Annotated in this window: 53 protein-coding genes, 2 tRNA genes and 1 other RNA gene (1 of these 56 cut by a window edge); 37 read left to right on the forward strand and 19 right to left on the reverse strand. The window is 63.6% G+C overall.

Annotation, left to right across the window (positions count from 1 at the left end):
• Positions 1–110 precede the first annotated feature (110 nt).
• A tRNA-Ile gene (locus ACFSUD_RS15940) sits at positions 111–187 on the reverse strand.
• Positions 188–303: 116 nt separating this feature from the next.
• Here ACFSUD_RS15940 and purM point away from each other — a divergent pair.
• The 3 genes from purM to rnd all read left to right on the forward strand — a co-directional run bounded on the left by purM (position 304) and on the right by rnd (position 3,179).
• Positions 304–1,350 (forward strand): phosphoribosylformylglycinamidine cyclo-ligase, encoded by a 1,047-nt coding sequence (purM, locus tag ACFSUD_RS15945; RefSeq protein WP_386375500.1) that lies wholly within the window; start codon positions 304–306, stop codon positions 1,348–1,350.
• A complete protein-coding gene (gene purN, locus ACFSUD_RS15950) occupies positions 1,347–1,943 on the forward strand; it encodes a phosphoribosylglycinamide formyltransferase (RefSeq protein WP_386375501.1) in 597 nt (198 codons plus the stop codon). The genes purM and purN overlap by 4 nt, the downstream gene beginning before the upstream one ends.
• 78 nt (positions 1,944–2,021) lie before the next feature.
• Complete coding sequence (gene rnd / locus ACFSUD_RS15955) at positions 2,022–3,179, forward strand: ribonuclease D (protein WP_386375502.1); 1,158 nt, start codon at positions 2,022–2,024, stop codon at positions 3,177–3,179.
• Between the two features lie 12 nt (positions 3,180–3,191).
• On the opposite strand, the gene ACFSUD_RS15960 is transcribed toward rnd, so the two are convergent.
• Entirely contained in the window at positions 3,192–3,710 is a 519-nt protein-coding gene (locus ACFSUD_RS15960; RefSeq protein WP_386375503.1) for a hypothetical protein, read from the reverse strand.
• Positions 3,711–3,835: 125 nt separating this feature from the next.
• Here ACFSUD_RS15960 and ACFSUD_RS15965 point away from each other — a divergent pair, with 125 nt between their 5' ends.
• Positions 3,836–4,246 (forward strand): SufE family protein, encoded by a 411-nt coding sequence (locus tag ACFSUD_RS15965; RefSeq protein ID WP_386375504.1) that lies wholly within the window; start codon positions 3,836–3,838, stop codon positions 4,244–4,246.
• Positions 4,247–4,298: 52 nt separating this feature from the next.
• On the opposite strand, the gene ACFSUD_RS15970 is transcribed toward ACFSUD_RS15965, so the two are convergent.
• From ACFSUD_RS15970 to ACFSUD_RS15980, 3 genes are all read right to left on the reverse strand, one after another.
• Positions 4,299–4,940: a DUF1638 domain-containing protein gene (locus ACFSUD_RS15970; protein ID WP_386375505.1), complete on the reverse strand. Its 642-nt coding sequence runs from the start codon at positions 4,938–4,940 to the stop codon at positions 4,299–4,301.
• A 57-nt stretch (positions 4,941–4,997) separates the two neighbouring features.
• On the reverse strand, positions 4,998–5,195 hold the full coding sequence (locus ACFSUD_RS15975) for a hypothetical protein (protein ID WP_386375506.1): 198 nt from the start codon (positions 5,193–5,195) through the stop codon (positions 4,998–5,000).
• Positions 5,196–5,286: 91 nt separating this feature from the next.
• Positions 5,287–5,988 (reverse strand): corrinoid protein, encoded by a 702-nt coding sequence (locus tag ACFSUD_RS15980; RefSeq protein WP_386375507.1) that lies wholly within the window; start codon positions 5,986–5,988, stop codon positions 5,287–5,289.
• Between the two features lie 201 nt (positions 5,989–6,189).
• On the opposite strand from ACFSUD_RS15980, the gene ACFSUD_RS15985 reads away from it, so the two are divergent.
• Positions 6,190–7,266 (forward strand): PA0069 family radical SAM protein, encoded by a 1,077-nt coding sequence (locus ACFSUD_RS15985; RefSeq protein ID WP_386375508.1) that lies wholly within the window; start codon positions 6,190–6,192, stop codon positions 7,264–7,266.
• Between the two features lie 139 nt (positions 7,267–7,405).
• A complete protein-coding gene (locus ACFSUD_RS15990) occupies positions 7,406–9,463 on the forward strand; it encodes a calcium-binding protein (RefSeq protein WP_386375509.1) in 2,058 nt (685 codons plus the stop codon).
• A 113-nt stretch (positions 9,464–9,576) separates the two neighbouring features.
• Here ACFSUD_RS15990 and bmt read toward each other — a convergent pair whose 3' ends face one another.
• The 3 genes from bmt to ACFSUD_RS16005 all read right to left on the reverse strand — a co-directional run bounded on the left by bmt (position 9,577) and on the right by ACFSUD_RS16005 (position 13,031).
• Positions 9,577–10,590, reverse strand: coding sequence for a betaine--homocysteine S-methyltransferase (gene bmt / locus ACFSUD_RS15995; RefSeq protein ID WP_386375510.1), 1,014 nt, complete (start codon positions 10,588–10,590; stop codon positions 9,577–9,579).
• Positions 10,587–12,572, reverse strand: a complete 1,986-nt coding sequence (locus tag ACFSUD_RS16000; protein ID WP_386375511.1) for a phosphatidylglycerol lysyltransferase domain-containing protein — start codon at positions 12,570–12,572, stop codon at positions 10,587–10,589. Before ACFSUD_RS16000 ends, bmt begins: the two co-directional genes overlap by 4 nt.
• A gap of 141 nt (positions 12,573–12,713) precedes the next feature.
• Positions 12,714–13,031, reverse strand: coding sequence for a DUF1476 domain-containing protein (locus tag ACFSUD_RS16005; RefSeq protein WP_386375512.1), 318 nt, complete (start codon positions 13,029–13,031; stop codon positions 12,714–12,716).
• A 171-nt stretch (positions 13,032–13,202) separates the two neighbouring features.
• On the opposite strand from ACFSUD_RS16005, the gene purC reads away from it, so the two are divergent.
• Genes purC through ACFSUD_RS16030 form a run of 5 tightly spaced genes read left to right on the forward strand, consistent with a single transcriptional unit; the run spans position 13,203 to position 18,050 of the window.
• On the forward strand, positions 13,203–13,964 hold the full coding sequence (gene purC, locus ACFSUD_RS16010; protein WP_386375513.1) for a phosphoribosylaminoimidazolesuccinocarboxamide synthase: 762 nt from the start codon (positions 13,203–13,205) through the stop codon (positions 13,962–13,964).
• 53 nt (positions 13,965–14,017) lie between these two features.
• The gene (gene purS / locus ACFSUD_RS16015; protein ID WP_386375514.1) at positions 14,018–14,248 is read left to right on the forward strand and encodes a phosphoribosylformylglycinamidine synthase subunit PurS; all 231 of its coding nucleotides are present in this window, start codon (positions 14,018–14,020) and stop codon (positions 14,246–14,248) included.
• On the forward strand, positions 14,248–14,916 hold the full coding sequence (purQ, locus tag ACFSUD_RS16020; protein WP_386375515.1) for a phosphoribosylformylglycinamidine synthase subunit PurQ: 669 nt from the start codon (positions 14,248–14,250) through the stop codon (positions 14,914–14,916). The genes purS and purQ overlap by 1 nt, the downstream gene beginning before the upstream one ends.
• Before the next feature lie 36 nt (positions 14,917–14,952).
• Positions 14,953–16,710: a sensor histidine kinase gene (locus ACFSUD_RS16025; protein WP_386375516.1), complete on the forward strand. Its 1,758-nt coding sequence runs from the start codon at positions 14,953–14,955 to the stop codon at positions 16,708–16,710.
• Positions 16,711–16,715: 5 nt separating this feature from the next.
• Positions 16,716–18,050, forward strand: a complete 1,335-nt coding sequence (locus ACFSUD_RS16030; RefSeq protein ID WP_386375517.1) for a sigma-54-dependent transcriptional regulator — start codon at positions 16,716–16,718, stop codon at positions 18,048–18,050.
• A gap of 22 nt (positions 18,051–18,072) precedes the next feature.
• Here the strand turns inward: ACFSUD_RS16030 and ACFSUD_RS16035 are convergent, their stop codons facing one another.
• Positions 18,073–18,369 carry a hypothetical protein gene (locus ACFSUD_RS16035; RefSeq protein ID WP_386375518.1) on the reverse strand — a complete coding sequence of 99 codons (297 nt, stop codon included), beginning with the start codon at positions 18,367–18,369 and terminating at the stop codon, positions 18,073–18,075.
• 545 nt (positions 18,370–18,914) lie between these two features.
• On the opposite strand from ACFSUD_RS16035, the gene ACFSUD_RS16040 reads away from it, so the two are divergent.
• Positions 18,915–22,016: an Rne/Rng family ribonuclease gene (locus tag ACFSUD_RS16040; protein WP_386375519.1), complete on the forward strand. Its 3,102-nt coding sequence runs from the start codon at positions 18,915–18,917 to the stop codon at positions 22,014–22,016.
• A gap of 58 nt (positions 22,017–22,074) precedes the next feature.
• Here the strand turns inward: ACFSUD_RS16040 and ACFSUD_RS16045 are convergent, their stop codons facing one another.
• Entirely contained in the window at positions 22,075–22,302 is a 228-nt protein-coding gene (locus ACFSUD_RS16045; RefSeq protein ID WP_386375561.1) for a sulfurtransferase TusA family protein, read from the reverse strand.
• Between the two features lie 92 nt (positions 22,303–22,394).
• Between ACFSUD_RS16045 and ACFSUD_RS16050 the strand changes: the two genes are divergently transcribed.
• The 4 genes from ACFSUD_RS16050 to ACFSUD_RS16065 all read left to right on the forward strand — a co-directional run bounded on the left by ACFSUD_RS16050 (position 22,395) and on the right by ACFSUD_RS16065 (position 26,767).
• Positions 22,395–23,147, forward strand: coding sequence for a cytochrome c biogenesis CcdA family protein (locus ACFSUD_RS16050; RefSeq protein WP_386375520.1), 753 nt, complete (start codon positions 22,395–22,397; stop codon positions 23,145–23,147).
• Positions 23,148–23,201: 54 nt separating this feature from the next.
• Entirely contained in the window at positions 23,202–24,455 is a 1,254-nt protein-coding gene (locus tag ACFSUD_RS16055; RefSeq protein ID WP_386375521.1) for a hypothetical protein, read from the forward strand.
• The gene (locus ACFSUD_RS16060) at positions 24,452–25,804 is read left to right on the forward strand and encodes a cytochrome P450 (RefSeq protein WP_386375522.1); all 1,353 of its coding nucleotides are present in this window, start codon (positions 24,452–24,454) and stop codon (positions 25,802–25,804) included. The genes ACFSUD_RS16055 and ACFSUD_RS16060 overlap by 4 nt, the downstream gene beginning before the upstream one ends.
• A gap of 69 nt (positions 25,805–25,873) precedes the next feature.
• On the forward strand, positions 25,874–26,767 hold the full coding sequence (locus ACFSUD_RS16065; protein ID WP_386375523.1) for a fructose bisphosphate aldolase: 894 nt from the start codon (positions 25,874–25,876) through the stop codon (positions 26,765–26,767).
• Positions 26,768–26,818: 51 nt separating this feature from the next.
• On the opposite strand, the gene ACFSUD_RS16070 is transcribed toward ACFSUD_RS16065, so the two are convergent.
• From ACFSUD_RS16070 to fumC, 4 genes are read right to left on the reverse strand one after another with little or no spacing between them, the layout of a single operon-like run.
• Positions 26,819–27,049: an N-(5'-phosphoribosyl)anthranilate isomerase gene (locus tag ACFSUD_RS16070; RefSeq protein WP_386375524.1), complete on the reverse strand. Its 231-nt coding sequence runs from the start codon at positions 27,047–27,049 to the stop codon at positions 26,819–26,821.
• A gap of 11 nt (positions 27,050–27,060) precedes the next feature.
• Complete coding sequence (locus tag ACFSUD_RS16075; RefSeq protein ID WP_386375525.1) at positions 27,061–27,294, reverse strand: ribbon-helix-helix domain-containing protein; 234 nt, start codon at positions 27,292–27,294, stop codon at positions 27,061–27,063.
• Positions 27,291–27,467 carry a DUF4169 family protein gene (locus ACFSUD_RS16080; RefSeq protein ID WP_386375526.1) on the reverse strand — a complete coding sequence of 59 codons (177 nt, stop codon included), beginning with the start codon at positions 27,465–27,467 and terminating at the stop codon, positions 27,291–27,293. Before ACFSUD_RS16080 ends, ACFSUD_RS16075 begins: the two co-directional genes overlap by 4 nt.
• Positions 27,464–28,858, reverse strand: coding sequence for a class II fumarate hydratase (gene fumC, locus ACFSUD_RS16085; protein ID WP_386375527.1), 1,395 nt, complete (start codon positions 28,856–28,858; stop codon positions 27,464–27,466). Before fumC ends, ACFSUD_RS16080 begins: the two co-directional genes overlap by 4 nt.
• A gap of 195 nt (positions 28,859–29,053) precedes the next feature.
• Between fumC and ACFSUD_RS16090 the strand changes: the two genes are divergently transcribed.
• Positions 29,054–29,596 carry a hypothetical protein gene (locus tag ACFSUD_RS16090; protein ID WP_386375528.1) on the forward strand — a complete coding sequence of 181 codons (543 nt, stop codon included), beginning with the start codon at positions 29,054–29,056 and terminating at the stop codon, positions 29,594–29,596.
• An 18-nt stretch (positions 29,597–29,614) separates the two neighbouring features.
• On the opposite strand, the gene ACFSUD_RS16095 is transcribed toward ACFSUD_RS16090, so the two are convergent.
• The 5 genes from ACFSUD_RS16095 to ACFSUD_RS16115 form a co-directional block, all read right to left on the reverse strand.
• A complete protein-coding gene (locus ACFSUD_RS16095; RefSeq protein WP_386375529.1) occupies positions 29,615–30,088 on the reverse strand; it encodes an SspB family protein in 474 nt (157 codons plus the stop codon).
• A 71-nt stretch (positions 30,089–30,159) separates the two neighbouring features.
• Positions 30,160–31,407, reverse strand: coding sequence for a chromate efflux transporter (chrA, locus tag ACFSUD_RS16100; protein ID WP_386375530.1), 1,248 nt, complete (start codon positions 31,405–31,407; stop codon positions 30,160–30,162).
• Positions 31,404–32,219, reverse strand: a complete 816-nt coding sequence (locus ACFSUD_RS16105; RefSeq protein WP_386375531.1) for a chromate resistance protein ChrB domain-containing protein — start codon at positions 32,217–32,219, stop codon at positions 31,404–31,406. The genes chrA and ACFSUD_RS16105 overlap by 4 nt, the downstream gene beginning before the upstream one ends.
• A 262-nt stretch (positions 32,220–32,481) precedes the next feature.
• Positions 32,482–32,829: a transfer-messenger RNA gene (ssrA, locus tag ACFSUD_RS16110) on the reverse strand.
• A gap of 64 nt (positions 32,830–32,893) precedes the next feature.
• A complete protein-coding gene (locus ACFSUD_RS16115) occupies positions 32,894–33,634 on the reverse strand; it encodes a FadR/GntR family transcriptional regulator (protein ID WP_386375532.1) in 741 nt (246 codons plus the stop codon).
• An 83-nt stretch (positions 33,635–33,717) separates the two neighbouring features.
• Between ACFSUD_RS16115 and ACFSUD_RS16120 the strand changes: the two genes are divergently transcribed.
• From ACFSUD_RS16120 to ACFSUD_RS16215, 20 genes are all read left to right on the forward strand, one after another.
• On the forward strand, positions 33,718–34,506 hold the full coding sequence (locus ACFSUD_RS16120) for a DUF2182 domain-containing protein (RefSeq protein ID WP_386375533.1): 789 nt from the start codon (positions 33,718–33,720) through the stop codon (positions 34,504–34,506).
• Position 34,507: 1 nt separating this feature from the next.
• Positions 34,508–35,143 carry a DUF1326 domain-containing protein gene (locus tag ACFSUD_RS16125; RefSeq protein ID WP_386375534.1) on the forward strand — a complete coding sequence of 212 codons (636 nt, stop codon included), beginning with the start codon at positions 34,508–34,510 and terminating at the stop codon, positions 35,141–35,143.
• Between the two features lie 100 nt (positions 35,144–35,243).
• Positions 35,244–36,347 (forward strand): dimethylsulfoniopropionate demethylase, encoded by a 1,104-nt coding sequence (locus tag ACFSUD_RS16130; protein ID WP_386375535.1) that lies wholly within the window; start codon positions 35,244–35,246, stop codon positions 36,345–36,347.
• Positions 36,348–36,392: 45 nt separating this feature from the next.
• Complete coding sequence (acuI, locus tag ACFSUD_RS16135) at positions 36,393–37,385, forward strand: acryloyl-CoA reductase (RefSeq protein WP_386375536.1); 993 nt, start codon at positions 36,393–36,395, stop codon at positions 37,383–37,385.
• Positions 37,386–37,655: 270 nt separating this feature from the next.
• Positions 37,656–39,296 carry a BCCT family transporter gene (locus tag ACFSUD_RS16140; RefSeq protein WP_386375537.1) on the forward strand — a complete coding sequence of 547 codons (1,641 nt, stop codon included), beginning with the start codon at positions 37,656–37,658 and terminating at the stop codon, positions 39,294–39,296.
• Between the two features lie 75 nt (positions 39,297–39,371).
• Complete coding sequence (locus ACFSUD_RS16145; RefSeq protein WP_386375538.1) at positions 39,372–40,601, forward strand: aminotransferase class V-fold PLP-dependent enzyme; 1,230 nt, start codon at positions 39,372–39,374, stop codon at positions 40,599–40,601.
• A 124-nt stretch (positions 40,602–40,725) separates the two neighbouring features.
• The gene (locus ACFSUD_RS16150) at positions 40,726–42,150 is read left to right on the forward strand and encodes a cryptochrome/photolyase family protein (RefSeq protein ID WP_386375539.1); all 1,425 of its coding nucleotides are present in this window, start codon (positions 40,726–40,728) and stop codon (positions 42,148–42,150) included.
• Positions 42,151–42,217: 67 nt separating this feature from the next.
• Positions 42,218–43,429 (forward strand): class I SAM-dependent methyltransferase, encoded by a 1,212-nt coding sequence (locus ACFSUD_RS16155; protein WP_386375540.1) that lies wholly within the window; start codon positions 42,218–42,220, stop codon positions 43,427–43,429.
• A gap of 29 nt (positions 43,430–43,458) precedes the next feature.
• Positions 43,459–43,899 carry a TrgA family protein gene (locus ACFSUD_RS16160; RefSeq protein WP_386375541.1) on the forward strand — a complete coding sequence of 147 codons (441 nt, stop codon included), beginning with the start codon at positions 43,459–43,461 and terminating at the stop codon, positions 43,897–43,899.
• A gap of 4 nt (positions 43,900–43,903) precedes the next feature.
• Entirely contained in the window at positions 43,904–45,037 is a 1,134-nt protein-coding gene (locus ACFSUD_RS16165) for an NUDIX domain-containing protein (protein ID WP_386375542.1), read from the forward strand.
• Positions 45,038–45,051: 14 nt separating this feature from the next.
• Positions 45,052–46,086 carry a cysteine synthase A gene (locus ACFSUD_RS16170; RefSeq protein ID WP_386375543.1) on the forward strand — a complete coding sequence of 345 codons (1,035 nt, stop codon included), beginning with the start codon at positions 45,052–45,054 and terminating at the stop codon, positions 46,084–46,086.
• Positions 46,086–48,407, forward strand: coding sequence for a DUF3772 domain-containing protein (locus ACFSUD_RS16175; protein ID WP_386375544.1), 2,322 nt, complete (start codon positions 46,086–46,088; stop codon positions 48,405–48,407). Before ACFSUD_RS16170 ends, ACFSUD_RS16175 begins: the two co-directional genes overlap by 1 nt.
• Positions 48,404–49,123, forward strand: coding sequence for an alanyl-tRNA editing protein (locus ACFSUD_RS16180; protein ID WP_386375545.1), 720 nt, complete (start codon positions 48,404–48,406; stop codon positions 49,121–49,123). The genes ACFSUD_RS16175 and ACFSUD_RS16180 overlap by 4 nt, the downstream gene beginning before the upstream one ends.
• A 45-nt stretch (positions 49,124–49,168) precedes the next feature.
• A tRNA-Ser gene (locus tag ACFSUD_RS16185) sits at positions 49,169–49,258 on the forward strand.
• A gap of 185 nt (positions 49,259–49,443) precedes the next feature.
• On the forward strand, positions 49,444–50,475 hold the full coding sequence (locus tag ACFSUD_RS16190; protein ID WP_386375546.1) for a LacI family DNA-binding transcriptional regulator: 1,032 nt from the start codon (positions 49,444–49,446) through the stop codon (positions 50,473–50,475).
• 115 nt (positions 50,476–50,590) lie between these two features.
• A complete protein-coding gene (locus ACFSUD_RS16195; RefSeq protein WP_386375547.1) occupies positions 50,591–51,901 on the forward strand; it encodes an ABC transporter substrate-binding protein in 1,311 nt (436 codons plus the stop codon).
• A gap of 115 nt (positions 51,902–52,016) precedes the next feature.
• Positions 52,017–52,883, forward strand: a complete 867-nt coding sequence (locus tag ACFSUD_RS16200) for a carbohydrate ABC transporter permease (RefSeq protein ID WP_386375548.1) — start codon at positions 52,017–52,019, stop codon at positions 52,881–52,883.
• 10 nt (positions 52,884–52,893) lie between these two features.
• Positions 52,894–53,724: a carbohydrate ABC transporter permease gene (locus tag ACFSUD_RS16205; protein WP_386375549.1), complete on the forward strand. Its 831-nt coding sequence runs from the start codon at positions 52,894–52,896 to the stop codon at positions 53,722–53,724.
• A gap of 15 nt (positions 53,725–53,739) precedes the next feature.
• Positions 53,740–54,744 carry an ABC transporter ATP-binding protein gene (locus tag ACFSUD_RS16210; RefSeq protein ID WP_386375550.1) on the forward strand — a complete coding sequence of 335 codons (1,005 nt, stop codon included), beginning with the start codon at positions 53,740–53,742 and terminating at the stop codon, positions 54,742–54,744.
• A 38-nt stretch (positions 54,745–54,782) separates the two neighbouring features.
• Positions 54,783–55,738: the 5' portion of a mannitol dehydrogenase family protein gene (locus ACFSUD_RS16215; RefSeq protein ID WP_386375551.1), read on the forward strand. The gene runs 505 nt beyond the window's last position; the window shows 956 of its 1,461 coding nt (coding positions 1–956); it begins with the start codon at positions 54,783–54,785; its stop codon lies off the right edge, out of view.

Here is a 55,738-nt window from a genome sequence, read left to right on the forward strand (position 1 = left end):
TGAGAAGATCACCCGAACCGGCGCCGTTGAAGGGATAGCGTTCCGGATCAGCGACTAAATCAGCACCCTGTTAGAGCAAACCGTTGGCTCACTCTAAGGCATTGAAGAGTTGGTAGGCCCGGCAGGACTTGAACCCGCAACCAAAGCGTTATGAGCGCTCTGCTCTAACCAATTGAGCTACAGGCCCGCCACGGGCGATTGCGTATGCGTCTTGCGCGGTTTCGTCAAGGCTTAGAGTTGCGCGCCAGCGGGCAATGCACTAACCCGGCGGCAATCGAACATCAGCGCGCCGGGGGCCACGCCATGAGCACATCCAAGAATCCTGTCACCTATGCCGATGCGGGTGTCGATATCGACGCGGGCAATGCGCTGGTCGAACGGATCAAGCCGGCGGCGAAACGCACCGCGCGGTCGGGGGTCATGTCCGGTCTCGGCGGTTTCGGGGCGCTGTTCGACCTCAAGGGTGCGGGCTATGACGATCCGGTGCTGGTTGCCGCGACCGACGGGGTGGGGACCAAGCTGCGCATCGCGATCGACACCGGAAACGTGGATACGATCGGCATCGACCTGGTGGCAATGTGCGTGAACGATCTGGTCTGTCAGGGTGCCGAGCCGCTGTTTTTCCTCGATTACTTCGCCACCGGCAAGCTGGAGCTTGATCAGGCGACGCGGATCATCGAAGGCATTGCCGAGGGCTGCGCGCAATCAGGCTGTGCGCTGATCGGCGGTGAGACGGCGGAAATGCCGGGCATGTATCACACGGGTGATTTCGATCTGGCGGGTTTTGCGGTCGGCGCGATGGAGCGCGGCGCCGAACTGCCGCGCGGTGTGGGGGTGGGTGATGTGCTGCTTGGCCTGCCCAGCGACGGCGTGCATTCCAACGGCTATTCGCTGGTGCGCCGTATCGTCGAGATGAGCGGTCTGGCCTGGGACGATGCCTGCCCCTGGGGCGAGGGCAATATCGGTGCGGCGCTACTGACTCCGACGCGGCTTTACGTCAAGGGCGCGGTTGCCGCGATCAGGGCCGATGCAGTGCAGGCGCTGGCCCATATCACCGGCGGCGGGCTGACCGAGAACCTGCCCCGTGTGCTGCCCGAGGGCATGGGCGCCGAGATCGACCTGACCAGCTGGAAGCTGCCCGGCGTTTTTGCCTGGCTTGCGGATCAGGGCAGCATGGCCGAGGCCGAATTGCTCAAGACCTTCAATTCCGGGATCGGCATGATCGCCGTTGTGCCGGGCGACAAGCTTGACGCGGCCAAGGCGGCATTCGCCAGCGAAGGCCATGACGCGATCGAGATCGGGCGCATCGTCGAAGGCGCGGGCGTGCGCTATTCGGGCAGCCTGCTTTGAGCGCAAGTGTCGCGATCTTCCTCTCCGGCGGCGGCTCCAATATGCGCGCGCTGGTCGAGGATATGCAGGGCGATCATCCGGCGCGCCCCTGTGTTGTGCTGTCAAATGTTGCCGATGCGGGCGGGATTGCCTGGGCGCGGGAGCGGGGGATCGCAACGGAAGTGGTCGATCACCGGCCCTTCGGCGATGACCGGGCGGCTTTCGAGGCGGCGCTGAGTGCGGCCCTCGCGCCCCATGCGCCCGATCTGATTTGTCTAGCCGGTTTCATGCGCAAGCTCACCGGCGGATTCACCGATACCTGGGCCGGGCGGATGATCAATATCCATCCCTCGCTGCTGCCGAAATATCGCGGCCTTCATACCCATGCGCGGGCGCTGGAGAACGGCGATGCGCGGCACGGCTGCTCGGTGCATGAGGTCACCGCGGCACTCGATGACGGGCCGATCCTTGGGCAGGCGAGCCTTGCCGTGCATCCCGACGATACGCCCGAGAGCCTCGCCGCGCGGGTGTTGGTGCAGGAGCACCGGCTCTATCCGGCGGTGCTGCGCCGTTTCGTGGCCGGAGACCGGACGCCGTTGCTGCTGACGGCGTGATGCTGGTCAAAGCGTTGGTCTTGCTGTACCGATTGACGCATTCTGTCCCGAGACCTTCCCCTTCTTTAAAGAATGCCTATGAAAACGATCACAACGACCGAAGATCTTGCCGCCTTTTGCGATGAGGCGGCAAAGCATCCCTATGTCACCATGGATACCGAGTTTCTGCGCGAGCGGACCTATTATTCGAAACTCTGTCTGATCCAGCTCGCCTTGCCCGGCAACGACGACAGCAATGCGGTGCTGGTCGATCCGCTGGTGGAGGCTCTGTCGCTCGAGCCGCTCTACGCGCTGTTTCGCGACACGTCGGTGATCAAGGTCTTCCATGCCGCGCGTCAGGATCTCGAGATCTTCTACGTCGATGCACAGGTCTTTCCCCAACCGCTGTTTGACACCCAGGTCGCGGCGATGGTCTGCGGCTTCGGTGAACAGGTCGGCTATGAGACGCTGGTGCGCAAGATCGCCCATCAGCCGCTCGACAAGACCTCGCGCTTCACCGACTGGTCACGCCGACCCCTGAGCGAGGCGCAGAAGAAATACGCGCTCGCCGATGTGACCCATCTGCGTCAGATCTACGAGTTCCTTGCCGAGAAGCTCGAGGAGAACGGCCGCAGCCATTGGGTGGCGGAGGAACTGCAGACCCTGACCGCGCCGGAGACCTACACCGCCGAGCCGCGCGAGGCTTGGAAACGGGTCAAGACGCGGACCAATTCCGCGAAGTTTCTCGCAGTGGTGCGCGAACTGGCGGCCTTCCGAGAAGAATATGCGCAGGCCCGCAACATCCCGCGCAACCGGGTCTACAAGGATGATGCGCTGGTCGAACTGGCCAGCAACAAGCCGGGCAATCTCGAAGAGCTGGGCCGGGCGCGTCTGCTGCTGCGCGATGCGCGCAAGGGCGAGATCGCCGAGGGCATCCTGCGCGCGGTGAAGGCCGGGGTCGAGTGCAAGCCCGAGAACATGCCGCAACCCGATCGTAGCCGTGACAAGCTGCAGGTCAATCCGGCGCTGGCGGATCTGCTGCGGGTGCTGCTGAAAGCGAAGACCGAAAGCGCCGGCGTGGCGGCCAAGCTGATCGCCCCGGCCTCCGATCTCGACGGGATCGCGGCCGGTCTGCGCGACATGCCCGCGCTGCATGGCTGGCGCCGGGAAGTGTTTGGAAAAGACGCGCTGCGGCTCTGCGCCGGAGAGATCGCGCTGACCGCCAAGGGCAGCGATGTCAGGGTCGTCGAGCTCTGACGCGCCCGCCGGTCAGCGGCGCGCGACCTGTGCGTTCTGCGCGCCTTCCACCCGGATCGTATGGACGCCGCGCAGTGTCTGCTCACTGACATGGCGCGCGGCGGTGACTTCGCGGGTCGGGGCGCTGCCGACCCCGGTGTTCCGGTCCGGCCGCATGCCTTCGAGTCGATAGGTCAACACCCCGTCGATCGCGGCTTCGTCCGGATTGGCCGGGGTGAGCTGCACCGCGTAGATGCCCTGACGCCCCGCCAGCCCGGTGGCCCGCACGATAACGCCATCCGGCGCAGGCTCGACGCTGAGCGCGGTGATCTGCTCGAAAGGCTGGCCGAAATAGGCCTCCTGGGCGGCACGGCGGCTGGCGAAGATGCCGCTGCGGCTGGGGATCAGCGGATTGCTCGCGTCGGGATTGGCGAGAGGCGCGGCGGGCGCGGCGCCGAACCAGTTGACCGGGTTCAACCGGGAGTCGGCGACCGTGCCGCAGCCTGCGAGCGTGAGGGAGAAGACCAGAAGGGCCGGGAGTGATCTGCGCATGAGGACCGCCGTGGAAATTACCGTGATAATTGCCTAACCTATCGATCCGGGCTTGGGAAGGGGGTGGACCTTCGCTGCCGATGCTCCTAGGCCTTGGGGATCAACTGCACGCGGGACGAGGTGTCATGGCAAACGCAGCCTTTGAAGAACTGGTCGAGGATTTCGAATTCCTGGATGACTGGGAAGACCGGTATCGTCATGTAATCGAACAGGGCAAGGCGATGAAGCCGCTGTCCGAAGCCCTGCGCGTGCCCGCCACCAAGGTCGATGGCTGCGCCTCGCAGGTCTGGCTGCATGCGCGGTTCGACGATGGAAAGCTGCATTTCGACGGCGCCAGCGATGCGATGATCGTATCGGGGCTGATCGCACTGCTGCGCTGCCTCTATAACGGGCTGAGCGCCGAGGAGGTGCTGGCGGTCGATGCGCGGGCGGAAATGGGGCGTCTGGGCCTCAATGACCACCTGTCGGCGCAACGCTCGAACGGGCTCAGGGCGATGATCGAGCGGATCCGCGAGATGGCGGCGCAGGCGGGCTGACGTCGGACCGGGGCCAGCCCCGGACCCCGAGGTATTTCGACCCCGAAGAAGCTCAGCGGCGCAGCCGCGCGAGGCTGGTGGCGAGATCGCCATAGCCGGTGAAGCGGCGTTCGAAAGCCAGGCCGAGGGTCTCGGCGCAGCGGCGGGCCTTTTCGGTCAGCGCGGGGTCATCGGTCTGGGCCTGATAGACCAGCTTCTCGTAATTGCCGAAATACATGTCGCGCAGTTCGGGGTGGCGGTCGAGCCCCATCGGCTTGATGATGAAGGCGTCGAACTGGCGGACCAGAAAATCGGTGAGGTAGAAGGTGGTGATCTCGTCTTCCGAGGTCTTGGCGAAACGCTCGTTGCCTTCGAAAAAACTGTAGCAATGCGGCCCCGCCACCATTTCCACGCCCATTTCTGCGCAGGCCTGCTGAAGCTGGCCGCCGGTGCCGCAATCGGCATAGACAACGAAGACGTCATCGTAATCGTCCCGGTGCCTGGCCACCGCCGCGCGCACCGCGTTGGTAATCCGGTCCGGGTGGAGATGCAGATTGGCCGGCAGACAGGTCAGATCGAGATGTGTCCAGCCATTGGCGGCTTTCAGGTCGAGGATTTCGCGCGCGAGCGCACCGCAGGCGATCAGCAGGATGCGTCCCTGCGGTGCGGCGAGCGGCAGGCCCTGATCGGTCAGGGACTTGTCCGAGAGCGTCATGGCGCGAGCGTTCGCAGGATCGGGGCAGGGTGTTGTCTTGTTAGCCTGTCATACATGTCACTTCTCCCGCTTGCTTCTGCCATGCTGGCGTATCCGCAGGGCGAGGGCGCTGATCAAGGCGACGGGTAGCAGGATGAAAGCGCCGTCCTGCAGCGAGGCGCCGCCGCTATCGAGCAGCAGCGATGCACCCCAAATGGTCAGACCGGCGGCGGCGATCACGATGGCGAGGATCGCGAACAGATGTTTCCTTGGCATGGCAGCGCTCCTTTGTCTCGACATAGGTATGGCGCCGGAATGAAAAAAGCCCCGCGGCGTCGCGGGGCTCGGATGTCGCAGCTTTACCGGCTCAGGCGGTGTTCATCGCATTATGTTTGCGCCCGACCCATTCCTTCGCGGTCTCCACCGCCACGGCGGCATCCCGGCAATAGGCATCGGCGCCGATCGCCTTGCCGAATTCCTCATTGAGCGGCGCGCCGCCGACCAGCACAATGTAATCATCGCGAATGCCCTGTTCGACCATCGTGTCGATGACCACCTTCATATAGGGCATGGTCGTGGTGAGCAGGGCGGACATGCCGAGGATTTCGGGCTTCTCGGTCTCCAGCGCCTCGAGATATTTTTCGACCGCGTTGTTGATGCCGAGATCGACGACTTCGAAACCGGCGCCTTCCATCATCATCGAGACGAGGTTCTTGCCGATGTCGTGAATGTCGCCCTTTACCGTGCCGATCACCATCTTGCCGACCCGCGGCGCACCGGTCTCGGCCAGCAATGGCTTCAGGATCGCCATGCCGCCCTTCATTGCATTGGCCGCCAGCAGCACTTCGGGGACAAAGAGGATGCCATCGCGGAAGTCGGCGCCGACGATGGTCATGCCGCCGACCAGCGCCTTGGTGAGGATGTCATAGGGCGCCCAGTTGCGCTCGAGAAGGATGTTCACGCCCTCTTCGATCTCTTCCTTGAGACCGTCATAGAGGTCATCGAACATCTGCTGGACAAGTTCCTCGTCATTGAGTTCGGAGAGGATGATATCGTCTTCGTCGGACATGATGTTTCCTTCTGCGGGGGCGTTGCAGGTATCGTGCTTGGGCTCGTTGTGGCATTTAAATTCCGAGCGGGTTCGGTCGATTGCGACATTGGCCGGGCGTTGCGCGACGTGACGGCCCCTGCGGATCATGACGGTCAGGCGTTTCCGGGGCCCGTCGCACCGCGACTTGCGCATGTTCCTGATTTGTTCTAGATGTGAGTGATGGACAGGGAAGATCAGCGATTCCGTTTGCCGGGCCGGGCTGCGCGCAGCAATCACGCGGGACGGTTCGAGGCGCATGACCGCGTGGCGGTAGATGACGGCTGGGCGCGGGAGGAGGATCTGCCTCCCCTGCGCACGGAGGTCCGCGCGGAGCGGCCACGCCGGATGATCACCTATAATCGCTCGCCCGATCTGCCCTTCGATCGCTCGATCAATCCCTATCGGGGCTGTGAACATGGCTGCGTCTATTGTTTCGCGCGGCCGAGCCATGCCTATCTCGGTCTTTCGCCGGGGCTGGATTTCGAAACCCGGCTGATCGCCCGACCGGAGGCGGCAACGGGACTGCGACGCGAATTGGCCGCGTCGCGCTATACCGTGGCGCCGATCGCGATCGGTACCAACACCGACCCCTATCAGCCCGTGGAGAAGCGTCATGGGATCATGCGCGATTGCCTGAGGGTGCTGGCCGAGGCGCGCCATCCTGTGGCGATCGTGACCAAGGGCAGCCTGATTGAACGCGACATCGATATTCTCGGCGTCATGGCGAACGAGGATCTGCTGCGTGTCGGGATCTCGATCACCACGCTCGATGGCGCGCTTTCGCGCCGCATGGAACCCCGGGCGCCGTCACCGAAGCGGCGCCTGCAGATGATCGAGCGGCTCGCCCATGCCGGGGTTCCGGTGCGGGTCATGGCCTCCCCGATGATCCCGGGGCTGAGCGATCCTGAACTCGAGGCGATCCTGACCGCCGGGCGCGACGCCGGGGCCAGCCATGCCAGCTGGAGCATGCTGCGTCTGCCGCGTGAAGTCTCGCCGTTAATGCAGGATTGGCTCGCCGAACATTACCCGGACCGCGCGGCACGGATCATGTCCAGGCTGCGGGAGATGCATGGCGGCAGGGAATACGATTCCGCCTGGCACCGGCGGATGCGCGGCGAAGGACCCTACGCGGAAATGATCGCGCAGCGTTTCGAGCTGGCTGTGAAGCGGCTCGGCCTCGGCACGACGGGATCCCCGATGCGCTGCGATCTGTTTCGCAGACCCGAAAAGGAGAGTGATCAGCTGCGGTTGTTCTGAGAAAGAAATTTAAATTATCTATATACAACAAGACGTTGCGTCTTTATCCTAAAAATATGATCCTCATTCCGAAGTGATTTGAAACAAACTTGCCCTTCGACTCGTGTCTCGCAGACCATGTTGGTTTACAGGGGGCACTATGTCACATCTTGATAAGAACTATACTTCATTTGAACAGTTTCTGAACGGTGCGGAATCGATCTACTCGGTCAATCTCGCGTCGCTGAATTCTTCCGGGGTCACAGGCTCGGCAATCTTCGCGATCGGGGCGACGGAAGACTCCGGGGAAAAATACCTCAACGTGTCGATCGCGGTCGAGGGCATGGAAGCAAACGTGCCGGTGCCGCAACATATTCACGGGCTGTTCGGTGACGAGGGAGAGCCGATTGATTCCGTGACACCCGACATCAATTCCGATGCCGATAAGGACGGGATCGTCGAGGTGTTGGAGGGGCTGGGCAGCTATGGTGACGTCCTGTTGCCATTGTCGAATGAAGATGGCGAATTGCCGACGACCAATGCCGACGGCAGCTTCACCTATATCATGTCCTTCGATTTGAATGACGATTCCAACTTCTTCAGCCCGGTTTCCGACACCGACTATGAGGGCGACGATATCCTTCCGTTGAACCTGCGGGAAGTTGTGCTGCACGGTGTTTCGGTGCCGAGTGGCATTGGGGCAGGCACAGATGGTGAGGTCGACGGCACCCAAGATGGTTTCGTGCCGATCCTCCCCGCCGCGGCGGGCGAGATCGAGGCTGCTTCGCTTGTCGATGCGTTGGAAACCCTCGACCGTCAGCGTGATATTGCCGGACTGGAAGTGCAGCTTGAAGCTGGTGCTGCAGCTTTCGCAGGAACCGATGGCAATGACGAAATTCGCGGCAGCGATGGCGATGACACGGCTGCCGGGCTTGCCGGTGACGACACATTGGCCGGTAACGGAGGTGATGATGATCTGAGTGGCGATGCAGGTTCGGACGTCATCGATGGCGGCACCGGGAATGACACGCTGCGCGCCGGTAGCGACGACGACAATAGCTTCGGCATGGCCGATGTTGCCGCGTCGGGCGCGCTGCCCTTGTCGGAATATGACAACGGCTACGCGGGCGGTGCCGGAGACGACCTGATCGAAGGTGGTGCTGGCGATGACATCATTACAGGTGACGACGACAGCCGAGTATCGGCCGCCGCTGGCACGATGTTTAATGCCGACGCCGACGGTTCCGACACGATTATGGGCGGCGCCGGAAACGACGAGATCCACACCGGGTCCTGGTCTGACAGCGACAACGGTCTTGCCAATGGCCAGACCGGCGTTGCGGGCGATGTCGCCCGTGGCGGTGAGGGAGACGATATCCTGCGCGGTGCGGGGGGTGATGATTTCCTCGCGGGTGATGAAGGCAACGACGATATCGGCGGCGGCGGCGGTAATGACAGCATTACCGGCAATGACGGCGATGACGTCCTCTCGGGTGGCGCTGGTGATGACCTGATCTCTTCCGGCGACGGCGCCGATATGGCCTCGGGTGGCGAGGGCAACGATTCCATCGGCGGTGGACTTGGAGATGACATGCTGTCCGGGGATGCCGGGAACGATGCGATCGGCGGCGGCCAGGGCAATGATAGTGTCGATGGCGGCGATGGGGACGACATTGCCAACGGTGGCGATGGCAACGACATGGTTTCCGGGGGCGCAGGTCAGGACACCTTGGGCGGCGGTGACGGCGACGACATGGTCGAGGGCGGCGCCGGAGACGACGATCTCGGTGGCGGCCTGGGTGACGACATGCTGAACGGCGGTGCCGGTGACGATTTGATCGGTGGTGGTGACGGTATGGACATCGCCCACGGCGGTACCGGGGATGACTTTGTCGCCGGTGGCGACGGAGATGATCAGCTCTTCGGCGATGCCGGGATGGACAAGATCAATGGCGGCAACGGGGACGACGTGATGTCCGGCGGGGTCGGCAAGGATACTTTCGTATTCAATAGCTACAACGATGGTGAGGTCGACGTGATCACCGACTTTGCAACCGGCATGGACCAGCTGCTGCTGCGCGATGTCGATGGCGGTTTCTCGGCACTGGCTATGAGCGATGTCGATGGCGATGCCCAGATCACCTATCAGGGTCATTCCATTGTGCTCGCGGATGTTGATGTCTCGGTTGTCAGCGAGTCGGATTTCATCTTCGGCTAAAGTCGGTTGACAGCGTTACAAGAAGAAGGAGGCCGGACGATTGTCCGGCCTCCTTTGTGTCTGATCTATGCACGGGAGCCGACAGTCCCGCTACCGGGGGCCGGGCCGCAGGCTCACCCGCGGCGGCGGCCCCGTCGCGGGGCGCGGGTCGGGCCTTCGCCATCGGTACCGTCGCTTTCGGACGAGAAGGGGCCGAGGATCGATGCGATCTCCTCAAGGCTCGGCGCCTCGCCTTTCGGCGTGCTGTCGAGGGCCGCGCGCATATGCACGAGATGTTCGGGCATGGTGCCGCAGCAGCCACCGATCACGCTGGCGCCGCAGTTGCGGGCCATCACCGCGTAGCGGGCCATCAGCTCCGGCGTGCCGTCGTAGTGGATGTGACCTTCCACATATTTCGGGATACCGGCGTTGCCCTTGGCGATGATCGGCAATTCGCCTTTGGCGGCGGCGAAGCCGAGCACCGTGCGCAGCAGGTCCGACGCGCCGGTGCCGCAATTGGCGCCATAGGCTGTCGGCCTGTTGTCGAGCTCATGCACCATCTGAACCATCGCTTCGCTGGTCACCCCCATCATCGTGCGACCGGCCGTGTCAAAGCTCATGGTGCCGCACCAGGGCAGACCCGCCAGGGCGAAGCCTTCGGCGGCGGCGCGGTATTCTTCCGGCGCGCTGATGGTTTCGAGCCAGCCGATATCGGTACCGCCGGATTTCAGCCCGTCGGCGGTTTCGTGGAACATCTCGACGGCAAGGGCATGGCTCAGCGTGCCGACCGGCTCCATGATCTCCCCGGTGGGGCCGACGGAACCGGCGACGAGCACCTTGCGCCCGGCGGTATCGGCGACCTCGCGACCGAGTTCGGCGGCGACGCGGCTGAGCTCATGGGCGCGTTTCTCCGCAGAATGCAGTTTCAGCCGGGCGGCATTGGCCCCGAAGGAATTGGTCAGGAACAGGTCGCTGCCCGCCTCGACCGCACCTCTGTAAAGGGCGATGATGTTCTTCGGCTGATCGACGTTCCAGAATTCCGGCGGATCGCCCGCCATCAGCCCCATGTTGAACAGGTTGGTGCCGGTCGCGCCATCGGCGAGAAGCGTGCCTTTTTCGCCAAGCATTTCGGTGAAGGGATTGGTCATTTCAAGGGCTCCGCGCAAATGGATTGGGTCTGATCCCATGATGCGCGGCGCAGAGCAAGATCATTCTTTGCATGCAGATCATGAGTCTTCCCGCAGGGCGCCCTATCGGCGGGGCGATGGATGTGAAGCGCGATATCGGCCAATGCCAGCGCCAGACCGCAGCGACCCGGGGCCGCGGCATAAAGCGGTTCCCAGCGGGGCGCGAAGGCGCTCTTGAACCGGCGCAACCCGGTCGCGCTGCCCCGCCGCCCCGTGATGGCGCTCAGCAGGCGCGTGAGCCTGTTCTTGGGGTCGGGGCAGGCGGGCACGGCCGCGAGGCTGAACCGCGGGATCTGCAGCGCGGCCGCATCCGTCAACGCCCGATGGATCAGCGCCTGCATGGTGCCGTCGGGCGCGGCATCGGTGCTGCGCATCAGGTCGAGACACCATTCGCGCCTGCCTGCATGGAAACTGGCAAAACCGACGAGTTGTCCCTTATGCCAGGCCAGGAGGACCCTTTGTCCTGCCAGGTAGTCCGGTGCGAAAAAGCCCATCGTGCCGCCCCGTGCGCCGCCCTGACGGGCCTGCCATTGCGCATCGACCTGCGCCATTTCCCGAAGCGGCAGGTGGCGGGCCTGGGTGACGGTGACACCAGCCGCCCCCGCCCGGCGCAGCTTGCGCCGCAGGCCACGGCGGCCGCGGGTCTGAAGGTCGAAGGCGGGCGGATGCAAAAGAGCCTCGTCGGCGATATGGCAGACCCGCCACCCGGCGCGCCGGGCCGCGACGCTGCCGCGGACGTTGATCTTGTAAAGGCAGGGGATGCGGTTACGCGTCCGCGCCGCGTGGTCAAGCACCGGCAGCAGCGCGGCCGGAGCGCCGCTCAGCGGATCGAACAGCGCCACCAGCGCCTGCGACGTGGGCCAGACAGCGCTGGCCCCGCCGGGAAAGGCGAGCAGATGGCCGCCGTTCTGACGGATCACCCCGATTTCGGCGCGCGGCGCGAGGTGAAGCTGCCCCGTGGTGCTCAGTTCCGATGCGCGTCCTGCCGGGAAGGGGCGGATCATGGCGAGCATCGCGAGCGTGGCGGGCAGCGCGTAATAGATGACCCGGAACATCACCACGGCGGCCAGAAGGTCCGGGAGCGACAGCTGCGGCAGATTGGCGAGCAGGACCAGCTCGAAGGGACCAACCCCGCCGGGGCTGCCGCAGAGCAATGCCGCGGAAAGCGCCAGCAGGAACACCGGCAGAAAGACGGTGAAAGTCAGCGCATCACCGGGCAACAGCAGATAGAGCGCCAGCGCCGCCGTTCCGGTGTCGAGCGCCGTCCAGAACAGGATCGAGCCCGCTGCCCAGAGGCTCGGCAACGTCAGGCGCCAGCGAAAGAGCCGCAACCGGAGCCGCGCGAAGATCAGCCAGAGCAAGCCGGGCAACAATGCCAATGTGAAAAGGGCCGGGGGCATCGACCAGTTCGGCGCGGGCAACAGCAGGCAGGCAAGCGCCGTCAGCAAAGCCAGGGCGGTCAGGAAGGAAAACGAGACAAAGGCGGAGAGCCGCAACGCCTCCCCCGGGCGCAGATCCGGCAACATGCGCCAGCGCGCCAGCGCCCCGGTCAGTATACCGAACCCGAGAAGCTGTGCGAGGGCGATGGCGACACTTCCGGACAGGCGTGCCTGTCTGCTGTCAATGCCGGTGGCCAGGTGGCGATGTGCAACCGCGTCATAGCGGCCCACCGCCCAGAGGCTGAGCCCGGTCAGCGCCAGAGCCGCGCCCAGCCGGGTCGGCGCGAGATCCGCCCAGCGACCGGGAAGACTGGCAATGGCGCCGGGTTCGAGCTGGCGCAGCAGCACCAGACAGGCCAGGGCCACGCTGCAGGGCAGTATCACCCGCAAACCGCGCAGCAGCAATTTCAGCCAATCGGCCCCCGATATCGCGATCAGACGGTTCTGACCGCCCACCGCCCCCTGCCATAGCCCCGCGCCCAGCCCTGTTTCGTCCTGCACCATATCACCGCTCCCTGTCTGACGGGGGCGGTCTAGCGGAGCGATGCGGGGATCGCGTTAAGATGGATTGCGAGAGCCGCAGCCGCGGGCCGCTTTCTGTGCGCAAATCGTCTCGAATTGACGGCGATACGGGGCGGGGCGGGGCTAATTGATCTCGGTCATCAGCTGATCCTTGGCCTCCGCCAGCATCGACTGCATCGTCTTGCGGATCGTCGCCTCGTCGGCGCGCTCGCCAAGGTCGGCGGAGAGTTTGCGGTAGACCGCTGCCTCCCCAGCGCCCTTCACCTCGGCGCGCACCACCTCATGGGCATAGGCCGCGGCCTCCTCGCCGGAAAGCCCCATCAACCCCGCCGCCCAGAGACCGATCAGCTTGTCGCGCCGGGCCGAGGCCTTGAATTGCATCTCGGCGTCATGGGCGAACTTGTTCTCGAAGGCGATTTCGCGTTCGTCGAATGTTGTCATGTGCGGCTCCTGTCAGGAAGAACGGTATCTCAGGATAGGCGGCGGCGAGGGTTTTGCGCAAGTATCCTGCGCAGCCAGCAGCGCGGTACGCTTGCAGGAGATAGGACCATGCACTAAGAGGTGGCCAAGCGCCGGGAGCACCTTCCCGGCCCCTCTGCGGAAAGGATGCCCATGGCCCGGCGCAACAAGATTTACGAAGGCAAGGCGAAGATCCTCTATGAAGGTCCCGAGCCCGGCACGATCGTACAATATTTCAAGGATGACGCCACCGCGTTCAATGCCGAGAAGAAGGACGTGATCGACGGCAAGGGCGTGCTCAACAACCGGCTTTCCGAATTCTTCATGACCGGGTTGAATCAGATCGGCGTGCCGACCCATTTCATCCGTCGGCTGAACATGCGCGAGCAGCTGGTGCGGCAATGCGACATCATCCCGCTCGAGATCATCGTGCGCAATTTCGCCGCCGGGTCGATGTCCAAGCGGCTCGGGATCGAGGAAGGCACGCAGCTGCCGCGCCCGATCGTCGAGTATTGCTACAAGGATGACGCGCTGGGTGATCCGCTGGTCACCGAGGAGCATATCGCCGCCTTCGGCTGGGCCAGCCAGCAGGACATGGACGACATCCTGAGCCTGGCGCTCAGGGTCAATGATTTCCTCTCCGGTGTGATGATCGCGGTCGGAATCAAGCTGGTCGATTTCAAGATCGAGGTCGGCCGGGTCTATGACGGGGATTTCCAGCGCCTGATCGTGGCCGATGAGATCAGCCCCGATTCTTGCCGCCTGTGGGATATGGAGACGGGCCAGAAACTCGACAAGGACGTGTTCCGCCGGGATCTGGGCTCGCTCACCGATGCCTATACCGAAGTCGCCAAGCGGCTGGGCGTGATGCCAAAGAACGCGACGCCGCGCAGCAAACCGACACTGATCAACTGACGCCGGGGACGGCGTCATGAGTATTTAGAGCATAAAGAACTGGGGGACGCGCCATGAAGGCACGCGTGCATGTGATGTTGAAGAACGGGGTGCTGGACCCGCAGGGCGAGGCGGTACGCCACGCGCTCGGGGCGCTCGGGTTTGACGGGGTGAACGGGGTGCGCCAGGGCAAGGTGATCGAGCTCGACCTTGCCGAGGGCACCAGTGAGGCCGATGTGGCGGCGATGTGCGAGAAGCTGCTGGCCAACACGGTGATCGAATCCTATTCGGTGGAGATGGGCTGATGCATGCAGCGGTCGTCGTCTTCCCCGGCTCCAATTGCGACCGCGATCTGGCGGTGGCCTTCGAGGCGGCCGGGGCGAAGGTCTCGATGGTGTGGCACAAGGATACCCATCTGCCGGAGGGCGTGGACATTGTCGGCATTCCCGGCGGGTTTTCCTATGGCGATTATCTGCGCTGCGGGGCGATTGCCGCCAATTCGCCGATCTGCCGCAGCGTTGCCGCCCATGCCGGGCGCGGTGGCTATGTGCTGGGCATCTGCAACGGATTCCAGGTGCTGACCGAGACCGGTCTGCTGCCCGGGGCGCTGCTGCGCAATGCCGGATTGAAATATATCTGTCGGACCGTGTCGCTGAAGGTCGAGACGGCGCAGAGCGATTTCACCCGGTGCTATGGTGCGGGCGATCTGATCGACATTCCGATCGCGCATCATGACGGTAATTATTTCGCCGATGCCGAGACCTTGGCGCGGCTGCAGGGCGAGGACCGTATCGCCTTCACCTATGCCGAGAACCCCAATGGCGCGGTCAATGACATCGCCGGTATCCTGTCGGACAACCGCCGGGTGCTGGGGATGATGCCGCATCCCGAACGGGCGGCCGATGCCGGGCATGGCGGCACCGACGGTGTGGCGCTGTTTCGCGCATTGGCCGGAGCGCTGACCGCGGCGTGACTTGAGTGCCCGCGGCAGGGGGCGTAGATTGGGAAGATGGAAAGAACCTCTCCCACCCTGCGCCCGCTGACCGTTTCCTGGCGGGTGCGTCTTGCGATCGCGCTGTTGCTGCTCCTGGCGGTGGTGACGATTTCGGTCACCAACCGGCTGCTGACCGACCGGTTTACCGAAACCACCCGCAGCCGCGCCGAACTGCGCATTGCGCTCTACAGCGGCAACCTGCTGGCCGAGCTGCGTCAGAACGCCATCGTACCCCAGCTCCTGGCGCGTGATCCGACGCTGATCAATGCGCTGGACAGCGCCAATTACTCGCTCTCGACGCAACGGCTGATCTCCTTTGTCGAGGAGATCGGCGCCGCCTCGCTGATGCTCTATGACATCGATGGGCGTGTGGTGGCGGCGACAGATCGCAACCGGCTCGGTGCCACCCACAAGAACGACCCCTATTTCGTCGATGCGATCCGCTCCAACGCGACGATTTTCAGCGTCATCAAGCGCGAACAGGGCGGCTACCGGTTCATCTATTCGCGGCGCATCCAGGATGGCGGCGACACGCTGGGGGTGATCGCGGCCGAGGTCGATCTGCAGAAATTCGAACGCGCTTGGGCGGGGATCTCCGATGCGGTGATCGTCAGCGACAGCAGCGGCGAGATCATCCTGGCCACCGAGCCGCGCTGGCGCGGGCAGACCGAGGGCGACGCCCTGGCCAATCACACGCCGCAGAACGCGATCGAGCGGGCCATCCAGGCGACCACCGACTGGACCGCGCTGCCCCCCGATGCCTATCTACAGGGCGAGGCGGTGATGCGGCTGGAGAACCGGATCCCGTTCCGCGGCTGGCGCATGGTGAGCTATACGACCTATGCGTCGGTGCGCGAGCGGGTCAATGGCGTGCTGGCGCTCGAGGTCATGGGCTTTGCGATTCTGCTGGCGCTGACCTTCTATGCGCTGAGCCGTCGCACCGCCGGGCGGCTGGCGTTGTTTCAGCGCGAATCGGCAGAGCTTCGCGCATTGAACCTGGCGTTGCAGCGGGAAATTGCCGAACGCAAACGCGTGCAGGAAACTCTCGCCGTGGCCGAACAGACGCTTGAACAATCGAGCAAATTGGCGGCCCTGGGTGAGATGTCGGCGGCGGTCAGCCATGAATTGAACCAGCCTTTGGCGGCGATGAAGACCTATCTTGCCGGGGCCCGGCTGTTGCTGCGCAGAAATCGCTTGGAGGAGGCCCTGTCGTCCTTCGGGCGGATCGATGACCTGATCGAGCGGATGGGCGCGATCACCAGACAGCTCAAGAGCTATGCGCGCAAGGGGCAGGAGGCGTTTTCGCCTGTGGACATCGGCGCGGCGCTGGCCAGCAGCCTGTCGATGATGGAACCGCAGCTGCGCCAGCGGCAGGTGCAGATCAGCCGCATCCTGCCCGAGGAGCCGGTTCTGGTGATGGGCGATCGGATGCGCATCGAGCAGGTGATGGTCAACCTCTTGCGAAATGCCCTTGATGCCACCAAATCCGAACGGAACCCGCAGGTCGATATCATCCTTTCGGCGGGTGAGACCGCGACATTGACGGTGCGCGACAACGGACCCGGGATCGAGGATCTCGATGCGCTGTTCGAACCGTTCTACACCACCAAGCAGGCTGGCGACGGGGTCGGTCTGGGTCTTGCCATTTCCTCCGGGATCGTCAACGACCTTGGCGGAAGGCTTACCGCGCGCAACGGCCAGAACGGCGGCGCGGTGTTTGAAATGCAACTGCCCATCCTGGGCACAGGGGCCGAACACAAGGCCGCGGAGTAACCACTATGGCTCAAGCTATGAAAATCGCGATCGTGGATGACGAACAGGACATGCGCCAGTCGATCAGCCAATGGCTCGCACTCTCGGGCTATGACACGGAGGCTTTCGCCAGTGCCGAGGAGGCGCTTAAGGTGCTGGGCCCGGATTATCCGGGCATCGTGATTTCCGACATCCGCATGCCCGGCATGGACGGGATGCAATTCCTCAAGAAGCTGATGGGCAGTGATTCCGCGCTGCCGGTGATCATGATCACCGGCCATGGCGACGTGCCCATGGCGGTGGAGGCCATGCGTGTCGGGGCGTTCGATTTTCTTGAAAAGCCGTTCAACCCCGAGCGGATGAGCGAGCTGGCCAAGAAGGCCACCAACGCCCGCCGTCTGGTGATGGACAACCGCGCGCTGCGCCGGGAATTGTCCGATGGCGGGCAGTTGATGAAGAAGTTGATCGGCCAGTCGCCGGTGATGGAGCGGCTGCGCGAGGATATTCTCGATCTCGGCCAGGCCGACGGGCATGTGCTGATCGACGGCGAGACCGGCACAGGCAAGACGCTGGTGGCCCATGCGCTGCATGCGGTGGGCAGCCGGGCGGGGAAGAAATTCGTGCTGGTGAGCTGTGGCGCGCTCGAAGAGGAGGCGCTGTCCAAGCGGCTCTTCGGCCCGATGCAGCCCGAGGATGCGCAGCTGCCTGCGGTCGAGGAGGCGCGCGGCGGGACGCTGGTGCTCGAGGATGTCGAGGCGCTCAGCGAGGTGCTGCAGGCGCGGCTGCTCAGCGTGATCAACGAGCAGGGCACCCCGGCGGAAACCCGGATCGTGGCGATCTCGAACCTGCAGGAAGCCGGACGCACCTCCGAGGATGCGTTGCGGTCCGATCTGTTCTACCGACTCGCTGCCCTGCGCATCACCGTACCGCCCCTGCGCCAGCGCGGCGAGGATATCCTGACCCTGTTTACCCGGCTCAGCGAGCAGTTTTCCGATGAGTACGGCTGTGAGTCACCGCAGGTCAGCGCCCAGGAAGCGGCGCAGCTGCTGCAGGCGCCCTGGCCGGGCAATGTGCGTCAGCTGATCAATGTCGCGGAGCGCGCGGTGCTGCAGTCACGGCGCGGCTCGGGCACCATCGCCTCGCTGCTGATGTCGGATCACGAGGACATGCAGCCGGTGATGACCACCGAGGGCAAGCCGTTGAAGGAATATGTCGAGGCATTCGAGCGGATGCTGATCGACAACACCATGCGCCGTCACAAGGGCTCGATCGCCAGCGTCATGGACGAGCTCTGCCTGCCGCGCCGGACGCTGAACGAAAAGATGGCCAAATACGCGCTGCACCGCTCGGATTACCTCTGAGCGGGCGCGGCGCGGTCAGGGCTCAGCGCGGGCGGAACTCGACCAGCTGCGCCGCCTTGCCGTTTTCATCGGTATAGCAGGTCCAGGACAGGGCGCCCGGCACGTCGATCACATATTGATTGAGCTCGACCACGGGCAGGGTGGTGTTGACACTGCTACCCGAAACGCCCGTTTGCTGCTCGACGGCCGCGATACAGCTCTTGTGCGCCCGCAGCTCGGCCAGCGCGACCGGATCATTGGCGACAGCCAGTTCGTCGCAGGCGGCCAGGGTGAGCAGGGCGGCGCAGAGGGCCGGTGCCGGGCGCAGGAAATATCGCATCAAAAGGTCCTTCGGTGATGATCGGGAAGATCGTATGGGCCCTTGGCCAAAAGGCTCAGGGTTTCCCGAAATGTCCCGGCGTCGGGTGATATTGTCAAGTAAACGCAAGAGTTTTACGCAATTGGTGGCAGCACTGCCGCGATTGCCCATTGTCATTGCCGCCGGAAAGCTCTTAATTAGAGAGATGGGGTTATGCGGCGCAAAGTCGCTCGATGCACCCTTATTGACAGTTTCGCTGAGCTGCGGGCCCCCAAGCGGGTGCAGGTCAGACCGATTGGGCCGGTAACGGCCGACGAACCGCTGATACTTTGCCTGGCTGCAAGCCTTGCTGAAGCGCAGCTCATTTAATGGACCGGAAACGCGGGATATCGCGGGTTTCCCGGTCGGAGAAGAACCGCGATGACACGCGCAGATGCCAGGAGCAGAACGACCGGGGCCGCATACGCCCCCCTCGCTGCCGCGTCGCCTTTCGCCCTGACAAGACACATACCGCAATGCGAGGCACCCCCAGGGTCCTTGCGGGCGCTCATGTGCAATATGGATCTATGCCTAAGAAAATGCTTATCGATGCCACCCACGCTGAGGAAACTCGCGTTGTCGTGGTCGACGGAAACAAGGTTGAGGAGTTTGACTTTGAATCCGAAAACAAACGCCAACTTGCTGGCAACATCTATCTCGCAAAGGTAACCAGGGTCGAGCCGTCGCTTCAGGCGGCCTTTGTCGATTACGGCGGCAACCGCCACGGTTTCCTTGCCTTTTCGGAAATTCACCCGGATTACTACCAGATTCCCGTCGCCGACCGTCAGGCCCTGCTCGAGGAAGAGCGCGCCTATGCCGAGGCGCAGGCCGCCAAGGAAGATGACGACGAGAAACCGAAGCGCAACGCCCGCACGCGCACGCGCAGCCGCTCGAAGTCGAGGGCCGAGGAGGTCAGCAGCGACGACGCCACCGCCAGCGCAGAAATCGCCGGCATGGAGACTGTCGATCTGAGCAACGACGAGGAAGGTTCCTCGCCGATGGAGCGGGTGGCCGAGACCCCGGTCGAGGAGCCGGGTGACGATGATCAGGAGCTTGCCTCCGCTGAGGGATCGACAGGGCCGGAGCATTCGGAGAACCCTGATGCATCCGATGCCGACGCCGGTTCCGACGAGGCCGCCGCCGCAGATGCCGACAGCCAGGACGATGAGAGCTATGGCGAGGATCAATCCGATCCCGCGGTCAAGGATGACAGCATCGAATCCGTCGCCGACGAGGATGACAGCGAAGACATCCGCCCGGTGCGCAAGCCGCGCCCCAAGCGCTACAAGATCCAGGAAGTCATCAAGGTTCGCCAGATCCTGCTGGTACAGGTCGTCAAGGAAGAACGCGGCAACAAGGGCGCGGCGCTGACCACCTATCTCAGCCTTGCAGGTCGCTATTGCGTGCTGATGCCCAACACCGCGCGCGGCGGCGGCATCTCCCGCAAGATCACCAATGCCGTGGACCGCAAGAAGCTCAAGGAGATCGCCAGCGAGATCAAGGTGCCGAGCGGTGCCGGCCTGATCGTGCGCACCGCCGGGGCCAAGCGCACCAAGGCGGAAATCAAGCGCGATTACGAATATCTCCAGCGTCTCTGGGAGCAGATCCGCGAGCTGACGCTGAGAAGCATTGCACCGGCCAAGATCTATGAGGAAGGCGACCTGATCAAACGCTCGATCCGCGACCTCTACAATCGCGACATCGACGAGGTCTTCGTGGAGGGCGAGCGCGGCTATCGCATCGCCAAGGACTTCATGAAGATGATCATGCCGTCCCATGCCAAGAACGTAAAACTCTATGCCGAGAGCCTGCCGCTCTTCGCCCGCTACCAGGTCGAAAGCTATCTCAGCGGCATGTTCAACCCGACGGTGCAGCTGCCCTCCGGGGGCTATATCGTGATCGGCGTGACCGAAGCGCTGGTTGCAATCGACGTGAACTCCGGCCGCGCCACCAAGGAAGGGTCGATCGAGCAGACCGCGCTCAAGACCAATCTCGAGGCCGCCGACGAGGTGGCCCGGCAGCTGCGGCTGCGCGACCTCGCCGGGCTCATCGTGATCGACTTCATCGACATGGACGAGCGCAAGAACAACGCCGCCGTCGAGAAGCGCATCAAGGACAAGCTGAAGACTGACCGCGCCCGCATCCAGATCGGCCGGATCTCCGGTTTCGGCCTGATGGAGATGAGCCGCCAGCGGTTGCGCCCCGGCATGATCGAGGCCACGACACAGCCTTGCCCGGCCTGCCACGGCACCGGCCTGATCCGTTCGGATGACAGTCTCGCGCTGTCGATCATCCGCCAGATCGAGGAAGAGGGCACCCGCCGACGCTCGCGCGAAGTATTGGTGCGCTGCCCCGTCGGTATCGCCAATTTCCTGATGAACCAGAAGCGCGAACATGTCGCCCAGATCGAGCTGCGCTACGGTCTTTCGGTGCGCATCGAAGGGGATGCGGCGCTCGTCAGCCCGGATTTCACCCTCGAGAAGCTCAAGACCGCGACCCGCGTGGTGCCGCCCGTGGCGCATGTGGTCTCGGTCGATACCTCGCTGATGGACCAGATCGACGCGGACGAGGACGAGGCGGAAGAAGAGACTGCTTCGGTCAGCGAGAGCGAGGCACAGGGCAGCGACGAGCAGAACGGTGACGGCGAGGGCAAGCCGAAGAAACGCCGTCGCCGCCGCCGCCGCAGCCGGAATGGCAAGTCGAACGGCGATGCGCAGAACGGCGACAATGTCGAGAACGGCGCCGATGCGGAGACCGCGGCGCAGGGGGCCGAAGAGGACCGCAGCGCGCCTGCCGATGACGGCGAAGGACAGGCCGCAGCGCCGCAGGACACGGCCGCGCCGGACGAGGACAATGTCAAGTCCAAGCCGAAAACGCGCAGCCGCTCGCGCAGTGCCGCCGACAAGGCCAAGGTGGAGGCCGAGCTGGCGGGCAACGAGGATGCCCAGGTTTCCGGCACGGCAGATGCCGAGGCGCTGCTCGAAAGCGAGGCAGCTGCGGAAGAAACGCCGAAGCCGAAGTCGACCCGCTCACGAAGCCGCAAGAAGACGACAGCGGAGGGCGAGGAGGCCGCCGAACCCGCGCCGAAGAAACCCGCCAAGCCCCGCGCCTCGCGCGCCAAGGCCAAGCCGAAAGCAGAGAAGGCGGAAACGTCGGAAGCCAATGAACCCGCGGCGACAACGCCGGAACCGGTGGCCGAGGTTCAGATCGAACCGGCGCCCGAAACGATGACGGAGCCGACAGCGCAGGTTGAAAGCCCGACACCGCAACCGGAAGAGCCGGGCCTAATCTCTGCGCAGGACGCGGAAACGCCGCTGGCGGAAGCTGCGGCGGCGCGGCCCGAGCCTGCCGCGCCGGATTCAGCGGCAGAACAATCGGCGACCGCTGATCAACCTGCTGAAGCTGATTCATCGTCGGAAGCGGTGCAGTCCGCCGAGCCCGAGCAGGATCAGCCCGCCGAGGTGGAACAGCCGACGGAACAGGTCGAGCCCGCCGGGGCGGAACAGCCGAGCGAGGAACAGCCCGCAGCCAATGCCGCCGACGCCCCGCACACGGCAGAGCCTGTCGCCGAGGCACCTGTCGAAAAGCCGAAATCCAAGCGCAAGGGCTGGTGGTCGCTCGGCGGTTGACTGAACCGGAAATCGTGAAAATCGGGCAGGGTAGGTCTTCGGACCTGCCCTTGCCGTTTCAGCCGCCCTTGCGGATCGCAAAGAGCAGCACCGCGCCTTCGCTCTCGCTGCTGAGCAGCGCGTGACCGGCTTCGGCACAGAAATGCGGCACGTCGATCACTGCCGCCGGATCATCCGAACGCAGTTTCAGCACGTCGCCCTTGGCCAGCGCCTGCAACCGTTTGCGTGCCTTCAGAACCGGAAGCGGGCAGAGCAGCCCGGTGGCGTCGAGATCATGTTCATCCATGATCCCGAGATAGAAACTTTGTTTCACCCCGTCCACAGGGATGTGACCAAGGGTCGCGTGACGCCATGTGAAAACCCGTCTATGTGTCGGATATGTTTGGAATTGAACTTATCGACGCCGGGTTGATGCCCGCCATGACCATCGCGCTGCTCGCGGGGGTCATCAGTTTTCTCAGCCCCTGCGTCCTGCCGATCGTGCCGCCCTATCTCGCCTATATGAGCGGCGTCTCGCTGGGCGACATGTCGAGCGTCACTGCGGCGCGGCGTCGGGCGGTCATCGCGGCGCTGTTCTTCGTCATGGGGCTCAGCACCGTCTTCTTGCTGCTCGGCTTCACCGCCTCGGCTTTCGGCGCGTTTTTCCTGCAAAATCAGGTGCTTTTCGCCCAGGTTTCAGGCATCGTCGTGATGATCTTCGGGCTGCATTTCCTCGGCGTTTTCCGCATCCCCTTCCTCGATCAGGAAGCTCGGCTCGATGCCGGCGACAAGGGCGGCTCGTCGTTCGGCGCCTATGTGCTCGGTCTTGCCTTCGCCTTCGGCTGGACGCCCTGCATCGGGCCGCAGCTCGGCGCGATCCTGTCACTGGCGGCTTCCGAGGCATCGGTGTCGCGCGGAACCCTGCTGCTCGGGATCTATGCCGCGGGCCTCGGGATTCCGTTCCTGCTGGCCGCCATGTTCATCACCCGCGCCATGGGGCTGATGAACCGGATCAAACGGCATCTGAAGTTGATCGAGAGGATCATGGGCGGGCTGTTGCTGCTCGTGGGGCTGGCGCTGTTGACCGGGGCCTTCACAACCTTTTCCTTTTGGCTGCTGGAGACCTTCCCGGCGCTCGCGACCCTCGGCTGACGCCTTACTCTTGCCCCAAAACATGGCTAGAGAATGCCAAAGAAGAGGGTTGGCATGAGTGTGAGAAACGATCATGCGGGCCGGATCAGGCGGCGCCGGGTGTTCTATATTCCCGGCTACGACCCGATCCATCCGCGACGCTACCGGGAATTATATCGCAGGGAGGGCGCGGCGCAGGCGGCGATCTCCGGCTATGAAATTGCCCTGAAGCCGAAGCGCGGCGACGGAAATTATGGTTGGTCGGTCAATGCGTTGATCGATAATGTTGAAGTTGTTACCGAGGTCGAGGTCCTGGTCTGGTCCGATATCGTGCGCGCGTCGATGAAGGGCTCGATCCCGGCCACATATGCGCAGCTTTTTCGCACGGCCTCGATCTATATCTCCACCGGTGCGCTGGCACGGCTGATGCGGCTGCGCAAGGGACCGGTGATCGCCGCGCTCTACCCGGTCGCCATGCTGCTCTTGCAACTTGCGCTGGCGCTGAGCGTCGGCTTCGGTCTCGGGCGCATGATCAGCGCGGCTGTCGCGACGCTGCTCCCGACGCTGCCCGATTGGGGCGCGATTCTGGTCCTGCTGGCGGTGATGTTCCCGGTGAGCTGGGCCATACTCGAATGGTTCAGACGCAAGGACGGGAAATTTTTCGCATATTATCTGATGCATGATTACGCCTACGCCGCTGCGACGCGCGGGGCCAATCCGGCAGAGCTCGAGGACCGCATGTCCGAGTTCGGCGCCACGATCGCCGCCGCCCTGCAGAGCGAGGTCGACGAGGTGCTGATCGTGGGCCATTCCTCCGGCGCGCATATCGGGGTCTCGGTGCTGGCCGATCTGATCCGTGCCGGAAAAGTGTCGCAGAATGGTCCCAAACTGGCTTTCCTGTCTTTGGGGCAGGTCGTTCCGATGGTCTCTTTCCTGCCTGAGGCTGCGCGGCTGCGCGGGGATCTGCGCTATCTCTCGGCGCGGAGCGAGCTTGCCTGGGTCGATGTCACCGCGCCGGGCGACGGCTGTGCCTTCGCGCTCTGCGATCCGGTCTCTGTCTCCGGCGTCGCGCCGCCGGACAAGCGCTGGCCGCTGGTGTTTTCCGCGGCCTTTACCCGGAGCCTGTCGGCAGAGCGCTGGAAAGCCCTGCGCTGGCGATTTTTTCGTCTGCATTTCCAATATCTCTGCGCCTTCGACCGGCCGCGTGACTACGATTATTTCCAGATCACCGCCGGACCGCTCAGCCTGGCGGCGCGCTATGCGGATCGCGCCCCGTCGAAATCGCGGATCGACCATGTCGTCAGCGGCCACACGTCCATCGCCGCATGAGCCAACCGCCGAAACCCGCCAGCCGGGCCGACAAGGTCTCGCTCTGGCGCTACGCGCGGCTTTTTCGCAGTGATATTCTTTCGGCGCAGCCCGCACGGCTCTATCGCGCCTGGATGGCCGAGTTCCGGACGCCGTTTTTTCGCAGCTACCTGGTCAACGACCCCGAGTTGCTGCGCGTCGTGCTGAAGGAGCGGCCGGATGATTTTCCCAAATCCAAGAGGATCGGCGAGGGGCTTCGCCCGCTTCTGGGCAATTCGGTCTTCCTGACCAATGGCGAGACCTGGAAACGCCAGCGTCGGATCATCGACCCTGCCTTCGAGGGCGGGCGCCTGCGCGAGACATTCCCGGCCATTCACGCGGCGGCGGAGGCGGCAGCGGCGCGGTTGGAGAATTACTCGGGCGAGGCGGTCGAGGTCGAGGCCGAAACCAGCCATGCCGCGGCGGATGTGATTTTTCGCACGCTGTTCTCCATTCCCATCGATCACCATTTGGCGCGTGATGTTTTCCGGGAGTTCAAGACCTACCAACGCAGCCAGCCGATCCTGAACCTTGCCGCTTTCGTCCCGCTGCCGCGCTGGATGCCGCGGCTTTTTCGCAAGGGAACCCGGCGCAGCGCCGCACGTATCCGCGGTTTGATCGGTGATTTGACCTTGCAGCGGATGGCCGAGATCGAGGCCGGGCAGGCGCCGGATGATCTCGCAACCAAGATCATGACAACCGTGGACCCGGTGAGCGGTGCGCGGTTCGACGTTGAAGAGATGATCGACCAGGTGGCGATCTTCTTCCTCGCCGGGCATGAGACCAGCGCTTCGGCGCTCGCCTGGGCGCTCTATCTCGTGGCGACCCATCCCGATTGGCAGGACCGGCTGGCTGCGGAGGCGCAGGTGATCGACGGGGAGGATTTCGCGGTCCTGTCCAAGCTGCGTCTGTCGCGTGATGTTTTTCGCGAGGCTTTGCGGCTCTATCCGCCGGTGCCGATGATGGTGCGACAGACGGCCTGCCCGGAGCATTTTCGCAAACGCGTTGTTCCCAAGGGGGCGCAGCTGGTGCTGAGCCCCTGGCATCTGCACCGGCACGCGCGGCTATGGGATAATCCCGATGGGTTCGATCCGTCCCGTTGGGAAAGCGAGAATGGACGCAAATGTCAGCGTGAGGCCTATATGCCGTTCTCCAGCGGTGCGCGCGTCTGCCCCGGGGCCGGTTTCGCGATGATCGAAGGGGTGCTGATCCTGTCGCGGATCCTGCGCGATTTTCGTGTTCTCCCGGTCGAGGGCAAGGTGCCGGTACCGGTGGCGCATCTGACGGTACGCGCGCAAAGCGGTATCTGGCTGCGTTTTGAGCGGCGGTAGGTTCTATCTTCGCTGCGCGCTTTGTTCTAGATACTGAGGCAAACGGAATCAGACATAGGCGGGCCAGTAATGGGTATCGACAACGCACAGAAACAGCAGATCGAAAGCGGCAAGGGGTTCATTGCGGCACTCGATCAATCGGGCGGTTCGACCCCCAAGGCGCTGAGCCTTTACGGTGTCGAGCCGGGTGATTATTCGGGCGAGGAAGAGATGTTCCAGGCGGTGCACGACATGCGCAAGCGGATCATCCTGGCCGATGAATTCACCTCCGAGAAGGTCATCGGCGCGATCCTGTTCGAACGGACCATGGATAGCGAGATCAACGGCAAACCGGTGGCGCGTCTGCTTTGGGAAGATTGCGGCGTCGTGCCGTTCCTGAAGATCGACAAGGGTCTCGCAGACGTCGCCAAGGGCGTTCAGATGATGAAGCCGATGCCGGAACTCGATGTACTGCTGTCGCGGGCAAAGGAAGCCGGAATTTTCGGCACCAAGGAACGTTCGGTGATTCAGGAAGCCAACGAGAGCGGCATTGCCGAGGTCGTGGCGCAGCAATTCGAGGTGGCGAAGACGGTCTGTCAGGCCGGTCTGGTGCCGATCATCGAGCCGGAAGTGAATATCCATTCCGAGAGCAAGGCCGAGGCGGAAGAGATGCTGCGCGCGGAGCTCGACAAGCATATCAACGCGCTGCCCGAAGGCGAGATGGTGATGCTGAAGCTGACGCTGCCGGATGTGCCGGGACTTTACGATGCGCTTGCCGAGCATGCCAACGTGCTGCGCGTGGTGGCCCTGTCCGGCGGCTATTCCACCCAGGAAGCTTGCGAGAAGCTGAGCCAGAACAGCGCGATGATTGCCAGCTTCAGCCGTGCGCTGACCGAGGGGCTGAACGTGAAGATGAGCGATGCGGAGTTCAATACCGCGCTCGGGGCGAATATCGACAAGATCTATCGCGCTTCGGTGGCGTGATCCTTCGGAATTTTCGAGAAATTCCGGGTCGTTTTCTTGCAAAGAAAACGTTTACAGGACGAAACGTATGGGCTCCTGGTTGCAGAAGATGACCAGTTGCCCGGCGTTTTCCATGGCGTGAAAGCCACGACGGCGCAATTCGGCTTCGAAAGCGGCGATTCCGACATAACGTTCGATGTCACGCAAGTTCCGGCGGATCACGCCGCCGGAGCAGGCGGCACGCGAACTGAACATCGTCGTGATCCAGGCCTGTGGCGACAGGGGAGAGGGAGCATGTTTCATACATGGCTCAATCAATCACGCGCAGGTAAACGCTCCCTTAACGTGCGCAGCACATAGACCCGGATCGCCGAGGCCAGCCCGGCCTCGACCCCGCGTGCCGCGTCTATTTCGGCAACCAAGGCATTGATCGGTTGGCCTTTTTCCTCGGCGATCTGGCGCAGTTCCCGCCAGAAATCATCTTCCAGCGAGATCGAGGTCCGGTGACCCCGCAGGGTCACCGAATGTTTGACGGGCCGGGCGCTCATTCCTCGCGCTTGTGCGACTCGAGCTTGCGCGCATCCTGGTCAGCGCGGTTTTCCAGCAGTTCCTTTTGCGCTTTGCTCTGCCCGAAGCTGACGGAATTCTCGTCCGCACGGGCGCGCCGTGCCTGGCGCTCCCGTTCCTTCTTCACCTTGTTGAGGTTGATCGGATTGCTCACCCCTTTGGGCCGATCATGTTCTCGGGGCGCACCACCCGCTCGAAGGTCTCCGCATCAACGAAGCCGAGGGCGATCGCCTCTTCCTTCAGCGTGGTGCCGTTCTTATGCGCGGTCTTGGCAACCTTGGTGGCATTGTCATAGCCGATTTCGGGCGCCAGCGCGGTGACCAGCATCAGCGATTCACGCATCAGCTTCTCGATCCGGTCGGCATCGGCCTTCAGACCATCGACCAGATTGTCGGTGAAGGCGACCGAGGCGTCGCCCAGCAGTTGCATGGATTGCAGCACGTTATAGGCCATCATCGGCTTGTAGACATTGAGCTCGAAATGACCCTGGCTGCCGGCGAAGCCGACCGCCGCGTCATTGCCCATGACATGGATGCAGACCTGGGTCAGTGCCTCGCATTGGGTCGGGTTGACCTTGCCGGGCATGATGGAGGAACCGGGCTCATTCTCCGGCAGGATCAGCTCTCCAAGTCCGCAGCGCGGGCCGGAGCCGAGCAGGCGGATGTCATTGGCGATCTTGAAGAGCGAGGCGGCGACGGTCTTCAGCGCGCCCGAGATTTCGACCATCGCGTCATGCGCGGCCAGAGCCTCGAACTTGTTGGGCGCGGTGACAAAGGGCAGGCCGGTGATCTCGGCCATGTTATGCGCCACGGTCTCGGCCCAGCCTTTCTGGGTGTTGAGTCCGGTGCCGACAGCGGTGCCGCCCTGCGCAAGCTCGTAGATCCGCCCGAGCGCATCGCGCACCCGCTGGATGCTCATCGCCACCTGATGGGTATAGCCGGAGAATTCCTGGCTCAGGGTGAGCGGCGTCGCATCCTGGGTATGGGTGCGGCCGATCTTGATGATGCCGTCGAATTCCTCGACCTTGGCCTGCAAAGCTGCATGAAGCTTCTGCAGTCCGGGGAGCAGCACGTCATGGGCGGTGCGTGCCGTGGCGATATGCATCGCGGTCGGGAAGGTGTCGTTGGAGCTCTGGCCCATGTTGCAGTGATCGTTGGGATGCACCGGGTCTTTCGAGCCGATCTCGCCACCGAGGATCTCGATGGCGCGGTTGGCAATCACCTCGTTGGCGTTCATGTTGGACTGGGTTCCGGACCCGGTCTGCCAGACGACGAGCGGGAAATTGTCGTCGAACTTGCCTTCGACAACCTCGCCTGCCGCCTGCACGATCGCGTCGCCGAGCTTCGCATCGAGCGCGCCCTGCGCCATGTTGGCCTGTGCGCAGGCTTTCTTGATCACGCCGAGCGCGCGGACGATGGCGATGGGCTGCTTTTCCCAGCCGATGGGGAAGTTCAGGATCGAACGTTGGGTCTGTGCGCCCCAGTATTTGTCGGCGGGAACCTCGAGGGGGCCAAAGCTGTCGGTTTCTGTGCGGGTCTGGGACATCGGGGGCTCCGTGAATTTGGGTTTACTGCGGTTTAGCCTCGCGGCCGGTCCGAAGCAACTGGCCATGCGGGAGAGGGATCACGGGACTGACGCGGCGCTTCTCGCCGTGCTATGCTGCGCGGCAATGACGTGACAAGTGCGCCGCCCCGGCCCTGCGGAAGAGGTGGCTTTATCGGGAGGACGTGGATGGAAAAGATGCGCTGCAGAGGTTTCGTGACGCTGCTGCTGGCGGCGCTATGGCTGGCGGCCGCGCCCTTGCCGGCCGCGGCGGATATCTCGCGGTTCGTCGGCGATTACGTCGGCACGGCGGAGATCATCTCCTCGGACGGCAGCAGAAGCGACCGCGACATGAGCGTGAGCATCTTTCCCACCGGCAAGGATTCCTTCGCGGTGGCCTGGACCTCGGTCACACGCCAGGTCGATGGCCGGGCGAAGTCCAAATCCTATCGGATCGAGTTCAGGCCGACGGCGCGGGAGGATGTCTATGCCGCGGCGATGCGGCAGGATGTTTTCGGCAACGCGGTACAGCTCAACCCGATGAAGGGCGAACCCTATGTCTGGGCACGGATCATCGATGACACGCTGACGGTCTTCTCGCTCTATGTGGATGCACAGGGCGGTTACGATTTGCAGCAATTCGACCGGACGTTGACCGAGGGCGGTCTCCTGCTCGATTTTCTCAGCATCCACAACGGTGCCGAGGTGCGGCGCATCTCGACCTTTCTTGAGCGAAAATAGCGGAAGGGAGCCGGGCGGCTACTTGCGGAAACTGTCCAGCGAGACGATCTCGGCATCCTTGCCATGGGTCTCGGAGACTTCGAGCTCATGCTCATGCACCTGGGTCAGCTCGGTCTCGTCCTCGTCATCCTCCTCGGATTCCTGCTGCTCGAAGCGCAGGCCGAACTCAACCGAGGGATCGACGAAGGTGCGGATCGCGTCATAGGGGATATAGAGCGGTTCGGGCGCGTCGCCGAAATTCAGCGTGACCGAGAAGCCTTCTTCGCCGACTTCGAGATTGTCATACCAATGCTGCATCACCACGGTCATCTCGCCGGGGTAGCGGTCAGACAGCCAGTCGGCCAGTTCCGCATCCGGATGGGAGGTATCGAAGGTGATGAAAAAGTGATGATTGCCCGGCAGGCCGCGTTCCGCAACATCGTTGAGCACCTGGCGGATCAACCCGCGCATGGCGTCGTGCATCAGGTTGCCATAATCAATGCTGCGGCTCATCTAACTCTCCGGGTTCCCTTTGACCCTTTCAACATACCCCATTTGCAGGGAGAGGAAAGGGGGCGCGATGGCTAAACCATGCCGAGTGCCAGCGCCAGCAGAGCGAGCAGGGCCATGCTGGGCACGAAGCCGCGCCCGAGTCCCAGCATGAGCAAAGCGGCGCCCAGGGTAAGCGCCGCCGCGGTCACGTTGAAACTGCCGGGAACCGGGGCGGGCAGGGCCAGGAACACAGCCGGTTTCACCTGATCGAACAGCACGTGCAGGGCGAACCAGACCGAGAGATTCGCGATCACCCCCACGACGGCGGCGGTGATGGCCCGCAGGGCGCCTGCCAGCCGGGGCTGCGCGGAAATCTGCTCAAGATAGGGACCGGCAAGGAAGATCCACAGGAAGCAGGGGGTGAAGGTGACCCAGAGCGCCAGCATCCCGGCTGCGAGCGCGCCGGTGACGCCCGATTGCGCGAAACCGGCCAGCAGGGCGACGAATTCGGTGACCAGGATCAGCGGTCCCGGCGTGGTCTCGGCCAGACCGAGCGCGTCGATCATCTGATCGGTGCTGATCCAGCCGAAATCCTGCACCACGTTCTGCGTCATATAGGCCAGCACGGCATAGGCGCCGCCGAAAGTGACCAGCGCCAGTTTCGAGAAGAACAGGCCAAGCTGCAGCAGAAAATCCTGTCCCAGCGCCCAGAGAATGATCAGCGGCGCCGCCCAGAGCCCGGCCCAGAGCGTCAGGCTGCGCAGGCTGCGGGCCGGCCTGTCCGCTGCGGCCTCCAGCGCCAGGGGCGGGCCGTTGCGGCGCATCATGCCCCAGCATCCGGCGGCGAGGATGATCAGCGGGAAGGGCAGGCCGATGACGAACAGCGCGAGGAAGGAGGCGAGGGCCAGCGTCCAGCCCTCGGTGCCATGCAGCGCCTTGGCGGCGACCTTGCGCAGCGCCTGGAACACCACGATGATCACTGCCGCCTTGATCCCCAGAAACGCGGCCTGCACCGAAGGGAGCTGTCCGAAATAGGCATAGGCAAAGGCCAGCGCCGCGATCACCAGCGCGCCGGGCACGACGAAGAGCAGCCCGGCCAGCAGCCCGCCGGCAATTCCGTGCAGACGCCATCCGGCATAGGTGGCAAGCTGCATCGCCTCGGGCCCGGGCAGCAGCATGCACAGCGACAGGGCACGCAGATAGACGGTTTCGGAGAGCCAGCCGCGCAGCTCGACCAGCTCGCGGTGCATCAACGCGATCTGCGCCGCCGGGCCACCGAAGGAGAGCAACCCGATACGCCCGAAGACCCGGAACAATTCGGCACGAGACGGAGAGGTCATCCGGCCCGCCCGGACGGCCAGTCATGCCCTTCGCCCTGACCATCGCGCGCCCAGGCATAGAGCGCGTCATAAAGCGCCATCCCGGCGTCAAGCTGTGCGAGGTCATCGCGATATTGCCGCGACAGCCCGACCGAGAAGGCCAGCAGCCCGGCGGCTTCGGGGGCGAGGTCGTGACGGTTGGTATCGGCGGCGCGGATCACCAGTGCCAGACGGTCGAGGGCCGTTGTGTGCAGGTGGAATTCGTCGAGCATCGTGTCAAAGCTGCAATTTTCGCCGCGATGCGACCAGAAAACGTCTTCGACATCAAAGGCCGTCGCGCCGAAGCGCTCGGCCACGCCGATCACCTCGCCGGGAGACACGTAGAGAAACCGCGCCCCGGGATCGACGAAGCGGCGGATCAGCCAGGGGCAGGCGATGCGGTCTATCTTTGGACGGTGCCGGGTGACCCAGAGCGTGGCGACATCGACCTTTTCGGGCAGGGCCGCGGCCGGGATGCGCGGGGCCTCCGGGTGTTTGCGCCAGCCAGACATGCCGCCCGAGAGATATTCCGCCGCGATGCCTTCGCCACGCAGCCGCGCCGCCATGCCCTGGCTCAGCTTCAGGCCCTTTTGGCAGACCATCACAACGCGCCGTCCGCGCAGAATCTGTAATAGCCCGGCGAGATCCTCATGGGGATGGCGGAAGGCGCCGGGAATCAGGAAGGGATCGGCGTTGAAATCGGCATCGGTGGAGATATCCACGATCACCGGCGCGCGCGGCGTGCCAATCAGCCGCAGCAATTGCGGAACGGTGATTTCATCGGGGGCAGCCATGGCATGTATCCTCTTGCTCGGGAAACATGCGAACCTCTGGCTGACGCCTCACGGGGCGTTCGCGACGGACCCCATGGGGAGATTCTGTCATGAAAGACGCATGCCGGTCAATACCGCCGCTCCGTGCGGCGACGGTTTGTCATCAGCGGAGATGGTGGCAGAAATCCTGTCAGATCAACGGCAAGGGAGGTGTTTTTCTTGCGAGCATCGCAGCGCAAGCCTGAACCGGCCGCCGGTGAACTATCTTCTGCGTTGAATGGAAAGTGCAGGCTTCTGTTGCCAGGTGCCTGCGAACCCCGCCTTAAGCTGCTAGGCCCAAGGGCTTAAGTTTCGGTATTTCTAACTGCTTACGCAGCCAGAGCAACCGGAGCACGATTGTCATTTGCAATTGTACATTTTGTACCGATAACGGTGGTAACTCACCGAGACAAAGCAACACCTTTAGACGTTCGTCGATCCTGTTTCGACCCCATGACCGCCAAATGAACGGTGATTGGTGGAGTCGCCGGGTACCGCCCCCGGGTCCGATCCGCTTATTACGAGCGCGTTTATGTCCATAGTCCCGAAGGACAAGACGAATATAGGCCGGGGCGGGCGGCATTAAAAGGGGGTATCTGAGGTCTTTTGCAGAAGATTTTCGCGAATCCGGCCTGACCTGAAACGGTCGCATCGCGTTATCCCGCAGGCTGGCGCGCCGCGCGGGCCGCGAAGACGCTTTGTGCAAGCTCCTGTGTCTCGGTCTCCAACGCGCTCAACCCGCCGGTGACAGCCGCGCCATCGCGTGCCGCGAGCGCATCGGCGATGTCGCCGTGCAGCGCTATGATCCGGGCCCGGTCGCGCGCGGTGAAGGTGATCATGTTCATCAGCGGCTGCATCGCCTCGACCGCGCCGGCGAGCTGATAGCTGAGCACCGGATTGCCGGTGCCATCGACCAGCGCCCGGTGAAAGGCCACGTCCGAGGCGCAGAAGGCCTCGTCGCTGAGCCCCGGCTGACCCTGACGGTGGATTTCAGCGCGCATCGTGGCAAGATGATCGGCGCTGCGCCGCGCGGCGGAGAGCGGGGCGCAGGCCCGTTCAAGCGCGTAGCGCGCCTCGCAGGCGGTCTCGAAACTGACCGCGTTCATCGAGATCAGCAGCGTCGAGGTGGTGATCTGCTGGGCCTGTGCGGCCTCGAAGCTGAGCCGGTTGACGAAGGCGCCGCCGCTGGCGCCGCGCTGGGTGCGGATCAGCGATTGCGCCGCGAGCCGCTTCAGCGCCTCGCGCACGGTGGGGCGGGAGACGGAGAACTGTTCGGCGAGATCGGCTTCCGAGGGCAGCCGCTCGTCGACAATGAGCCGTCCCTCGACGATTTCATCGCGTAGCGCGGCGGCGATCTGGGTCGAGAGATCGGAAGGGCGGGAGGCGTCGTTTTTCATATGTCTTACATTTAATGTTTGCCGGAACTTTAATTGTCTGACAATACTTCCGCAAGCATCGAGTCGGCAGGGAGGCTTGGGAAATGAATTCGGTTCTGCGCTCGACCCTCTGGCTCGGATTTTTCGGCGCCGTGCTGGCGGCCTGGTGGCTTCTCTATGCCATGGCGATGCAGATGGATCTCGACCTGCTCGGCCGCCCCGGGGCCATGGCAGAGCGGATGCGCTGGATGGATCCGGGCATGGACATGGACATGCCGATCGCGCGTTTCGGTCCGCTGTTCGCGATGTGGGCGGTGATGATGGCGGCGATGATGCTGCCGAGTCTGGTGCCGACCCTGCGCGCCTACGAGGATCTGATTGCAAGCGCCAATGGCAGCCGGGGCGGATGGCTCGGCGTGCTTTCGGGGTATGGGCTGATCTGGCTGATCTTCGCGGCGGTGATCACGGTCTTGCAGTTGCTGTTGCTGCATGGCGGGGTGATCGACATGCTCGGCATCGCGCGCTCGCGTTGGCTGGCGGCGGCGCTGCTGGCCTCGGTCGGGCTCTACCAGTTCAGCCGTGCCAAGCAGGTCTGTCACGGCGTCTGCCATGCCCCGATGATGTATTTCCTTGGTCATTGGCGCGCCGGTTTCGCGGGCGGGCTGCGCATGGGCGCGTGGCTCGGTGCATTCTGTGCGGGCTGTTGCTGGGGCTTCATGCTGCTCGGCTTCGCGGGCGGTGTGATGAACCTCGCCTGGATGGGTCTCGCGACCTTGTTCATGGTGCTTGAAAAGCTGCCGCAGATCGGCGGCCATGTGATAAAACCAATGGGCCTGGCCCTGATCCTCGGCGCTTTCGTCGTGGCGGGCTGGCCGTTTCTGACAGGAGGATGAGATGGGAAACCGGGCTGTGGATCCTAAGAACTGGGCGATCAAGGGGGAATTGTTTCTGAATTGTTCCTGCGAGGTCTTCTGCCCCTGCGTCGTCTCGCTGGGTGCCCATCCGCCGACCGAGGGACATTGCCATGCCTGGATGGGCATCGTCATCGACGAGGGAAATTTCGAGGGCGAGGATCTGGCCGGGCTGAACATCGGCCTCCTGGTCGATATTCCCGGACGTATGGGCGAAGGCAACTGGCGCGTCGCGGCCTATGTGGACGAGCGTGCCAGCGAGGCCGCCTATGACGGGTTGCTGCAGATCTTCTCCGGCGCGGCAGGGGGCACGACCGGGCTTTTCACCATGCTGGTCAGCGAGATCATCGGCGCCGAGCGTGCGCCGGTCGAGATCATCCGCGACGGCCGCCGCCGGGTGATCAACATCGGCCGCAAGATCAACGGCGAGATCGAGATGATCGGCGGTCACGAAGCCGATCAGCCGGTGACGATCACCAATTCGAAATACTGGATGGGGCCGGATATCATCGCCGCGCGCGGCGTGAAGTCGAAGGTCCGCGATTACGGCCGGGTCTGGGATTTCGGCGGCAAGTCGGCGGAGATCTGCGCCATCGACTGGCAGGGCTCGGCGGCGTGATCCATGTCCCGCGGCGGTCGGGCCACGGCACAGCGCCGGGCCCGGCAGGCCGTTCTCACCTTGATTTAACCTGATGTGTCCGATGCCGGAGGGCTGAACCATGATATCGCTAGCAACATCGCGCCGTCTGCGTCGCACGCCCTTTTCCGAAGGGGTCGAGGCCGCCGGGATCACGGCCTATACCGTCTATAACCACATGCTGCTGCCCTCGGTCTTCGAAAGTGTCGAGGCGGATTATCATCATCTCAAGCGGCATGTGCAGGTCTGGGACGTCTCTTGCGAGCGTCAGATCGAGCTGCGGGGCCCCGACGCCGGGCGGCTGATGCAATTGCTGACGCCGCGCGATCTCGGCAAGGTCGGCGAGGGACGCTGCTGCTATGTGCCGATTGTCGATCACGCCGGTTTCATGCTCAATGATCCGGTCGCGCTGAAGCTGGAGGACGACCGCTGGTGGATCTCGATCGCGGACAGCGACCTGCTGCTTTGGGTCAAGGGGATCGCTCAGGGCGGCGGGTTTGACGTGCAGGTCAGCGAACCCGACGTCAGCCCGCTTGCCGTGCAGGGACCGCAGTCCGACACGCTGATGGAACGGGTCTTCGGCGATGCGGTGCGCGATCTGGGATTCTTTCATTTCGGGCGTTTCACCTTCGAGGGCCGGCCGCTGGTCGTGGCGCGCTCGGGCTATTCCAGGCAGGGCGGCTTTGAGATCTATGTCGAGGGGAGTGATATCGGCATGCCGCTTTGGCGCGCCCTGTTCGCGGCCGGGAGGGATCTCCAGGTCCGGGCAGGTTGTCCCAACCTGATCGAGCGGATCGAGGGCGGGCTGCTGAGCTATGGCAACGACATGCGGGGCGATAATACGCCCTTCGAATGCGGACTCGGCAAGTTTTGCCAACCGCAGGCCGTGGCGGATTGTATCGGTCGCGACGCGCTGCTACGCGCGCAGGAAACCGGCCCGACGCGACAGATCCGCGCAATCGAGATCGCTGGGCATGATCTGCCCCGCTCCGACCGGGCCTGGCCGCTGCTCGCCGCGGGCCAGCGGGTCGGGCAGGTGACCTCGGCGGCCTGGTCGCCGGATTTCGGTGTCAACGTGGCGATCGGCATGGTCGATGCCTCCCATTGGGACGCGGGAACCGAGTTGCAGGTCGAGACCGCCGAGGGCCACCGCGCCGCGCTGGTTCGTGCGCAATTCTGGGCCTGAAACTGATCAAGTGAAACGGGACACATCCCCGGAAAGGAAAACGATATGTTCAAGGCATTGGTCGTCACCAAGAACGAGGAAACCGGCAAGACCGCCGCTTCCGTCGATAATCTGTCGCTGGAGGATCTGCCGCAGGGCGAGGTCACGGTGGCGGTCGAATATTCGACGGTGAATTACAAGGACGGACTCTGCATCGGGCCCGGCGGCGGGCTGGTGCGCCATTATCCGCATGTGCCGGGGATCGATTTTGCCGGGACTGTCGAAGCGTCGGAAGACGACCGCTACAAGGCCGGTGACAAGGTGGTGCTTACCGGCTGGCGGGTCGGCGAAGCGCATTGGGGCGGCTATGCGCAGAAGGCACGGGTGCGCGCCGACTGGCTGGTGCCGCTGCCCGAGGGGCTCGATACACGGCAGGCGATGGCGGTCGGGACCGCCGGCTTCACCGCGATGCTGGCGGTGATGGCGCTGGAGGATCATGGCCTGGCCACGGGGCACGGTCCCGTGCTGGTGACCGGCGCGGCGGGCGGCGTCGGCTCGGTGGCCACCGCGATCCTTGCCAATCTGGGGCATGAGGTGGCGGGCGTCACCGGGCGGCCGGAGACCGGTGATTACCTGACCTCGCTGGGCGCAAGCCGGATTGTGCCGCGTGAGGAGATCAACGAGACGGTGAAACGCCCGCTCGAGGGCGAGACCTGGGCGGGCTGCGTCGATGCGGTCGGTGGTGCGATGCTGGCGCGGGTGCTGGGGCAGATGAAATACGGCGCCTCGGTCGCGGCGGTCGGTCTGGCCGGGGGCGCCTCGCTGCCGGGCAGCGTGATCCCGTTCCTGTTGCGCAGTGTCAATCTGCTCGGCATCGACTCGGTCATGCAACCCTACGAGCGCCGACTTGAGGCCTGGCGGCGCATTGCCCGCGACCTGCCGATGGACAAGCTTGACGCGATGGTTCAGCCCGCGACGCTCGAGGACCTGCCACGGCTCGGCGCGGATATTCTGAAAGGACAGGTCAAGGGTCGCGTCGTCGTGGACGTCAACGCCTGATCGAGGGAACAGGCGGGCGCCGCCTGTCCCAATCTCGTGCCGCATGAGAGGCCCCCGGCGTGTCGGCTGCGCCATGCCGCGCCTCGCTTTTCCCGCCGGGGGCTGCCACCTTCAGGCCCGCACACCTGCCGGGTCTTCTCCCGTTTTCTGCCTCCTGCCGGTTTGTTGTCCTGTACAGCGGCCGTGCTATCCTCCAGAGAGGCACATAGAGAACCGGAGCGCGCGACGCCCCGTGCGGGGCTCGGGCGTTCCTCAACAGAGAGGCACAAGATGACCGACACATCCTCGCAGGGGATCCCTGCGCCAGAGGGGACGTCCGACCTGATCGATACCGACTACGAGATCGGACAGGACAACCTGGAAACCCAGATCGGCCCTTTCGGCGTCGATATCCACAACCCGGTCTTCCTGATCTCAGGCCTGTCCATCGTCGCCTTCGTCTTCTACACGATCGCATTGCCCGAACAGGCCGGGGCGGCTTTCACTGCCATGTTCAACTTCACCACCAAGAATTTCGACTGGTTCCTGATCGGCGCCGCCGACATCGTCGTGATCTTCGCATTGATGCTGATCGTCTCGCCCTTCGGCTCGGTCCGGCTCGGCGGTGACGAGGCGACGCCGGATTACACCTATATGGGCTGGTTCGCGATGCTCTTTGCCGCGGGCATGGGCATCGGGCTGATGTTTTACGGCGTGTCCGAACCGCTTACCCATTTCTCGACCGCTTTCGGGGAGACCAGTCTCGAGAACGGGTTGCGCACCGACTGGGCGCCGCTCGCCGGGATGGCCGGTGATGAACCGGGTTCGGTGCGCCTCGGCATGGCGGCGACGATCTTTCACTGGGGGCTGCACCCCTGGGCGATCTATGCCACCGTCGCGCTGGCGCTGGCGCTGTTCACCTTCAACAAGGGCCTGCCACTGACCATCCGCTCGGCCTTCTATCCGATCCTCGGGGAGCGAGTCTGGGGCTGGCCGGGGCATGTGATCGACGTGATCGCGGTCTTCGCGACGCTCTTCGGTCTTGCGACCTCGCTCGGGTTCGGCGCGACCCAGGCCAACGCCGGGCTTAACGAACTCTTCGGCGTGCCGATCGGCAAGACGACCGAAGTGGTGCTGATCACCGCGATCACCGGGGTGGCGCTGATCTCGGTGCTGCGCGGCCTCGATGGCGGGGTGAAGATCCTCAGCGAGATCAACATGGGGCTCGCCGCATTGCTGGCGCTGTTCACGCTGATCGTCGGGCCGACGGTATTCCTGCTGACCTTCTTCTGGGATTCGCTGGTGGCCTATGTCGAATATCTTCCGGCACTGGCCAATCCCTTCGGCCGCGAGGATGTGAACTTCTCGCAGGGCTGGACGGCCTTCTACTGGGCCTGGTGGATCAGCTGGTCACCCTTCGTCGGCATGTTCATCGCCCGGGTGAGCCGCGGCCGGACCGTGCGCGAATTCGTCATCTGCGTATTGCTGATCCCCTCGATGGTCTGCATCCTGTGGATGTCGATCTTCGGCGGCACCGCGATCCACCAGGTGCTGAACGACGGTTATACCGGCGCGCAGGATGCGGAGCTGCCGCTGCAGCTGTTCCGGATGCTCGACCAGCTGCCGCTGGCCTCGATCACCTCCTTCATCGGCATCGTGCTTGTGGTGGTGTTCTTCGTCACCTCGTCGGATTCCGGCTCCCTGGTGATCGATACGATCACCGCGGGCGGCAAGGTCGATGCGCCGGTGCCGCAGCGGGTGTTCTGGTGCATCTTCGAAGGCGCCGTGGCCATCGCGCTGCTGATCGGCGGCGGGCTGGCGGCGCTGCAGTCCATGGTCATTTCGACCGGACTTCTGTTCACCGTGGTGCTGCTGCTGATGTGTTTCTGCATCTTCCGCGGGCTGCAAAGTGAACGGGCCGAGTTGAAGTAATCGCGACACCATGTCAGGCTATCGGCGGGCGCTCCTCATATGGGGGCGCCCGTTTTCTGTCAGGGAGTATGAGTGATGAATGAGCTGGATATCGATTACGTGCGCAGCCAGTTTCCGGCCTTCGCCGAACCGGCGCTGCAGGGACAGGCGTTCTTCGAGAATGCCGGCGGCTCCTATACCTGCCGACAGGTGATCGACCGGCTCTTTCGCTTCTACACCCAGCGCAAGGTGCAGCCCTATGGCGCCTTCGAGGCCAGCCGCCTCGGCGGGCAGGAGATGGACGAGGCCCGCATGCGCATGGCGGCGCTGCTCGGTGTGGCCGCCGACGAGCTGAGCTTCGGTCCCTCGACCACGCAGAACACCTATGTGCTCGCCCAGGCCTTCGCCGGAATGATGCAGCCGGGGGGGGCGATCGTGGTCACCGATCAGGACCATGAGGCCAACAGCGGCCCCTGGCGCCGCCTCGCCGAACGCGGCATCGAGATCCGCGAATGGAAACTCGACCCCGAGAGCGGGCATCTGGAGCTCGACGCGCTGGAAGACCTGCTCGACGAGAACGTGCGTCTCGTCTGCTTCCCGCATTGCTCCAACGTGGTCGGCGAGACCAATCCGGTCACCCAAATCACCGCGCTGGCCCATGCCGCGGGAGCATTCGTGTGCGTGGATGGCGTGTCCTATGCGCCGCATGGCTTTGCCGATGTCGGATCGCTCGGGCCGGATATCTATCTGTTCTCCGCCTACAAGACCTACGGACCGCATCAGGGGCTGATGGTGATCCGCCGCGCGCTGGCGGAACTGCTGCCCAACCAGGGGCATTTCTTCAACGCCGATGCGCTCTATAAACGCTTTACCCCGGCCGGGCCGGATCACGCACAGATCGCCGCCTGTGCCGGCATGGCAGATTATATCGATGCGCTCCATACCCATCATGGCGGCGCGCAAGGCACGGAGGCGGCGGCGCGGGCCAATGGCGTGCATGACCTGATGCGCCAGCATGAGACGCGCCTGCTTCAACCGCTGCTCGACGCGGTGAAATCGCGCAATTCGGTGCGCCTGATCGGCCCCGACCGGGCGGAGAACCGCGCCCCCACGGTGGCGCTAGCGCTGAACCGCCCGGCCGCGGAGGTCGCGACGGCGCTGGCGGAGCGGCGGATCATGGCGGGTGGCGGTGATTTCTATGCCGTCCGGGCGCTCGAGGCGTTGGGGGTGGATCTCGACAAGGGCGTTCTGCGCCTCAGCTTCACCCATTACACCAGCCGCGAAGAGATCGAAGCGTTGTTGAACGCGCTGGATGACGTTCTCTGAACCTGAGGCAAAGCAATGGCTTGTGAGGTGATGTTAAGGCGGTAACGCATGTGTTTGCGGTTGGAACTTGATCTGGATCGCGCCGCTCTATCTCTGAAGGGATGATTTTGACACAAGGTTTGAGATGTCCGACACCTCCCCGATCCTGCTCTGGTTCCGCCGCGATCTGCGGCTCAGCGATCATGCGGCGCTGAGCGCGGCCTGCGGGAGCACGCGGCCGGTCATCCCGCTGTTCATCCATGACGAACAGGTTGCGGCCCTGGCGGCAGCGCCGAAATGGCGCCTCGGTCTCGGGATCGAAGCACTGGCACGGAGCTTCGGGGAAAAGGGATCGCGGCTGATCCTGCGGCGCGAGGATGACGCGCTCGCCGTGCTGCGCGCGCTGCTGAAAGAGACCGGCGCCTCGGCGCTCTACTGGACCCGGGCCTATACGCCTGCGGAGATCGAGCGCGACAGCACCATCAAGGAGGCGCTGCAGGAGGAGGGCATCGAGGCGCGCAGCTTCGGCGGGCATCTGATGTTCGAGCCCTGGGAGGTGGAGACAAAGGCCGGGAGCTATTACAAGGTCTATACGCCCTATTGGAACGCGGTGAAGAACCGCGACGTCGCCGAACCGCGCAGCACGCCGAAGGAAATCAGAGCGCCCCAGAAATGGCCAGAGAGCGATGCGCTCGAGGATTGGGAGATGGGCGCGGCGATGGACCGGGGGGCCGCGATCGTGCGGCCCTTCGTGCAGCTCGGTGAGCAGGCGGCGCAGTCCCGCCTGGGCAACTTCATCGCGCATATCATTGAGGATTATGACAAAACCCGGGATTTTCCCGGTGAGGACGGCACTTCGCAACTCTCCGAAAATCTCAGCCTGGGCGAGATCAGCCCGCATCAATGCTGGCATGCCGGGCGTCGCGCCATGGAAGAGGGCAAACGCGGTGCCGAGACATTCCTCAAGGAGCTGGTCTGGCGCGAGTTCGCCTATCACCTGATGTATCACAGCCCGCGTATCCTGAGCGAGAACTGGCGCGAGAAATGGGGAAGTTTTCCCTGGAAGGATGACGCCCGGGCGGCGGAAGTCCGGGCCTGGAAGAAGGGGCGCACCGGCATTCCCTTCGTCGATGCGGCGATGCGCGAACTCTACGTCACGGGGCGGATGCACAACCGTGCCCGGATGATCGTCGCCAGCTATCTCTGCAAGCATCTGATGACCGATTGGAGGATCGGGCAGAAATGGTTCGAGGAATGTCTGATCGACTGGGACCCGGCGAACAACGCCATGGGCTGGCAATGGTCGGCAGGGTCCGGCCCCGATGCGACGCCGTTTTTTCGCATCTTCAACCCGTTGTCCCAGCAGGAGAAATATGATCCCGACGGGGCCTATGTGGAGCGCTGGATTGCCGAAGGTCACGAGGAACCGCATGCCGATGCGCTGGCTTTTTTCGACGCGATCCCGCATCACTGGACGATGTTGCCGAAGAACGATTATCCGGCACCCGTCGTTGCCCATGAAGAGGGCCGTGCAGAGGCGCTTGCCGCCTATGAGGACCGTGATTTTTGAAGATTGTTTATCGCCCGGGCCCGGTTAGACTTGCCGGAGCGGGGGGTGACGGGCGACGGGAGGGCGCATGATTTTGACGAGTGTCGAGGGACAGGACGATCTGCCCCGTTATTTTTCGCAGGTCTTCGTCCGGGCGCAGGGGCTGCAGCATGGCCGGGTCGATTTCGTCCTGCCGGACGGCCGCCGCTTTCGCGCCGAGGGCGCGGCGCCGGGACCGGTGGCCGAGCTGCAGATCCACAACCGCGATCTTTTCGCAAGGCTGATCCGCGAGGGCGATCTCGGTTTTTGTGACGCCTATCTCGATGAATGGTGGAGCACGCCGGATCTGCAGGCGTTCATGGATCTGGTTCATGCCGATAACGAGGACATCTATGACGGATTTCCCGGCATGGCCCTGCTGCGCAATTACGAGAAGTTCCGCTTCTGGCTGCAACGCAATCACCGCAGCCAGGCCCGCAGGAACATCAGCCATCATTACGATCTGGGCAATGAATTCTACGGCCTCTGGCTGGATGAGACGATGACCTATTCCAGCGCGCTTTTCGCAGAAGGCGCGCAGGCATCGCTGAAGGCGGCGCAGATTGCCAAATATGCCTCCATGGTCGATCAGATGGGCGCCCGGCCCGGCGATCACCTTCTGGAGATCGGCTGCGGCTGGGGCGGTTTCGCCGAATATGCGGCGCGTGAACGGGGGCTCAGGGTGACCGGGCTGACAATCAGCGAGGAGCAGATCAACTATGCGCGGGAGCGTATTGAAAAAGCAGGACTTTCCGCGCAGGTTGATTTCAAGTTGCAGGATTACCGCGATGAGCGTGGCCTCTATGACGGGATCGTCAGTATCGAGATGTTCGAGGCTGTCGGAGAGCGGTACTGGCCGGTCTATTTCGAGACATTGCGCGAGCGGTTGAAGCCCGGGCGCGCGGCGACGTTGCAGATCATCACGGTCGATGACCGGCGTTGGCATGTCTATAAGCGCGGGGTGGATTTCATCCAGAAATACATCTTTCCGGGTGGCATGCTGCCCAGCCCGGCGATCCTGCGACAGCAGGTCGAACGCGCGGGGCTGGTCGTCGATCGCTCGATCGAATTCGGCAAGAGCTATGACATCACCCTGCGGCACTGGCATGAAAGCTTCAACGCCGCCTGGGACCAGATCCGGCAGCTCGGGTTCGACGAGAGATTCCGGCGGATGTGGAATTTTTACCTCACTTCCTGCGCGGCGACATTTGACAGTGGAAATTGCGACGTCACGCAGATTACGGTGCGCCGACCCGTTTGAGGGTCGTCGAGTTCGTGAGGATACGTTCCATGCCCACCGCCGCGCGGCTGACGGCCGCCGTCTGCCTGGCGCTTGTCGCCTTCGTCGTCTCGGGGATGATCAAGCCGCTCTGGCCCGAAAGCACCGATTTTGGCTATTTCACGCAGGTCAACATGCTGATCGGTCTTTGCGCTGGCTGGATCGTCATGGGTGCGCGGGTCGGGCGGGGGATCACCGCGGCGATCCACAACGGGTTGGCGGGGGTCTTCGTGCTGCTGATCTGGGGGCTCGGCGTGCAGGCGATCCATGAGATGATGCGGCTTGCGATGCGCAACCGCTATGACAATGTCTTCGAGGCCGTCACCGCCGTCGCGCAGATCGCCGCGAAATTCGGCGCGCAGATACTGACCTTGCCTGTCGCCCTCGCTCTGATAATGGGCGGGGTGATCAGCGGCCTGATGGCCGAATATGCGGATAAGCGTTGGCGGTAAGACGATGAAAGACCTGTTTTTCTACGGCACATTGCGGCATTTGCCGCTGTTGGAAATCGTGCTCGGATGCGATGTGCAGGGGCTCGACCTGCATGAGGCGACTTTGGGCGATCACGCGATCTATGGTGTCGCGGAAGGGCCGTTTCCGACCATCGTGGCAGAGCCGGGCGGGCGGGCCGACGGGGTGCTGCTGCGCGGGCTGACCCCGGAGCAGGTAGCACGGCTGGATTTCTACGAAGGCGGTTTTGCCTATGATCTGGCGCTTGTGCGCCTTGCCGATGGCAGCAGTGCGGAGGTCTATTTCCCGCAGCCCGGTCTCTGGCATCCGGCGGCGCCCTGGTCGCTGGCGCAGTGGGAGCGCGACTGGGCGGCACTCAGCTGTCATGCGGCGCGCGAGGTGATGGGCTATTTCGGCAAGCGCGACCGCGCAGAAGTGGCGCGCATGTTCCCGATGATCCGCGCCCGAGCGGCGGCGAAGGTTGCAGCGCGGCAGAGCCGCCATGGCGCGGGCACGCTGCAGGGCAGGGTCGAGATTGCCTCTGTCGAGCGGGTATATGCGAATTTTTTCGCACTCGATGAATATCACCTCAGCCATGAGCGATTTGACGGCAGCATGTCCGAGACGGTGGAACGCGCCGTGTTCATCGGCACCGATGCGGCGATCGTGCTGCCTTATGATCCGGGCCGCGACCGGGTGCTGCTGGTCGAGCAGATGCGCATGGGACCGCTGGCGCGCGGGGATCGAGCGCTCTGGCATCTCGAGCCGGTGGCCGGACGTGTCGATCCGGGGGAGACTCCCGAACAATGCGCGCACCGCGAGGCTTTCGAAGAAGCCGGGCTGCGGTTCGACAGGCTTGAGAACATCGCGGAGGTCTATGCCTCGCCGGGCAGTGCCACCGATTTTTTTCACATCTTTCTCGGCCTGACGGACCTGCCCGATGACGTGACCGGCATCCGCGGTATGGATGGCGAACACGAGGATATCCGCTCGCATCTGTTCGACTTCGAAGCGCTGATGGAGTTGTGTGACGCGAGGGAAGCCGCCGATGCGCCGCTGGTCCTGTCGGCCTATTGGCTGGCGCGGCACCGGGAACGCTTGAGATTGGACTGGGGGAAAGCTACATCAGAGGCAAGCTGACACGGGGAGCCATCATGCACGTCGCGAAAGACCTGGCACAGGCCATCGGAAACACACCATTGATCCGGCTGCGCAAAGCCAGCGAGGAAACGGGGTGCGAGATCCTCGGCAAGGCCGAATTCATGAACCCCGGCCAGTCGGTCAAGGACCGTGCCGCGCTCTATATCATCCAGGATGCGATCGCGCGCGGCGAGCTCAAGCCCGGCGGCACCATCGTCGAGGGCACGGCAGGCAATACCGGCATCGGCCTGGCGCTGGTCGGGGCCTCGATGGGCTTCAAGACGGTGATCGTGATCCCCGAGACGCAGAGCCAGGAAAAGAAGGACATGCTGCGCCTCGCCGGGGCCGAGCTCGTACAGGTGCCCGCAGCGCCCTATCGCAATCCCAACAACTTCGTGCGCTATTCCGAGCGGCTGGCGAACGAGCTGGCGCGGACCACCAACGAGGGTGTGATCTGGGCCAACCAATTCGACAATGTCGCCAACCGGCAGGCCCATATCGAGACCACCGGCCCGGAGATCTGGCAACAGACCGACGGCAAGGTCGACGGGTTCTGCTGCGCGGTGGGGTCGGGCGGCACGCTCGCCGGAGTCGCCATGGCGCTGCAGCCCAAGGGCGTGAAGATCGCCCTGGCCGATCCCGATGGCGCGGCGCTGCACAGCTATTACACCACCGGAGAGCTCATTGCCGAGGGCGGTTCGATCGCCGAGGGCATCGGTCAGGTGCGCATCACCAGGAACCTTGAAGGTTTCACCCCGGATTTCAGCTACAATGTCTCCGATGAGGAAGCCTTGCCGGTGGTCTTCGACCTGCTGGAACACGAGGGCCTCTGCCTTGGCGCTTCCTCCGGCGTCAACGTCGCGGGCGCCGTTCGCATGGCGAAGGACATGGGGCCGGGTCACACGATCGTGACGGTGCTCTGCGATTTCGGCACGCGGTATCAGTCCAAGCTCTTCAACCCCGATTTCCTGCGCGAGAAGAACCTGCCGACGCCGGGCTGGCTTGACCGGGCCCCGGCATCGATCCCCGGCGTATTCGAAGACATCTGATGCCCATGTTCATGCGATTTATGGCACCTCTGGTGCTGGCGATGACGCTCGCCTTCGGCTCTGCAGCGCTTGCGCAGCCGGATATCGAAAGCGAGGGCTGGGACCGGCTGGCAAGCCAGGCCGAGGAGCAGATCACCGCGGAGACGGTGGATGAGGAGACGCTCGAAGCGCTGCGCGCCGAGATCGCCGCCTATCGCAGCCGCTTTGAGGTGGCCCGTGGCCAGAATGCCGACCGGATCAAGATGCTGCGCGAGCAGATCGCTGCCCTCGGTGTCGCGCCCGAAGGCGAGGGGGCGGAGGAGCCCGCCGATGTTGCGGCCAAACGCGAGGAGCTCACCGACCAGCTCAACACGCTACTGGCACCGGTGCAAACCGCCGAGGCGGCCTTTCTCGAGGCTGACGGGCTGATCCGGCAGATCGACCAGATCATGCGCGAACGCCAGGCGAGGGCGCTGTTGAGCCTGAGCCCGTCACCGCTCAACCCGGCGAATTGGGGGCCTGCCTTTTCCGACCTGATGCGCGGCTATCGCGCGGTCTGGGAACCGGCGGCCGATCAGAAAAGCTCGGGCGACTGGCAATCGCTGCGCGGCAATCTGCCCGTGGTGGTGATGCTGACGCTGGCGGGGCTGGTATTGCTGTTCCGCGGGCGCAACTGGGCAGCGGCCATCGTTGGGCGGCTGCGGCGCTACGGCGCGCGGGGCATCGGGATCTGGCGTTTCGTGGTCTCGCTGCTGCGCATCCTGCTGCCATTCTGCGGCCTGCTGGCGCTGGTCGGTGCGGCGCGGATCACCGGATATCTCGGACCGCGCGGCGACGAGCTTCTGAGGCTGATCCCGCTCATCGGCGGCCTGATGCTGGGCTTTCGCTGGATATCCGAACGGGTCTTTGCGCGTGATGACGACGAGGCATTGCTGCCGGTCGCCCAAAGGCAGCGCAAACAGGCGCGGTTCTTCGTCAGCCTGATCACCGGCGCCATCATCATCGACGTGGTTCTGTCGAGCATGTTGAGCTTCGTTGATTCCGAACCCGCGTCGCGGATCGTGGTGTCCTTCCTGCCGGCGCTGCTGGCCAGTTTCGCGCTGTTCGGGCTTGGCAAGATCCTGCATTCCTACAGTGACGAACCGACGCCGGGCAGCCCCGTGGAAGAGACGCGGATCTCGACGCTGAGCCGGGTGGTGCGCGGTCTCGGTCTTGGCGCGATGCTCGTTGCGGTGCTGGCGCCGCTGCTGATGGCGGCGGGCTATTTCACTGCCGGCGAGGCCTTGCAGCAGCCCTATATCGTGTCGCTGGCGCTTCTGGGCCTTGTCATGGCACTGCAGCGTTTCCTGGCGGATGTCTATGGCGCTGTGACCGGGCAGGGGATCGCCGCGCGCGAGGCGCTGATGCCGGTGCTGTTCGGCCTGCTCCTGTTGCTGCTGGTGATGCCGCTGCTGGCGCTGGCCTGGGGCGCGCGGGTCACCGACCTGACCGAGCTCTGGGGCGCTTTCAGCCGCGGCTTCACCATCGGCGAAAGCCGCATCTCGCCGACCGATTTCCTGACCTTCGCGGTGATCTTCGCCCTCGGCTACGTGATCACCCGAATCCTGCAGGGCGCGCTGCGCAACAATGTCCTGCCCAAGACGCGTATCGACATCGGCGGGCAGAATGCCATCGTTTCGGGGCTTGGCTATGTCGGGATCTTCCTCGCGGCGCTGCTGGCGATCACCGGCGCCGGGATCGATCTGTCCTCGCTCGCCATCGTCGCCGGTGCGCTTTCCGTCGGGATCGGTTTCGGCCTGCAGAACATCGTCTCCAATTTCGTTTCCGGGATCATCCTGCTGATCGAACGGCCGATCTCCGAGGGCGACTGGATCGAGGTTGGCGGACAGATGGGCTATGTGCGCGACATTTCCGTGCGCTCGACGCGGATCGAGACTTTCGACCGTACCGATGTGATCGTGCCCAATGCCGATCTCGTCAGCGGCACGGTGACCAATTTTACGCGCGGCAATACGGTGGGCCGACTGATCGTCGCGGTCGGCGTTGCCTATGGCAGCGACACGCGGCACGTCGAGGCGGTCCTCAAGGAGATTGCCGAGGCCCAGCCGATGGTGCTCGCCAGCCCGCCGCCGACGGTGGTGTTCCAGAGTTTCGGCGCCGATGCGCTCGAATTCGAGATCCGGGCGATCCTGCGGGATGTCAATTTCACCAATGACGTGAAGAACAACGTGAATCACGCCATTGCGCAGCGTTTCGCGGAAGAGGGTATCGAGATCCCCTTCGCACAGCGCGACATCTGGCTGCGCAATCCCGAGGCTCTGCAGGGCTCCGGGACGACATGACCGAGCTGCTGTTTCGCACCGATCCCTATCGGCGCGAGGCGCGCGGGCAGGTGCAGGGCCACACCGGGGAGGGCGGCGTGATCCTCGATGCGACGCTGTTCTATCCTGCCGGGGGCGGTCAGCCCGGGGACAGCGGCTGGCTTGCCTGGGACAATGTCCGTCTGCCCATCGCGACCGCGGTGCGGGGGCCGGAGAACAGCGTGGTGCTGGTGCCGGGAGAACCGCAGCCGCTGCCGCCCGTCGGCGCGCTGCTGAGCCAGAGCCTCGATTGGGAACGCCGCCACCGTCACATGCGGGTGCATACGGCGCTGCACCTGCTGTCGATGCTGCTGCCCCATCCGGTGAGCGGCGGGCAGATCTCGGCCTCGCACGGGCGGCTCGATCTGCAGATGCCGGAACCCCCGCCGGACCGCGCGGCGCTGGAACACGCGCTCAACGCCCATGTCGCCGCCGATCGCCGGGTCGGCGACTTCTGGATCGACCGTCCGGACCTCGCCGCGCAGCCGCGGCTGGCACGTTCCCTCGCCACCCCGGTGACCCGTGGCGAGCGCAAGATCCGCCTGGTACGGATCGGCGATGAGGGCGCGGAAATCGACCTGCAACCCTGTGTCGGCACCCATGTGGAGCGCACCGGCGAGATCGGCGCTCTGCGCCTCGGACGGATCGAGAACAGGGGCGCCGACACGCGGCGCGTTTATCTGCATCTTGACGGTTGATTAGCTCTTGCACTCCGGCCCGGGCGCAAGTTAAACCGCCGCAACGGAGCGGTGGCCGAGTGGTCGAAGGCGCACGCCTGGAAAGTGTGTAGGCGGGAGACCGTCTCCAGGGTTCGAATCCCTGTCGCTCCGCCACTTGCCCCCGCGAAAGCGTTCTCCCGATCCGGCTGCGGCCGGATTTTTCGTCGTCTGCATTTATGAGCCGCGTACTTCATATCGCCTCCCCATGCGCCGGAGCGGGCGCTTGACCTCGCATTTGATCCGCAAGTATGTAAAGAATAAATTTTACGCGCGTATCAATTCCGGAGGCGGGGCGGCGGATGCCAAAGCAGAAGATTCGCAACATGGAAGAGTTCGCCGCGGTCAGTGGCATCTCGCGTCCCACGCTTTCGAAATATTTCAACAACCCCGACAGTGTCCGCAAGTCGACCCGAGAGCGGATCGAGATCGCGCTGGATGAGCATGACTATCGTCCGAACGTCTATGCGATGAACCAGAATCGGCAGACGACGCGCAATATCGGGATCATCCTGCCCTATCTAGCCGACCCTTTCTTCAACGAGATCGGCCGGGCCGTCGAAGTAACCTGCATCGAGGCGGGTTATAGTCCGATCCTGTTGAGCTCGCATGGCAAGCCGGAGCTTGAGGCTGAAAATCTGGACTCGCTGAGATCGCTGAAGCCCGCCGGGGTCTTGCTTGCCCCGTTCGGGCGTGGGTCGGACCGCAAGGCCATCGAGAAGATCGGTCGTGACGTCCCGCTGGTACTGTTTGACGCCAATATCAGCGATACGGGCGAAGCCTTCATCGGGACGGATAATTTCCAGAGCGTCGGCCTGATCGTAGAATATCTGTGCCGCAGCGGCGAGCCTCCCTGTTTCTTCGAAATGGAAACGCCGTCCAACCCCAATGCATTCAAGCGGCGGCAGGCCTATCAGGAGAGCATGGCGCAGCACGGGTATACTGCACATATCTTCCAGGCGCAGGGCGAGGGTTGGGATTTCGAGGAAATTGGTCTGACGGAAGGCGGGGCGATGCTGCGCAAGAGCATCTTCCCGACCAATACGATTTTGTGCAGCAACGACCGGCTTGCGATCGGCATGTTGGCGGCCGCGTATAACCTCGGTCTGAAGGTCGGGCATGGCAAGGGCTGCAGCCTGCGCATCGCCGGGCATGACGACCATCCGTTTTCCCGGTTCACCTGTCCCTCATTGACCACTGTCGCGCAGGATTACGCCGCCATCGCCGAACGCGCGGCAAGCACGCTCTTTCGAATCATCGAGACGAGCGAAGCCCCTGCGACGCGGCTGGAAACATTGTTCGAGGGAAAACTGGTCATGCGCGACTCTGCCTAAGTATTGAGCGATACGCGAAAAAACTATGAATATTTACGCGCGTAAAACTAAAATTGACTTCGCGTAGTAAAAGACGCTAGGTTCTTCCTCACAACGGACGTTTAGGGAGGAACGGATGTCCCATATCAAATCACTCTATGCCGCCACCGCCATGGCCCTCGTGACCGCGAGCGGCGCCTTTGCCGAGACGATTGTGACGATTGCCACGGTGAACAACGGCGACATGATCCGCATGCAGGGCCTTGCCTCCGATTTCGAGGCAGAGCACCCGGATATCAAGCTGGAATGGGTCACCCTGGAAGAGAACGTTCTGCGCCAGCGTGTGACACAGGACGTGGCCGCGAAGGGCGGTCAGTTCGACGTCATGACCATCGGCACCTACGAGGTTCCGATCTGGGGTCAGCAAGACTGGCTGGTGTCGCTCAATGACATGCCCGAAGCCTGGGAGGCGGATGACCTGCTGCCTGCGATCCGCGACGGACTGACCGTGGATGGCGAGCTCTACGCGGCCCCGTTTTACGGCGAGAGCTCGATGGTGATGTACCGCACGGATCTGATGGAGCAGGCGGGTCTGGAAATGCCCGAGGCGCCGAGCTGGGACTTCATCAAGGAAGCCGCCGCGGCGATGACGGACGAGGAGAACGAGGTTTACGGCATCTGCCTGCGTGGCAAGGCGGGCTGGGGCGAGAATATGGCCCTCCTTACGGCGATGGCCAATTCCTTCGGCGCGCGCTGGTTCGACGAGAACTGGCAGCCGGAGCTGAACGGTGAGGAATGGACCTCGGCGGTCAATTTCTACATGGACCTCATGACGAATTACGGTCCCCCCGGCGCGTCGACCAACGGTTTCAACGAGAACCTCTCGCTGTTCCAGCAGGGCAAATGCGGCATGTGGATCGATGCCACGGTGGCAGCGTCCTTCGTCACCAATCCCGACGATTCGACCGTTGCCGACAAGGTCGGCTTCGCGCTGGCGCCGGACAACGGGCTGGGGCGTCGCGGCAATTGGCTCTGGGCATGGTCGCTGGCCGTTCCGGCAGGCTCGGACGCCATCGATGAGGCCAAGACCTTCATCCAATGGGCCACTTCCAAGGACTATACCGCGCTCGTCGCCGAGAAAGAGGGCTGGGCAAGCGTGCCGCCGGGCACCCGCACTTCGCTCTACGAGAACGCCGAGTATCAGGAAGCCGCGCCCTGGGCGGAGATGACGCTCAGCTCGATCAACGCGGCCGATCCGACCGACCCTTCGGTCAAGCCCGTGCCCTATACCGGCGTCCAGTTCGTCGCGATCCCCGAATTCGCCGGTATCGCGACACAGGTCGGTCAGGAAATCTCGGCCGCGCTGGCCGGGCAGCAAACGGTCGAACAGGCGCTGGAGAAGGCGCAGATGCTGACGCTCGACGAGATCGAAGCCGCCGGTTACTGACCAGGTGATCCGGGCGGCGCAGGCCGCGCCGCCCGAGGTCCACCCCTGTTCTTCTTCGCGAAACCCTCGTTTGATCCAAGGCAGCCCGTCGGGCAGTCAACAGGAGAGATCAGCCATGGCAACTCAAAACTCCCGATCCGCGGCCCGCCTGATGTTGGCCCCCGCGGTGATCCTGCTCTTGGGATGGATGCTCGTCCCGCTGGTCATGACCCTGCTTTTTTCCTTCAAGAAATATCTGCCCCTGCGGGGCGGTGACCTGGGCTGGGTGGGTTTTGACAACTACGTGCGTTTCGTGACCTCCAGCGCGTTCTGGCCCTCGGTCTGGGCCACCCTCGCGATCGTGGGCGGCGTGCTGCTCATCACGGTGGTTTTCGGTGTCCTGCTGGCCATTCTGCTGAACCAGCCGATGTGGGGGCAGGGTGTCGTGCGCATTCTCGTGATTTCGCCCTTCTTCGTGATGCCCACGGTGTCCGCGCTGGTGTGGAAGAACATGTTCATGGACCCCGTGAACGGCCTGTTTGCGCATATCTGGAAATTCTTCGGCGCGGCACCGCTGGAATGGCTGAGCCAGGCTTCGCTGCAATCCATCGTCATGATCGTGTCCTGGCAATGGCTGCCATTCGCGACGCTCATCCTGCTGACGGCGATCCAGTCGCTGGACCGTGAACAGCTGGAAGCCGCCGAAATGGATGGCGCAACACCGCTGCAGCGCTTCGCCTATGTCACCCTGCCGCATCTGGGTCGGGCAATCACCGTCGTGGTGCTGATCCAGACGATCTTTCTACTAGGCATTTTCGCCGAGATCTTCGTGACCACCCAAGGCTCCTTCGGCACCCGTACGCTGACCTATTTGATCTACCAGCGCGTATTGGAAAGCCAGAATGTCGGGCTGGGCTCCGCAGGCGGCGTTTACGCCATCATCCTCGCCAACATCATCGCCATCTTCCTGATGCGCATGGTTGGCAAGAACCTCGACAAATGAGGAGGCCATCATGGCGCGCGCAGTAACCAAGCAACGCATGATCATCAACACCGCAGCCGCATGGGCGGTAGGTCTGCTGATCTTCTTTCCGATCCTTTGGACGATCCTGACAAGCTTCAAGACCGAGGCCACGGCGATCGCCGATCCCCCCGTCTTCATCGCCTTCGACTGGACGTTGGAGAATTACGCCACGGTAATGGAGCGCTCGAATTACGCGCGGTTCCTCTGGAACTCGGTGATCATTGCGGGCGGCTCGACCATCCTGGGCATCCTGATCGCCGTGCCCGCCGCCTGGTCCATGGCCTTCGTTCCCTCAAAACGGACCAAGGACATCCTGCTGTGGATGCTCTCGACCAAGATGCTGCCTGCCGTTGGCGTGCTCTATCCGATCTACCTGATCTTCATCGAACTCGGCCTGCTGGACAGCCGCACCGGGCTGGTGATCGTGCTCATGCTGATGAACCTGCCGATCATCGTCTGGATGCTCTACACCTATTTCCGCGAGATTCCGGGCGAGATCCTCGAAGCGGCGCGGATGGATGGCGCGAGCCTGAAGGAAGAGATCCTCTATGTGCTGACGCCGATGGCGGTGCCCGGGATTGCCTCGACATTGCTTCTCAACTTCATCCTGGCCTGGAACGAGGCGTTCTGGACCCTCAATCTGACCGCGGCCAAGGCGGCCCCGCTCACCGCCTTCATCGCCAGCTATTCCAGCCCCGAGGGCCTGTTCTACGCCAAGCTCAGCGCGGCCTCGACCATGGCCATCGTGCCGATCCTCATCCTCGGCTGGTTCAGCCAGAAACAACTTGTCAGCGGCCTGACCTTCGGCGCCGTCAAATAGGGAGACACGGGAACAATGGGACGTATCACACTGGACAAGGTCTCCAAGAAATTCGGCGATGTGGAGGTGATCCCGCCGCTGGACCTGACCATCGTCGACGGGGAGTTCACGGTCTTCGTCGGCCCCTCAGGCTGTGGCAAGTCAACGCTGCTGCGGCTGATCGCGGGGCTGGAGGACACCACGGGCGGGCAGATTCGCATCGACAGCAACGACGCCACCCATGTGCCGCCCGCCAAGCGTGGACTGGCAATGGTGTTCCAGTCCTATGCGCTCTATCCGCATATGTCGGTGCGCAAAAACATTGCCTTTCCGATGAAAATGGCCGGCGTTTCCGAGGATGAGCAGTCGCGCCGCATTGACGCCGCGGCCAAGGCTCTGAACCTCACCGATTACCTGGACCGCCGACCGGGGCAGCTGTCGGGTGGCCAGCGCCAGCGCGTGGCCATTGGCCGTGCCATCGTGCGCGAACCGGCGGCATTCCTTTTTGATGAGCCGCTGTCGAACCTCGACGCTGCGCTGCGGGTCGGTATGCGGCTGGAAATCAGCGAGCTGCACAAACGCCTGCGCACGACGATGATCTACGTCACCCATGACCAGGTCGAAGCGATGACCATGGCCGACAAGATTGTGGTGCTGAGGGCGGGCCACATCGAACAGGTTGGCAGCCCGCTGGAGCTCTACCGCACACCGCGCAACACATTCGTAGCGGGTTTCATCGGCTCACCGAAGATGAACCTGATCGAAGGCGAGGAAGCGGACAGGCACGGCGCCCATACCATCGGCATCCGGCCCGAGCATATCGACGTGGTCGAGGAAAACGGAACCTGGCAGGGCACGGTCGGGGTGGCCGAGCACCTTGGCTCCGACACCTTTTTTCACGTCCACAACACGGGCCTGACCGAGACGCTCACGGTGCGGGCGCTGGGCGAAGTAACCCTGCGCCATGGGGACACGATCCACCTGTCGCCGCGCGCCGAACAGATCCACAGGTTCAACGCACAAGGTCTGCGGATCGAATGACGCGACAGATGGAGAACCCCGAACTTGGGTTGGCTGATATGACGACATCTCTTTCGCTTTCGACGCTCTCGCAGCTTCCGCCGCGCGTAGCGGTACCCTCCTATGAGCGTGCCGACCTGTCGCCGGGCATCCTGCATATCGGTATGGGCAATTTTCACCGCGCCCACCAGGCGGCCTATCTGGACCGGCTGTTCAATCTGGGGATCGATCATGACTGGGCCATCGTCGGAGCCGGGATCATGCCCTTTGACGCCGCGCGCCGCGCCGCGCTTGCGCCGCAGGACTGGCTCAATACCGTGGTCGAGTTGAGCCCCGAGACCTACGCGGCGCGCGTGACCGGCGCGATGATTGATTTCTGCCCGATCGACGCGCAGGCGATCATCGAGCGGATCGCCGATCCCGCGATCCGCATCGTGTCGCTGACGATCACCGAGGGCGGTTATTTCATCGACGCCGTAACGGGGCAATTCGACGCCGCGCATGCGGACATCCGGCACGATGCGGCCATGCCGGACGCGCCGATCACGGTCTTCGGCATCCTGCTGGCCGGTCTGCGCCTGCGCAAGGGGAAGGGGCATCCGCCGCCCACCATCCTGTCCTGCGACAACATCCCCGAGAACGGCCATGTCGCGCGGCAGGCGCTTGCCGGGCTGGCGGCCCTGATCTCGGACGAGTTGCATGATTGGATCATGGATCAACTGGCCTTTCCCAATTCGATGGTGGACCGCATCACCCCCGCCACATCAGAGGCCAAGCGCGCCATGGTGGCCGACATTTTCGGCGTCGAGGATGCCGCGCCCGTCGTTTGCGAGCCGTTCACCCAATGGGTGATGGAGGATAATTTTCCGCTGGGCCGCCCGGCCCTGGAAAAGGTCGGCGTGCAGTTCGTCAACGATATCGCTGCTTTCGAGACGATGAAGCTGCGCATCCTCAATGCCAGCCATGCGGCGCTATCCTATCCGGCGGCGCTGATGGGCTTTGACTGCGTGCATGA

It is taken from the genome of Sulfitobacter aestuarii (assembly GCF_042685005.1).
GTDB classification, from domain to species: domain Bacteria; phylum Pseudomonadota; class Alphaproteobacteria; order Rhodobacterales; family Rhodobacteraceae; genus Sulfitobacter; species Sulfitobacter aestuarii.

Excerpts from the sequence above, each read along its gene's own strand:
- purM (WP_386375500.1), top strand. The coding sequence starts at position 304 with ATGAGCACATCCAAGAATCCTGTCACCTATGCCGATGCGGGTGTCGAT.
- rnd (WP_386375502.1), top strand. The coding sequence starts at position 2,022 with ATGAAAACGATCACAACGACCGAAGATCTTGCCGCCTTTTGCGATGAG.
- ACFSUD_RS15960 (WP_386375503.1), bottom strand. The coding sequence starts at position 3,710 with ATGCGCAGATCACTCCCGGCCCTTCTGGTCTTCTCCCTCACGCTCGCA.
- ACFSUD_RS15965 (WP_386375504.1), top strand. The coding sequence starts at position 3,836 with ATGGCAAACGCAGCCTTTGAAGAACTGGTCGAGGATTTCGAATTCCTG.
- ACFSUD_RS15970 (WP_386375505.1), bottom strand. The coding sequence starts at position 4,940 with ATGACGCTCTCGGACAAGTCCCTGACCGATCAGGGCCTGCCGCTCGCC.
- ACFSUD_RS15975 (WP_386375506.1), bottom strand. The coding sequence starts at position 5,195 with ATGCCAAGGAAACATCTGTTCGCGATCCTCGCCATCGTGATCGCCGCC.
- ACFSUD_RS15980 (WP_386375507.1), bottom strand. The coding sequence starts at position 5,988 with ATGTCCGACGAAGACGATATCATCCTCTCCGAACTCAATGACGAGGAA.
- ACFSUD_RS15985 (WP_386375508.1), top strand. The coding sequence starts at position 6,190 with ATGGACAGGGAAGATCAGCGATTCCGTTTGCCGGGCCGGGCTGCGCGC.
- ACFSUD_RS15990 (WP_386375509.1), top strand. The coding sequence starts at position 7,406 with ATGTCACATCTTGATAAGAACTATACTTCATTTGAACAGTTTCTGAAC.
- bmt (WP_386375510.1), bottom strand. The coding sequence starts at position 10,590 with ATGACCAATCCCTTCACCGAAATGCTTGGCGAAAAAGGCACGCTTCTC.
- ACFSUD_RS16000 (WP_386375511.1), bottom strand. The coding sequence starts at position 12,572 with ATGGTGCAGGACGAAACAGGGCTGGGCGCGGGGCTATGGCAGGGGGCG.
- ACFSUD_RS16005 (WP_386375512.1), bottom strand. The coding sequence starts at position 13,031 with ATGACAACATTCGACGAACGCGAAATCGCCTTCGAGAACAAGTTCGCC.
- purC (WP_386375513.1), top strand. The coding sequence starts at position 13,203 with ATGGCCCGGCGCAACAAGATTTACGAAGGCAAGGCGAAGATCCTCTAT.
- purS (WP_386375514.1), top strand. The coding sequence starts at position 14,018 with ATGAAGGCACGCGTGCATGTGATGTTGAAGAACGGGGTGCTGGACCCG.
- purQ (WP_386375515.1), top strand. The coding sequence starts at position 14,248 with ATGCATGCAGCGGTCGTCGTCTTCCCCGGCTCCAATTGCGACCGCGAT.
- ACFSUD_RS16025 (WP_386375516.1), top strand. The coding sequence starts at position 14,953 with ATGGAAAGAACCTCTCCCACCCTGCGCCCGCTGACCGTTTCCTGGCGG.
- ACFSUD_RS16030 (WP_386375517.1), top strand. The coding sequence starts at position 16,716 with ATGGCTCAAGCTATGAAAATCGCGATCGTGGATGACGAACAGGACATG.
- ACFSUD_RS16035 (WP_386375518.1), bottom strand. The coding sequence starts at position 18,369 with ATGCGATATTTCCTGCGCCCGGCACCGGCCCTCTGCGCCGCCCTGCTC.
- ACFSUD_RS16040 (WP_386375519.1), top strand. The coding sequence starts at position 18,915 with ATGCCTAAGAAAATGCTTATCGATGCCACCCACGCTGAGGAAACTCGC.
- ACFSUD_RS16045 (WP_386375561.1), bottom strand. The coding sequence starts at position 22,302 with ATGGATGAACATGATCTCGACGCCACCGGGCTGCTCTGCCCGCTTCCG.
- ACFSUD_RS16050 (WP_386375520.1), top strand. The coding sequence starts at position 22,395 with ATGTTTGGAATTGAACTTATCGACGCCGGGTTGATGCCCGCCATGACC.
- ACFSUD_RS16055 (WP_386375521.1), top strand. The coding sequence starts at position 23,202 with ATGAGTGTGAGAAACGATCATGCGGGCCGGATCAGGCGGCGCCGGGTG.
- ACFSUD_RS16060 (WP_386375522.1), top strand. The coding sequence starts at position 24,452 with ATGAGCCAACCGCCGAAACCCGCCAGCCGGGCCGACAAGGTCTCGCTC.
- ACFSUD_RS16065 (WP_386375523.1), top strand. The coding sequence starts at position 25,874 with ATGGGTATCGACAACGCACAGAAACAGCAGATCGAAAGCGGCAAGGGG.
- ACFSUD_RS16070 (WP_386375524.1), bottom strand. The coding sequence starts at position 27,049 with ATGAAACATGCTCCCTCTCCCCTGTCGCCACAGGCCTGGATCACGACG.
- ACFSUD_RS16075 (WP_386375525.1), bottom strand. The coding sequence starts at position 27,294 with ATGAGCGCCCGGCCCGTCAAACATTCGGTGACCCTGCGGGGTCACCGG.
- fumC (WP_386375527.1), bottom strand. The coding sequence starts at position 28,858 with ATGTCCCAGACCCGCACAGAAACCGACAGCTTTGGCCCCCTCGAGGTT.
- ACFSUD_RS16090 (WP_386375528.1), top strand. The coding sequence starts at position 29,054 with ATGCGCTGCAGAGGTTTCGTGACGCTGCTGCTGGCGGCGCTATGGCTG.
- ACFSUD_RS16095 (WP_386375529.1), bottom strand. The coding sequence starts at position 30,088 with ATGAGCCGCAGCATTGATTATGGCAACCTGATGCACGACGCCATGCGC.
- chrA (WP_386375530.1), bottom strand. The coding sequence starts at position 31,407 with ATGACCTCTCCGTCTCGTGCCGAATTGTTCCGGGTCTTCGGGCGTATC.
- ACFSUD_RS16105 (WP_386375531.1), bottom strand. The coding sequence starts at position 32,219 with ATGGCTGCCCCCGATGAAATCACCGTTCCGCAATTGCTGCGGCTGATT.
- ACFSUD_RS16115 (WP_386375532.1), bottom strand. The coding sequence starts at position 33,634 with ATGAAAAACGACGCCTCCCGCCCTTCCGATCTCTCGACCCAGATCGCC.
- ACFSUD_RS16120 (WP_386375533.1), top strand. The coding sequence starts at position 33,718 with ATGAATTCGGTTCTGCGCTCGACCCTCTGGCTCGGATTTTTCGGCGCC.
- ACFSUD_RS16125 (WP_386375534.1), top strand. The coding sequence starts at position 34,508 with ATGGGAAACCGGGCTGTGGATCCTAAGAACTGGGCGATCAAGGGGGAA.
- ACFSUD_RS16130 (WP_386375535.1), top strand. The coding sequence starts at position 35,244 with ATGATATCGCTAGCAACATCGCGCCGTCTGCGTCGCACGCCCTTTTCC.
- acuI (WP_386375536.1), top strand. The coding sequence starts at position 36,393 with ATGTTCAAGGCATTGGTCGTCACCAAGAACGAGGAAACCGGCAAGACC.
- ACFSUD_RS16140 (WP_386375537.1), top strand. The coding sequence starts at position 37,656 with ATGACCGACACATCCTCGCAGGGGATCCCTGCGCCAGAGGGGACGTCC.
- ACFSUD_RS16145 (WP_386375538.1), top strand. The coding sequence starts at position 39,372 with ATGAATGAGCTGGATATCGATTACGTGCGCAGCCAGTTTCCGGCCTTC.
- ACFSUD_RS16150 (WP_386375539.1), top strand. The coding sequence starts at position 40,726 with ATGTCCGACACCTCCCCGATCCTGCTCTGGTTCCGCCGCGATCTGCGG.
- ACFSUD_RS16155 (WP_386375540.1), top strand. The coding sequence starts at position 42,218 with ATGATTTTGACGAGTGTCGAGGGACAGGACGATCTGCCCCGTTATTTT.
- ACFSUD_RS16160 (WP_386375541.1), top strand. The coding sequence starts at position 43,459 with ATGCCCACCGCCGCGCGGCTGACGGCCGCCGTCTGCCTGGCGCTTGTC.
- ACFSUD_RS16165 (WP_386375542.1), top strand. The coding sequence starts at position 43,904 with ATGAAAGACCTGTTTTTCTACGGCACATTGCGGCATTTGCCGCTGTTG.
- ACFSUD_RS16170 (WP_386375543.1), top strand. The coding sequence starts at position 45,052 with ATGCACGTCGCGAAAGACCTGGCACAGGCCATCGGAAACACACCATTG.
- ACFSUD_RS16175 (WP_386375544.1), top strand. The coding sequence starts at position 46,086 with ATGCCCATGTTCATGCGATTTATGGCACCTCTGGTGCTGGCGATGACG.
- ACFSUD_RS16180 (WP_386375545.1), top strand. The coding sequence starts at position 48,404 with ATGACCGAGCTGCTGTTTCGCACCGATCCCTATCGGCGCGAGGCGCGC.
- ACFSUD_RS16190 (WP_386375546.1), top strand. The coding sequence starts at position 49,444 with ATGCCAAAGCAGAAGATTCGCAACATGGAAGAGTTCGCCGCGGTCAGT.
- ACFSUD_RS16195 (WP_386375547.1), top strand. The coding sequence starts at position 50,591 with ATGTCCCATATCAAATCACTCTATGCCGCCACCGCCATGGCCCTCGTG.
- ACFSUD_RS16200 (WP_386375548.1), top strand. The coding sequence starts at position 52,017 with ATGGCAACTCAAAACTCCCGATCCGCGGCCCGCCTGATGTTGGCCCCC.
- ACFSUD_RS16205 (WP_386375549.1), top strand. The coding sequence starts at position 52,894 with ATGGCGCGCGCAGTAACCAAGCAACGCATGATCATCAACACCGCAGCC.
- ACFSUD_RS16210 (WP_386375550.1), top strand. The coding sequence starts at position 53,740 with ATGGGACGTATCACACTGGACAAGGTCTCCAAGAAATTCGGCGATGTG.